Here is a 57671-nt window from a genome sequence, read left to right as displayed (position 1 = left end):
CGTCGCGGACGTGACCGACCAGGCCGTCCCGCTCCTGGCAGACGCCTCCGCGGCGGTGCGCTCCGCACAGACCCAGATCGACCGGGTCGACGCCATCGCGTCGGACGTCCAGGAGGTCACGTCGAACGCCTCGGCGCTGTCGACGACCGTCGCCTCCACCTTCGGCGGCCCCCTGGTGAAGGTCGCGGCGTTCGGCTACGGCGTGCGCCAGGCCATCGGAGCCCGTCGTGAGAATGTGCCCGACAAGGCGTCCCGGCGTACCGTGATCGTGGGCCGCACCGTCCCGTCCGCGCGACGGGGAAAGCGGAAGAAGGACTGACGCAGCGATGTTCCGCCGTACGTTCTGGTTCACCGCCGGCGCAGCCGCGGGTGTGTGGGCCACCACCAAGGTCAACCGTAAGCTCAAGCAGCTGACCCCCGAGAGCCTCGCGGCCCAGGCCGCCAACAAGGCGATCGACGCGGGTCACCGGCTCAAGGACTTCGCGCTCGACGTCCGCGACGGCATGGCCCAGCGGGAGGCCGAACTCGGCGAGGTGCTCGGTCTGGGCGACCGCCCGGACCCCGAACTCCCCGCACAGCGGCGCCGCACCGCGATCGGCGACAACAAGCAGATCGTCGGCAACGACAAGCAGATCAAGTACATCGAGAACACGACGTACTCGTACAACCGGAATGAGGACCACTGATGGAGTCGGCTGAAATCCGCCGCCGCTGGTTGAGCTTCTACGAGGAGCGCGGTCACACCGTCGTCCCTTCGGCGTCGCTCATCGCGGACGACCCGACTCTGCTCCTGGTCCCCGCCGGCATGGTCCCCTTCAAGCCGTACTTCCTCGGCGAGGTCAAGCCGCCGTGGCCGCGCGCCACCAGCGTGCAGAAGTGCGTGCGCACGCCCGACATCGAAGAGGTCGGCAAGACCACCCGCCACGGCACGTTCTTCCAGATGTGCGGCAACTTCTCCTTCGGCGACTACTTCAAGGAAGGCGCCATCACCTACGCCTGGGAGCTGCTCACCACGCCCCAGGACAAGGGTGGTTACGGCCTCGACCCCGAGCGCCTGTGGATCACGGTCTACCTCGACGACGACGAGGCCGAGTCCATCTGGCGCGACAAGATCGGTGTCCCCGCCGAGCGCATCCAGCGCCTCGGCAAGAAGGACAACTACTGGTCCATGGGCGTCCCCGGCCCCTGTGGTCCGTGCTCCGAGATCAACTACGACCGCGGCCCCGAGTTCGGCGTCGAGGGCGGCCCGGCCGTCAACGACGAGCGGTACGTGGAGATCTGGAACCTGGTCTTCATGCAGTACGAGCGCGGCGAGGGCACCTCGAAGGACGACTTCGAGATCCTCGGCGAACTGCCCAGCAAGAACATCGACACCGGCCTCGGCATGGAACGCCTCGCCATGATTCTGCAGGGCGTGCAGAACATGTACGAGATCGACACCTCCATGGCCGTCATCAAGAAGGCCACCGAGCTGACGGGCATCGAGTACGGCGCCGCCCACGAGTCCGACGTCTCGCTGCGCGTGGTCACCGACCACATGCGGACGTCCGTGATGCTCATCGGCGACGGCGTGAGCCCCGGCAACGAGGGCCGCGGCTACGTCCTGCGCCGCATCATGCGCCGCGCCATCCGCAACATGCGCCTGCTCGGCGCCACCGGCCCGGTCGTCAAGGACCTCATCGACGTCGTCATCGCGATGATGGGCCAGCAGTACCCGGAGCTCGTCACCGACCGGCAGCGCATCGAGACCGTGGCCCTCGCCGAGGAGGCCGCCTTCCTCAAGACGCTGAAGGCCGGCACGAACATCCTCGACACGGCCATCACCGAGACCAAGGGTTCCGGCGGCAAGGTCCTCGCCGGCGACAAGGCCTTCCTGCTCCACGACACCTGGGGCTTCCCGATCGACCTCACCCTGGAAATGGCCGCCGAACAGGGCCTTTCCGTGGACGAGGACGGCTTCCGCCGCCTGATGAAGCAGCAGCGGGACCAGGCCAAGGCCGACGCCCAGGCCAAGAAGACCGGCCACGCCAACCTCGGCGCCTACCGCCAGATCGCCGACGCCGCCGGCGAGACCGACTTCATCGGCTACGACCGCACCGAGGGCGAGTCGACGATCGTCGGCATCCTCGTCGACGGCGCCTCCTCCCCGGCCGCCACCGAGGGCGACGAGGTCGAGATCGTCCTCGACCGCACCCCGTTCTACGCCGAGGGCGGCGGCCAGATCGGCGACACCGGCCGCATCAAGGTCGACACCGGCGCCATCATCGAGATCCGCGACTGCCAGAAGCCGGTCCCGGGCGTGTACGTCCACAAGGGCGTCGTCCAGGTCGGCGAGGTCACCGTCGGCGCCAAGGCCCAGGCCTCCATCGACGCCCGCCGTCGTACGGCCATCGCCCGCGCCCACTCGGCCACGCACCTCACCCACCAGGCCCTGCGCGACGCCCTCGGCCCCACGGCCGCCCAGGCCGGTTCCGAGAACCAGCCCGGCCGCTTCCGCTTCGACTTCGGCTCCCCGTCGGCCGTGCCCACGACCGTGATGACGGACGTGGAGCAGCAGATCAACGAGGTGCTCGCCCGCGACCTGGACGTCCACGCCGAGATCCTGAGCCTCGACGAGGCCAAGAAGCAGGGCGCCATCGCCGAGTTCGGCGAGAAGTACGGCGAGCGGGTCCGCGTCGTCACCATCGGCGACTTCTCCAAGGAGCTGTGCGGCGGCACGCACGTCCACAACACCTCGCAGCTCGGCCTGGTCAAGCTGCTCGGCGAGTCGTCGATCGGCTCCGGCGTACGGCGTATCGAGGCCCTGGTCGGCGTCGACGCGTACAACTTCCTCGCCCGCGAGCACACGGTCGTCGCCCAGATCCAGGAGCTGATCAAGGGCCGTCCCGAGGAGCTTCCGGAGAAGGTCTCCGCCATGCTCGGCAAGCTGAAGGACGCCGAGAAGGAGATCGAGAAGTTCCGCGCCGAGAAGGTCCTCCAGGCCGCCGGCGGTCTCGTCGACTCTGCCAAGGACGTCCGCGGGGTCGCCCTGGTCACCGGCCAGGTCCCGGACGGCACCACCGCCGACGACCTGCGCAAGCTGGTCCTCGATGTGCGGGGCCGTATCCAGGGCGGCAGGGCTGCCGTGGTCGCCCTGTTCACCGTGGCGGGCGGCAAGCCGCTGACGGTCATCGCCACCAATGACGCCGCCCGCGAGCGCGGTCTCAAGGCCGGCGACCTGGTCCGCACGGCCGCCAAGACCCTCGGCGGCGGCGGTGGCGGCAAGCCGGACGTCGCCCAGGGCGGCGGCCAGAACCCGGCCGCCATCGGCGAGGCCATCGACGCGGTCGAACGACTCGTCGCCGAGACCGCCAAGTAAGAAACGGCCAAGAAAAAAATGCGCAGAGGCCGTCGGCTCGCCATCGACGTCGGGGACGCCCGCATCGGGGTCGCCTCGTGCGACCCCGACGGGATCCTCGCGACACCGGTCGAGACGGTCCCGGGACGTGACATCCCGGCCGCCCACCGCCGGCTGAAGCAACTCGTCGAGGAGTACGAGCCGATCGAGGTCGTCGTCGGACTCCCTCGCTCCCTCAAGGGGGGCGAGGGCCCGGCCGCGGTCAAGGTCCGCGCCTTCGCCCAGGAGCTCGCCCGGGGGATCGCCCCTATCGGGGTGCGGCTCGTGGACGAGAGGATGACCACAGTGACGGCCAGTCAGGGCCTGCGCGCCTCGGGCGTGAAGTCCAAAAAGGGCAGGTCCGTGATCGACCAGGCCGCCGCCGTCATCATTCTGCAGCAGGCTCTGGAATCCGAACGGGTGTCAGGTAAATCTCCCGGCGAGGGCGTCGAAGTGGTCATCTGATCGCGATACGGTAACGTTCCGCGCGATGTGGTGGTGTTCGAACAGCCGCCGCACAGCAAGAGGCGGACGGGAGCCGTGCCACAAGCGCCAGCAGCCGCCGCCTCGCGGCTCGTAGGGGATCGATGACTGAGTATGGCCGGGGCCCAGGCTCCGAACCGTGGCATCCGGAGGACCCGTTGTACGGGGACGGCGGATGGGGCGGACAGGCCGCCGACGGCCAGTCCGCCTACGACGGCGGCCAGCCGCAGCACTATCCGCAGCAGCCGCACCAACAGCAGCAGGCGCAGTACGGCGAGTGGGCCGCGGGCCAGCAGGGCGCGTACGGCCAGAACCAGCAGCAGTACGTCGACCAGGGCCAGCAGCAGTATCACGGCCAGGGGCAGCAGCAGTTCCACGACCAGAACCAGCAGCACTTCCCCGGTCAGGGGCACCCGCAGCAGTACGCGGACCAGCCGCAGCACCCGTACAACGGCCAAGGGCAGCAGCAGTACGTCGACCAGGGGCAACAGCAGTACGGCGGTCAGGGGCAGCAGCAGTACAACGACGGCGGCTGGAACACCGGGGCGCACCCGCATGTCCCGTACGCCGCCGATCCGGCCGACCCGTACGCGGGCCAGTACAGCGGTGAGCAGCCCGACTACTACGGCACCCCCGACGCCTATCCGCCGCCGGAGCCGCCGGCTCGTCGGCGCGCCGAACCCGAGCCGCAGCCGGACTGGGATCCGGGGCCGGACCAGGGCGAGCACGCTTTCTTCGCCGGTGGTGGCGACGATGACGACGACTTCGACGATGACGACGACCCCAAGGGCCGGGGGGGCCGCGGTGACCGCCGGGGCAAGGGTGGCGGCAAGGGCAAGAAGCGCCGCAGCGGCTGCGCCTGCCTGGTGGTCGTGCTGGTGTTCGGAGGCGGGCTCGGCGGGGTCGGGTATTTCGGGTATCAGTTCTACCAAAAGCGTTTCGGCCCGGCGCCGGACTACACGGGGAGCGGCACGGGCGAGCCCGTGACGGTCGAGATTCCCTCGGGGGCCGGCGGTTACGCCATCGGCCAGGCTCTGAAGGATGCCGGCGTCATCAAGAGCGTCGACGCCTTCGTGTCCGCTCAGAAGAACAATCCCGACGGGGACAAGATCCAGGCGGGCGCCTATCTGCTGAAGCAGGAGATGTCGGCCGCGAACGCAGTCAAGCTGATGCTCGACCCCAAGAGTCAGAACAATGTGGTCGTTGCTCCCGGGCTGCGCAATTCCCAGGTCTATACCAGGATCGACGCGAAACTCCAACTTCCCGGCGGCACCACGAAGAAAGTCGCCCTGAAGGAATACAAGAGCCTCGGACTTCCGGACTGGGCGAATACCGGCAGCGATGTCAAGGATCCGCTGGAAGGATTCCTCTACCCGGCCACCTATCCCGCCGCCAAGGGCATGAAGCCCGCGGACGTGCTGAAGGAGATGGTGGAGCAGGCCACGCAGAAGTACGCCACGTTGGACCTCAAGGCGAAGGCCAAGGATCTCAACCTGGACAACCCGCTGCAGGTCATCACGGTCGCGAGCCTCGTGCAGGCCGAGGGGAAGACCCATGACGACTTCCGCAAGATGGCTGAAGTCATCTACAACCGGCTGAAGCCCACCAATACCGAGACCAACCAGCTGCTGCAATTCGACTCGACCTTCAACTACTTGAAGGGCCAGAGTAAGATCCACATCAGCGAGTCGGAGATCAACAGCAACAAGAGCCCGTACAACACGTACACGCGAAAGGGTCTGCCGCCCGGACCGATCGGTAACCCGGGTGACGACGCGCTGAAGGCGACACTCAACCCGACCGATGACGGCTGGATCTACTTCGTGGCGACGGACGGCCAGAACAACACCGAATTCGCCAAGACGTATGCCGAATTCCAGAGGCTCAAGGAAAAATTCAATGACAGCTCGGGCAACTGACGCCCGCCGAGCCGCCGTACTCGGTTCCCCCATCGCCCACTCCCTCTCCCCGGTGCTGCACCGCGCCGCGTACAAGGAGCTGGGGCTCGGCGACTGGTCGTACGACCGGTTCGATGTCGACGAGGAGGGGCTGCCCGGGTTCTTCGAGGGGCTTGGGTCGGAGTGGGCGGGGTTGTCGTTGACCATGCCGCTCAAGCGGGCCGTGATTCCGCTGGTCGACGAGATCAGTGAGACGGCCGCCTCCGTCGAGGCGGTCAACACCGTTGTGTTCACGGAGGACGGGCGGCGCGTCGGCGACAACACGGACATCCCCGGGATGGTCGCCGCCCTGCGTGAGCGGGGGATCGAGGAGGTGGACTCCGCCGCCATCCTCGGCGCGGGCGCCACCGCGTCCTCCGCGCTGGCCGCGCTCGCCCGGGTGTGTACCGGCGAGGTCGTCGCGTACGTCCGCAGCGAGGCGCGCGCCGCTGAGATGCGGCAGTGGGGCGAGCGGCTGGACGTCGAGGTGCGGATCGCGGACTGGGCGGACGCGGAGCAGGCGCTGCGGGCGCCGCTGGTGATCGCCACGACTCCGGCGGGTACGACGGACGCGCTGGCCGCCGCCGTGCCGGAGCGGCCCGCGACCCTCTTCGATGTGCTGTACGAGCCGTGGCCCACGGACCTCGCGGCGCGCTGGTCCGCGTACGGCGGTGCCGTGGTCAGCGGACTCGATCTGCTGGTGCACCAGGCGGTGCTCCAGGTCGAGCAGATGACAGGCCGTTCGCCCGCGCCGCTCGACGCCATGCGGAAGGCGGGGGAGCACGCGCTCGCCGCCCGGTAGGGGTTCGGTGGCATGTGTCTGTGAGGGGTTGGCGGCTGATGGTCCGATCATGTGTGCGCTCTTGAACGCCAGGCTTACCTCCGGTAATGATCTCCGGACGGCCCGGCGACGGCGGCGGGCGCGTGAACGGAGCCCCCATGACTGGACACGGCAGGCGCAGGTTTCTCACCTACCTGGTGGCCGCGCCCACCTTGGCCGTGGCGACCAAGATCGGTCTGGACGCCTATGAACCCGGCATCGCCGAGGCGGCCATCCCCACCCCGCCCGCGCCCGCCGATCTGATCGACCTCGGTGATCTGCTGATCCTGGCGGGCAAGCCCACCTCGGGCATGCTGGTCCTGAGCGTCGACGACGACGGCATCGTCCACTTCCGGCTGCCGAGGGAAGAGGTCGGGCAGGGCCTGACCACCGCGGTGGCCATGCTGGTGGCCGAGGAGCTGGACACTCCGCTCGACCGGGTACGCGTCCAATTGGACGACGCCCGGTCCGAGTTGCTCTTCAATCAGCTGACCGGCAGCTCCAACTCCATCCGCTCGCTGTACGACCCTGTACGGCACACCGCGGCGGCCGCCCGCGCACGCATGATCGGCGCGGCGGCCAAGCAATGGGGCGTGAGCGCAGGCGACTTGACGGTCCGTCAAGGAGTGGTGAGCGCACCCGACGGCCGCACCGCCTCCTACGGGGCACTCTCGGCGGCCGCCGCCTCCTTCGACCTCGGCTCGCTGACCGTCACGCCGAAGAAGGAGTCCGAGCACACCCTCGTCGGCACCCCCACCTCCCGTATCGACGCCAGGGCGCTGGTCACCGGCGGACAGGTGTACACGCTCGACCTCGACGTCCCCGGGGCCAAGCCCTGCATGGTGCGCCGCCCGCCAACCGTCAACGGCACCGTGAAGGCCGTGAACAACGAGGCCGTCGTACGCGCCATGCCCGGAGTCCTCGACGTGGTCACCATCGACACCGGTGTCGCCGTGATCGCCGAGACCTTCGGTCAGGCCCTCGATGCCAAGAACGCCCTGGACGTCGTCTGGGGCGGTGGCACGGTCGACGCCCTCTCCGACGACGACATCCGAGCGAAGCTGAAGGCCGCGACGCCGTCCCTCGATCTGCTCGGGCTGCTGGTCAAGAAGGTGGACGCCGAGTTCGACTTCGCGTTCGCCAGTCACGCGCCGATGGAGACCAACTCCGCCGTGGCCGACGTACGGGCGGACGGGGCCGAGATCTGGTCGGGCATGAAGTCGCCGAACGTCGCCCAGGCCGCCATCGCGCAGGCCGTCGGACTGCCGGTGGGCAAGGTCACGGTCCATGTGGTGCAGTCGGGCGGCTCCTTCGGGCGCCGGCTGTTCTACGACGCCGCACTGGAGGCGGCCGTCGTGTCCAAGAAGAGCCGCCGCCCGGTGCGGCTGATGTGGTCGCGCATCGACGACATGCGGCACGGCCGGATGCGGCCCGCGACGCACCACAGGATCCGCGCCACGTACGCCGCCGGTCAGGTCCTCACCTTCGTCCACCAGGTGGCCGCCGTGGAGACCGACTTCCGGCACGGTCTCGGCGACGCGGTCACCGCCGCCGCGGCTTCGCTGCCCACCGGCCTCGGCAACGCCACCTTCGCGCAGACCCTGTTCCTGACCACGGTGAAGTCCCCGTACAACTTCGGCGTCACCACCCAGGCGCTCACCGAAGTGCCGTTGAAGATGCACACCGGGTCGTGGCGCTCGGTGTACTCCGCCAACACACGGGGTGCCGAGGAGATCGTCGTCGACGAGCTGGCGGCGAAGCTCGGCCAGGATCCGGTCGCCTTCCGGCGCTCCTTCCTCAAGACGGACCGGCAGCGCGCCGTCCTCGACAAGGTCGCCGAGGAAGGCGACTGGGGCCGGACGCTGCCCGCCGGCTGGGCGCAGGGCGTCGGCTTCCACGAGGAGTACAAGTCCTGCACCGCCTGCCTGGTGGAGATCGACGCCACCGATCCCACGAAGCCCCGGGTCACGAAGGCGGTGATCGCGGCGGACGTCGGGCGGCCGGTCAATCCGCGCGGCCTTGAGGCACAGCTGCTCGGCGGACTCACGGACGCGATCTCCACCACGCTGCGGGCCGGGCTCCACATCGACAAGGGGCTTCCGCTGGAAGGCAGCTACTCGCAGTTCCACTATGCGCGCCAGAAGGACTCCCCGAAGGACGTACGGATCTTCGTCCTGCCGACGGACCACGATCCCGGCGGTGCGGGTGAGCTGGGTGTCCCCGCAGCCGTGGGCGCCATCGCCAACGCTTTCGCGCGGGCCACCGGCACCAAGCCGCGCAGCTTCCCGGTGAACTTCGACGTCGACTTCACCCCCTTCCCGCGCTGAGACCTCGCGTACCAGGAGCCCGTACATGCCCTCCCACACCTTCACCGTCAACGGGAAGACCGTCACCGTCGACGCCCCCGACGACCTGCCCCTGCTCTGGGCGCTGCGCGATCTGCTCGGCGTCCGCGGACCCAAGTACGGCTGTGGCATCGACGTCTGCAAGGCCTGCACGAGCCACCTCGACGGCGAGGCCGTGCGGCCCTGCGTGGTCCCGGTCGCCGAGGCCGCGGGCCGGGAGGTCACCACCATCGAGGGGCTCGCGGACGGGGACAAGCTGCACCCCGTCCAGGAAGCCTGGCTGGAGCAGGACGTGGCCCAGTGCGGCTACTGCCAGCCCGGCCAGATCATGGCGGCCGTCGCCCTGCTGAAGCGCACGAAGAACCCCACGGACGCCGACATCGACGAGATCGCGAACGTCTGCCGCTGTGGCACGTACTTCCGCATCCGCGAGGCGATCAAGAGCGCGGCGGCACGGATGGCGTGATGCCGGGAGGTACGCGGGCCGCGACCCGGAGGTGGCGTACGCGGGCCGCGGTACCTGACGAGGTCCGTCCGCCTGATGGACCTGCGGCCGAATCCCGGACCGAGACGTGGGAGGATCGGAGGTGGCGGGCCAGGGCCGCGCACCCGGTCGCGCCGTCGCCGTACGCGAGGACGCGCGTACGCAGCAGCAGTACCAGGGCGCGAGCATGAGGAGCACCGTTGAGCAGGTTGCGCTGGCTGACCGCGGGGGAGTCCCACGGTCCCGCACTTGTCGCGACGCTGGAGGGTCTTCCCGCCGGCGTGCCGATCACCACGGAGATGGTGGCGGACCACCTTGCCCGGCGGCGCCTGGGCTATGGACGCGGTGCCCGGATGAAGTTCGAGCGCGACGAGGTCACCTTCCTGGGCGGCGTACGCCACGGTCTCACCATGGGCTCCCCGGTCGCCGTCATGGTCGGCAACACCGAGTGGCCCAAGTGGGAGCAGGTCATGGCGGCCGATCCGGTCGACCCGGAGATCCTCGCCGACCTGGCCCGCAACGCCCCGCTGACCCGGCCCCGGCCCGGTCACGCCGACCTCGCGGGCATGCAGAAGTACGGCTTCGACGAGGCCCGACCGATCCTGGAGCGCGCCTCCGCCCGTGAGACCGCCGCCCGTGTGGCGCTCGGCGCGGTGGCCCGTTCGTACCTGAAGGAGACGGCCGGGATCGAGATCGTCTCGCACGTCGTCGAACTCGCCGCCGCCAAGGCGCCGTACGGGGTGTACCCCAAGCCCTCGGACGTCGAGAAGCTCGACGCCGACCCGGTGCGCTGCCTCGACGCCGACGCGTCGAAGGCGATGGTCGCGGAGATCGACCAGGCCCACAAGGACGGCGACACGCTCGGCGGCGTGGTCGAGGTGCTGGCGTACGGCGTGCCGGTGGGCCTCGGCTCGCACGTGCACTGGGACCGGCGTCTCGACGCCCGGCTCGCGGCCGCGCTCATGGGCATCCAGGCCATCAAGGGCGTCGAGGTCGGCGACGGCTTCGAGCTGGCGCGCGTGCCCGGCTCCAAGGCGCACGACGAGATCGTCCACACCGAGGACGGCATCCGGCGCACCTCCGGGCGCTCCGGAGGCACCGAGGGCGGTCTGACCACCGGTGAGCTGCTGCGCGTGCGTGCCGCGATGAAGCCGATCGCGACCGTGCCGCGCGCGCTCGCCACCATCGACGTCGCCACCGGCGAGGCCGCCAAGGCCCACCACCAGCGCTCCGACGTCTGCGCGGTCCCGGCCGCCGGCATCGTCGCCGAGGCCATGGTCGCCCTCGTCCTGGCGGACGCGGTCGCCGAGAAGTTCGGTGGCGACAGCGTCCCGGAGACCCGCCGCAACGTGCGGTCCTACCTCGACAACCTGGTCGTGCGGTGACCGCTCCGCGGCTCGTCCTCGTCGGCCCGATGGGTGTCGGCAAGTCCACGGTGGGCGCGCTGGTCGCAGAGCGGCTCGGCTGCGTCTACCGGGACACGGACGACGACATCGTGGCCGAGCAGGGCCGCACCATCGCCGACATCTTCGTCGACGAGGGCGAGCCCGTCTTCCGCGCCATCGAGAAGCAGGCCGTGCACAAGGCGCTCGCCGAACACGACGGCGTCCTGGCGCTCGGCGGCGGCGCGATCCTCGACGAGGACACCCGCGCACTGCTCGCCGGCCACCGTGTCGTCTACCTGTCGATGGACGTCGAGGAGGCGGTCCAGCGCACCGGCCTCAACGCGGCCCGGCCGCTGCTCGCCGTCAACCCGCGCCGGCAGTGGCGCGAGCTGATGGACGCGCGCCGCCACCTGTACACCGAAGTAGCCCGCGCGGTCGTGGCCACCGACGGCCGTACCCCCGAAGAGGTCGCCCAGGCGGTCCTCGACGCACTGGAGTTGAAGGAAGCATGAGCGAGGCAGTGACCCGTATCCAGGTCGGCGGCACCGCGGGCACCGACCCCTACGAGGTCCTCGTCGGCCGTCAACTCCTCGGTGAGCTCGGCGCGTTGGTCGGCGACAAGGCCAAGCGTGTCGCGGTCATCCACCCCGAGGCGCTCGCCGAGACCGGTGACGCGCTCCGTGCCGACCTGGCCGGGCAGGGCTTCGAGGCCGTCGCCATCCAGGTGCCGAACGCGGAGGAGGCCAAGACCGCCGAGGTCGCCGCCTACTGCTGGAAGGCGCTCGGCCAGTCCGGTTTCACCCGCACCGACGTCATCGTCGGCGTGGGCGGCGGCTCCACCACCGACCTGGCCGGTTTCGTCGCGGCGACCTGGCTGCGCGGGGTGCGCTGGATCGCCGTCCCCACCACCGTGCTCGCCATGGTGGACGCGGCGGTCGGCGGCAAGACCGGCATCAACACCGCCGAGGGCAAGAACCTGGTGGGCTCCTTCCACCCGCCCGCGGGCGTGCTCTGCGACCTGGCGGCGCTCGACTCGCTGCCGGTCAACGACTTCGTCTCCGGGCTCGCGGAGATCATCAAGGCCGGTTTCATCGCCGACCCGGTGATCCTGGAGCTCATCGAGTCCGACCCCGAGGCGGCGCGTACGCCCACGGGCCCGCACACCGCGGAGCTCATCGAGCGCTCCATCAAGGTCAAGGCCGAGGTCGTCTCCGGCGACCTCAAGGAGTCCGGGCTGCGCGAGATCCTCAACTACGGGCACACCCTCGCGCACGCCATCGAGAAGAACGAGCGCTACAAGTGGCGGCACGGCGCGGCCGTCGCCGTCGGTATGCACTTCGCCGCCGAACTCGGTCGTCTGGCGGGCCGGCTGGACGACGAGACCGCCGACCGCCACCGCACGATCCTGGAGTCCGTCGGCCTCCCGCTGAGCTACCGCTACGACCAGTGGCCCAAGCTCCTGGAGAACATGAAGGTCGACAAGAAGTCCCGCGGCGACCTGCTGCGCTTCATCGTCCTCGACGGCCTCGCCAAGCCGACGGTCCTGGAGGGCCCGGACCCGGCCGTCCTGCTCGCCGCGTACGGCGAGGTCGGGGAGTAGCAAGCGGCGGGCCCACGGCGGACGTATGGTCCAACGGGCCCGCACTTGGCCCGTTTTGCCCCTCGACTATGGGCACTTCGCACCTTCCCCGGCCGTTCACACAACGGCGGCCGGGGAAGGTACCGTTCGGTAGCGGACGGGATCGACACCCCGTTCGCCAGCGCCAATTGCCTGCACGAGACGGAGTGGCCCGGATGCAGCACGCAGTGGGGGCCCCGCTGCCGCCGCCCCACCAGCCGGGGCAGGGACCGGCCGCCGGCTGGTCGCCGGCCGGACAGCACCCGGGGCACCCGGGTCCCGCACCCGCTCCGGGTTTCACCGGGGCGCCCATGCCGCCCGGGGTTCCTCCCCTGCAGGCCCCGCAGCATCACGTGCCTCCGCACCACGGTCCGGCCCAGCCCGCACACCACGCGCCCGTGCCGCCCACGCCGGACACCACCGGGCATGTGCAGCTGCCCCCGGGAGGCCCCGTCGCCATACCGAGCGCGCCGCCCGCCGCGGGCACGCCCGACCTCACGGCCACCACGCTCGCGGTGCTGCTCATCGGCCCCGCGGGCGCCGGAAAGACCAGCGTCGCCAAGTACTGGGCGGACCACCGCCGGGTCCCCACCGCCCACATCAGCCTCGACGACGTACGCGAATGGGTGCGCTCGGGCTTCGCGGACCCGCAGTCGGGGTGGAACGATCATTCTGAGGCGCAGTATCGTCTCGCCCGCCGTACCTGCGGCTTCGCGGCGCGGAACTTCCTGGCCAACGGCATCTCCTGCATCCTCGACGACGCCGTCTTCCCGGACCGCCCGGTCGTCGGCCTCGGTGGCTGGAAGCGGCATGTGGGGCCGGGCCTGCTGCCCGTCGTCCTGCTCCCAGGGCTGGAGATAGTCCTGGAGCGCAACGCCGAGCGCTCCGGCAACCGCCGCCTCACCGACGAGGAAGTCGCCCGCATCCACGGCCGGATGGCCGGCTGGTACGGCTCCGGGCTCCCCATCATCGACAACTCGCAGCTCGACGTACCGGCCACGGCGCGCGTCCTGGACGACGTACTCGCCCGGTCGATCGCCAGCCCGCCGCAGTGGTGAACCTCCAGAAACCTCCGGCACGGACACCTCCGTGCACACGTCCGGCCCCGCACAACCGGCGACATCCGGCCACCGCTCGTACGCTCGGTTCATGTCAGAGGTGTACGCGGCGCGCAGAGAGCGGATCCGGGAACGCTGTACGGCGGGAGGCAGTGCGACGGCTCTCGTCACCCGCCCGGCCAATGTGAGGTATCTCGCCGGCGCGGCCCCGCGAGGTGCCGTGCTCCTGCTCGGCAGGGGTGAGGATCTGCTGCTCTGCGGCGGCCCGCCGAGCGGCGAGGCCGATGAAGGACGTCCCGACGAGGCACTGCGTGTGCAGGTGCTGCCGCGCGCGGGCGGCGACCCCGCCGTGGCCGCCGCCGATGTCGCCGCCGGTCAGGGCGCCGAGTCCCTCGCGGTCGAGGAACACCATCTGACGGTGACCCGGCACCGGGCCATCGGCTCGGTGGCGCCCCGGCTGCGCCTCGGTGACCTGGGCGGTGCGGTGGAACAGCTGCGGGTGATCAAGGACGAGGAGGAGATCTCCTGTCTGCGGATCGGCGCCGAGATCGCCGACCAGGCGCTGGGCGAGCTCCTCGAATCCATCCTGGTCGGCCGTACGGAACGCCATCTCGCCCTGGAGCTGGAGCGCCGCCTGGTCGACCACGGCGCCGACGGCCCGGCCTTCGCGACCTCGGTCGGCACCGGGCCGAACTCGGGGCGGCGTGGCCACCGGCCCACCGACCGGCGCGTCGAGGAGGGCGACTTCCTCTCCGTCTGCCTCGGCGCGACCTATCGCGGCTACCGCTGCGAGATCGGCCGTACGTTCGTGATCGGCACCTCGCCCGCCGACTGGCAGATCGAGCTGTACGACCTCGTCTTCGCCGCCCAGCGCGCCGGACGGGAGGCGCTGGCACCCGGGGCCTCCTACCGTGACGTGGACCGCGCGGCCCGCCAGGTACTGGACTCCGCGGGGTATGCGGAAGGCCTTCCACCGCTGACCGGGCACGGTGTGGGGCTCGAAATCGACGAGGACCCGCAGCTGGCCCCCGCAGCCATGGGTAAACTGGACGCTTGCGTGCCGGTCACCGTCGAACCGGGGGTCCACCTCCCGGGCCGGGGCGGTGTCCGGATCGATGACACGCTCGTCGTACGCCCCGAGGCGGACGGCGGACCCGAGCTACTCACCATCACGACCAAGGAACTGCTCGCGCTCTAGCCTTCGAGCTACGCGCGTGTCCCGGGGTCGTCCACGTCAGTCCAGGAGATTCCGCAACCGTGGCTTCCACGAACGACCTCAAGAACGGCCTGGTGCTCAAGCTCGACGGAGGCCAGCTCTGGTCCGTCGTCGAGTTCCAGCACGTCAAGCCCGGCAAGGGCCCGGCCTTCGTGCGCACCAAGCTGAAGAACGTGCTCTCCGGCAAGGTCGTCGACAAGACGTTCAACGCCGGCGTCAAGGTCGAGACGGCCACGATCGACAAGCGCGACATGCAGTTCTCGTACATGGACGGCGAGTACTTCGTCTTCATGGACATGGACACGTACGACCAGCTGATGGTCGACCGCAAGTCCGTCGGCGATGCCGCCAACTTCCTGATCGAGGGCTTCACGGCCACCGTCGCCCAGCACGAGGGCGAGGTGCTCTTCGTCGAGCTGCCCGCCGCCGTCGAGCTGGTCATCCAGGAGACCGAGCCGGGCGTCCAGGGCGACCGCTCCACCGGTGGCACCAAGCCCGCCACCCTGGAGACCGGCCACCAGATCCAGGTCCCGCTCTTCATCACCACCGGTGAGAAGATCAAGGTCGACACCCGCACCAGCGACTACCTCGGCCGGGTGAACAGCTAACCGTGGCTGCCCGCAACACGGCCCGCAAGCGCGCCTTCCAGATCCTCTTCGAGGGCGACCAGCGCGGCGTGGACGTCCTGACGGTCCTCGCGGACTGGATCCGGCACTCCCGGTCCGACACCCGGCAGCCGCCGGTGAGCGAGTACACGATGCAGCTGGTCGAGGGGTACGCCACCAAGGTGCGCCGGATCGACGACCTCATCTCGCAGTATGCCGTCGGTTGGACGCTGGACAGGATGCCGGTCGTCGACCGCAACATCCTGCGCCTCGGTGCCTACGAGCTGATCTGGGTCGACGAGACCCCGGACGCCGTGGTGCTCGACGAGGCGGTGCAGCTGGCCAAGGAGTTCTCCACGGACGAGTCGCCCTCGTTCGTGAACGGCCTGCTGGGCCGGCTGAAGGACCTGAAGCCGTCGCTCCGCCGCGACGAGGACTGAGCGGTGCCCGGCACCGCTTAGACGTACGAGGCGTACACGGCCGTACGAGAGGTACGCCGGGGTACGCGGAGGTACGAAAAACGCCGGAGGGCCCGCAGCGCGTCTGCTGCGGGCCCTCCGGCGTTCCCGTACCCATGAGGCTCCCGAGGCCCGCAGAAAGCCGCCGGGGTGGCCGGAACGCGATGTTCCGGCCACCCCGGCGGCACGTTTCTGCTCAGCTGTGCGAAGGGGTCAGCCCTCGTCGTGGGAGACCGCGCGACGCGCGTCCGCGTCCAGGACGCCCCAGCTGATGAGCTGCTCGGTCAGGACCGAGGGCGACTGGTCATAGATGACGGCGAGCGTGCGCAGGTCGTCCTGGCGGATCGACAGCACCTTGCCGTTGTAGTCACCGCGCTGCGACTGGATCGTCGCCGCGTAGCGCTGCAGGGGGCCCGCCTTCTCGGCCGGCACATGGGCAAGGCGCTCAAGGTCGAGAACCAGCTTCGGCGGCGGCTCGGCGGCCCCGCCCGGCGTGGTGCCCGGCAGCAGCTCCTGCACCGGAACTCCGTAGAAGTCCGCCAGCTCCGCGAGGCGCTGCACGGTGACGGCGCGGTCGCCGCGCTCGTACGAACCGACCACGACCGCCTTCCAGCGTCCCTGGGACTTCTCCTCGACGCCGTGGAGGGAAAGGCCCTGCTGGGTGCGGATGGCCCGGAGCTTGGCCCCGAGCTGTTTGGCGTATTCGCTGGACATATAGCTCCCCGGACGCTGTATCAACGTGCGGCTCCGCCGCGCGGCTGGTGACTCTTGTGACTCACAGTGAGGTTACGCAGCGTTACTCTTCCCCGTCAAGCCGAATGGTCCGGACCGACCCTTCCGTGGGAGTCACCCGCGGTGGCTCGAATGGGTGGTGATCAGGGACGTTGCCGGGCTGGTACCGTGGATGGCGCAATTCCGACGTCCTTTAATGATCCGTCCCGTGAGGCGGAGAAGGAGGTCCGTTTCGTATGGACACAGAGCATGACAAGCAGCAGTACGAGGCCGACGCACGGCCCGTGCTGGAAGCCCCCGACATCGCGCGGGTGCTGACCCGCATCGCCCACGAGATCGTCGAACGCGCCAAGGGCGCCGACGACGTGGTGCTCCTCGGCATTCCGACCCGAGGCGTCTTCCTGGCCCGCAGGCTGGCCGACAAGCTCGAAGAGATCACCGATCGCAAGATCCCGGTCGGATCCCTCGACATCACCATGTACCGCGACGACCTGCGCATGCACCCGCCGCGTGCGCTGGCCCGCACCGAGATCCCCGGTGACGGCATCGACGGCCGTCTCGTCGTCCTCGTCGACGACGTGCTCTTCTCCGGCCGCACGATTCGCGCGGCGCTCGACGCGCTGAACGACATCGGCCGCCCGCGCGCCGTGCAGCTCGCGGTCCTCGTCGACCGCGGCCACCGCGAACTGCCCATCCGCGCCGACTACGTCGGCAAGAACCTCCCCACGTCGTTGCGGGAGACGGTCAAGGTCCAGCTCGCCGAGGAGGACGGTCGCGACACCGTGCTGCTCGGTGCGAAGCGGACCTCCGCGGACGCACCGCAGTAGCCCTTGGGCGTACGCCGCTGTCGTACGCCCCTGCGCGCCCTGCCTGCCCGAATCCTCCCGAACTGAACTGCCTTACGGAGCCTGACAGATGCAGCGTCATCTCATCTCGGCCGCCGACCTCACCCGCGACGACGCCGTCCTGATCCTCGACACCGCCGAGGAGATGGCCCGGGTCGCCGACCGGCCGATCAAGAAGCTGCCGACCCTGCGCGGCCGCACCGTCGTCAACCTCTTCTTCGAGGACTCGACCCGCACCCGGATCTCCTTCGAGGCCGCCGAGAAGCGCCTCTCCGCGGACGTCATCAACTTCACCGCCAAGGGGTCGAGCGTCTCCAAGGGCGAGTCCCTCAAGGACACCGCGCAGACCCTCGAAGCCATGGGCGTCGACGCCGTCGTCATCCGGCACGGCGCCTCCGGAGCCCCCTACCGGCTCGCCACCTCCGGCTGGATCGACGCCGTCGTCATCAACGCGGGCGACGGCACCCACCAGCACCCCACGCAGGCCCTGCTCGACGCCTTCACCATGCGCCGACGCCTCGTCGGCCGGGACGCCGGGATAGGACAGGACCTGGCCGGCAAGCGCATCACGATCGTCGGCGACGTCCTGCACAGCCGGGTCGCCCGCTCCAACGTCGACCTGCTGCACACTCTCGGCGCCGAGGTCACCCTCGTCGCCCCGCCCACCCTGGTGCCGGTCGGCGTCGAGACCTGGCCCTGCGAGATCTCGTACGACCTCGACAGCACCCTCTCCAAGTCCGACGCGGTGATGATGCTGCGCGTCCAGCGCGAGCGGATGAACGCGGCGTTCTTCCCGACCGAGCGCGAGTACTCGCGGCGCTACGGCCTCGACGGCGAGCGCATGGCCAAGATGCCCGAGCACGCCATCGTGATGCACCCCGGCCCGATGGTCCGCGGCATGGAGATCACCGCCGAGGTCGCCGACTCCGAGCGCTGCACCGTCGTCGAGCAGGTCGCCAACGGGGTCTCGATCCGGATGGCCGTGCTGTACCTGCTCCTTGGCGGCAACGAGCCCGCCGTCACCCACACCCGTACCGAGGAGAAGTAAGACCATGAGCAAGATCCTGATCCGCGGTGCGAAGGTGCTCGGCGGCGAGCCGCAGGACGTGCTGATCGACGGCGCTGTCATCGAGGCGGTCGGTACCGGCCTCGCGGCCGAGGGCGCCGAGGTCGTCGAGGCCGACGGCAAGGTGCTGCTCCCCGGTCTCGTCGACCTGCACACCCATCTGCGCGAGCCGGGCCGCGAGGACTCCGAGACCGTGCTGACCGGTACCCGGGCGGCGGCGAGCGGCGGCTACACCGCCGTGTTCGCCATGGCCAACACCTTCCCGGTCGCCGACACCGCCGGTGTGGTCGAGCAGGTCTACCGGCTCGGCCAGGAGCACGGCTACTGCGATGTGCAGCCCATCGGCGCCGTCACGGTCGGCCTGGAGGGCAAGAAGCTCGCCGAGCTGGGCGCGATGCACGAGTCCGCGGCCGGGGTGACCGTCTTCTCCGACGACGGCAAGTGCGTGGACGACGCCGTGATCATGCGCCGGGCGCTCGAATACGTGAAGGCCTTCGGCGGTGTGGTCGCGCAGCACGCGCAGGAGCCCCGCCTCACCGAAGGTGCCCAGATGAACGAGGGCGTCGTCTCCGCCGAGCTGGGGCTCGGCGGCTGGCCGGCGGTGGCCGAGGAATCGATCATCGCCCGGGACGTCCTGCTCGCCGAGCATGTCGGCTCCCGCGTCCACATCTGCCACCTGTCGACCGCCGGCAGCGTCGAGATCGTGCGCTGGGCCAAGTCCCGCGGCATCGACGTCACCGCCGAGGTCACCCCGCACCACCTGCTCCTCACCGACGAGCTGGCCCGCACGTACAACCCGGTCTACAAGGTCAACCCGCCGCTGCGCACCGAGCGTGACGTCATGGCCCTGCGCGAGGCGCTCGCCGACGGCACGATCGACATCGTCGCCACCGACCACGCGCCGCACCCGCACGAGGACAAGGACTGCGAGTGGGCCGCCGCCGCCATGGGCATGGTGGGGCTCGAGACCGCCCTGTCCGTCGTGCAGCAGACGATGATCGAGACCGGACTGCTCGACTGGGCCGGTGTCGCCGACCGTATGTCCGTCAAGCCCGCGCGGATCGGCCAGGCGCAGGGCCACGGCCGCCCCGTCTCGGCAGGTGAGCCCGCCAACCTCACGCTGGTCGACACGGAATACCGTGGGGCCGTGGACCCCGCGGGCTTCGCCTCGCGCAGCCGCAACACTCCCTACGAGGGCCGTGAGCTGCCGGGCCGGGTCACGCACACCTGGCTGCGGGGCAAGGCCACCCTCGTCGACGGGAAGCTCGCGTGACACCTCTCATCTCGATGGCCGCCGAACAGAAGTCGGCGGAAGTGACCGACTGGGCCGCCCGGGCCGGCTGGCTCGTCGGTCTGGCCCTCTTCGTCGCCCTCGTCTACTGGCTGATGCGCGAGGGCTGGAAGTGGCGCGGCACCCTCCAGGGTGACCTGCCCGAGCTCCCCACCGCGCCGGAAGATCCGGGCCCGGCGAGACTGAGCATGAGCGGCCGCTACCACGGTTCCACCACCGCCGGGCAGTGGCTCGACCGTATCGTGGCGCACGGCCTGGGCACCCGCAGCCTGGTCGAGCTCACGCTGACGGACGCGGGACTGGACGTCGTACGCCCCGGGGCCACCGACTTCTTCATCCCGGCCGAGGCGCTGCGCGAGGCCCTGCTCGGCAAGGGAATCGCCGGCAAGGTCCTCAGCGAGGGCGGACTGCTCATCGTCACGTGGGCGCACGGTGACAAGCTGATCGACTCCGGGTTCCGCTCGGACCGCGCGGCCGAGCACAACGAGTGGGTCGAGACCCTGACCAACATGATCAACAAGACGGAAACGGAAGGCGCACGATGACGACCTCCATCCAGGGAGTCGCCTCGCAGAGGCACAAGGCAGCTCCCGCCGTACTCGTCCTGGAGGACGGCCGGATGTTCCGTGGCCGCGCCTACGGGGCGGTGGGGGAGACCTTCGGCGAAGCGGTGTTCTCCACCGGCATGACCGGCTACCAGGAGACCCTCACCGACCCGTCCTACCACCGCCAGGTCGTCGTGATGACCGCCCCGCACATCGGCAACACCGGCGTCAACGACGAGGACCCCGAGTCGCAGCGGATCTGGGTCGCGGGCTATGTCGTACGCGACCCCGCGCGCGTGCCCTCCAACTGGCGCTCCCGGCGCTCGCTGGACGAGGAGCTCCGCAAGCAGGGCGTCGTCGGCATCAGCGGCATCGACACGCGAGCCCTCACCCGCCATCTGCGCGAGCGCGGCGCCATGCGTGTCGGCATCTTCTCCGGCAACGCGCTGCCCGACGAGGGCACGATGCTCGCCGAGGTCCGCCAGGCGCCCGAGATGGCGGGCGCGAACCTCGCCGCCGAGGTCGCCACCAAGGAGACGTACGTCGTCCCCGCGATCGGCGAGAAGCGCTTCACCGTCGCCGCCGTCGACCTGGGTATCAAGGGCATGACCCCGCACCGCATGGCCGAGCGCGGCATCGAGGTGCACGTGCTGCCCGCGACGGCCACGGCCGAGGACGTGTACGCCGTGAACCCCGACGGTGTCTTCTTCTCCAACGGCCCCGGTGACCCGGCGACCGCCGACGGCCCGGTGGCCGTCATGCAGGAAGTGCTCGCCCGCAAGACGCCGCTCTTCGGCATCTGCTTCGGCAACCAGATCCTGGGCCGCGCGCTCGGCTTCGGCACCTACAAGCTGAAGTACGGCCACCGCGGCATCAACCAGCCCGTGCAGGACCGCACGACCGGCAAGGTCGAGGTCACCGCGCACAACCACGGCTTCGCCGTCGACGCCCCGCTCGACAAGGTGTCCGACACCCCCTACGGCCGCGCCGAGGTCTCCCACGTCTGCCTGAACGACCAGGTCGTCGAGGGGCTCCACCTCCTCGACCAGCCGGCCTTCAGCGTCCAGTACCACCCCGAAGCGGCAGCGGGCCCGCACGACGCCGCCTACCTGTTCGACCGCTTCGTATCCCTGATGGAGGGCCAGCGTGCCTAAGCGCACCGATATCCAGTCCGTCCTGGTCATCGGCTCCGGCCCGATCGTCATCGGCCAGGCCGCCGAGTTCGACTACTCCGGCACCCAGGCGTGCCGCGTCCTGCGCGCCGAGGGACTCAGGGTCATCCTGGTCAACTCCAACCCGGCGACGATCATGACCGACCCGGAGATCGCCGACGCCACGTACGTCGAGCCGATCACCCCCGAGTTCGTCGAGAAGATCATCGCCAAGGAGCGGCCGGACGCCCTGCTGCCCACCCTCGGCGGTCAGACGGCGCTCAACACCGCCATCTCGCTGCACGAGTCCGGGACCCTCGAGAAGTACGGCGTCGAGCTCATCGGCGCCAACGTCGAGGCGATCAACAAGGGCGAGGACCGCGACCTCTTCAAGGGCGTCGTGGAAGCGGTGAACGCGAAGATCGGGTACGGCGAGTCCGCCCGGTCCGTGATCTGCCACTCCATGGACGACGTGCTCGGGGGCGTCGAGACGCTCGGCGGCTACCCCGTCGTCGTCCGCCCCTCCTTCACGATGGGCGGCGCCGGCTCCGGCTTCGCGCACGACGAGGAGGAGCTCCGCCGCATCGCCGGTCAGGGCCTGACGCTCTCCCCGACCACCGAGGTGCTCCTGGAGGAGTCCATCCTCGGCTGGAAGGAGTACGAGCTGGAGCTGATGCGCGACAAGCACGACAACGTCGTGGTCGTCTGCTCCATCGAGAACTTCGACCCCATGGGCGTGCACACCGGTGACTCGATCACCGTCGCCCCGTCGATGACGCTCACCGACCGCGAGTACCAGATCCTGCGCGACATCGGCATCGCGGTCATCCGCGAGGTCGGCGTCGACACCGGCGGCTGCAACATCCAGTTCGCGGTGAACCCCGAGGACGGCCGGGTCATCGTCATCGAGATGAACCCGCGCGTGTCCCGCTCCTCGGCCCTCGCCTCCAAGGCGACCGGCTTCCCGATCGCCAAGATCGCCGCGAAGCTCGCCGTCGGCTACACGCTGGACGAGATCCCGAACGACATCACCGAGAAGACCCCGGCGTCCTTCGAGCCGACGCTCGACTACGTGGTGGTCAAGGCCCCGCGCTTCGCCTTCGAGAAGTTCCCGAGCGCCGACTCCACCCTCACCACGACCATGAAGTCGGTCGGCGAGGCCATGGCGATCGGCCGCAACTTCACCGAGGCGCTGCAGAAGGCGCTGCGCTCGCTGGAGAAGAAGGGCAGCCAGTTCACCTTCGTCGGCGAGCCCGGCGACAAGGCTGAGCTGCTGGCGGAGGCCGTGCGGCCGACCGACGGGCGCATCAACTCCGTCATGCAGGCCATCCGCGCGGGCGCCACGCCCGAGGAGGTCTTCGAGTCGACGAAGATCGACCCGTGGTTCATCGACCAGCTGTTCCTGATCAAGGAGATCGCGGACGAGCTGGCCGGCGCCGCCAAGCTGGAACCGGAACTGCTCGCCGAGGCCAAGCGGCACGGCTTCTCCGACGCGCAGATCGCCGAGATCCGCGGGCTCCGCGAGGACGTCGTACGCGAGGTGCGGCACGCGCTGGGCGTGCGCCCGGTGTACAAGACGGTCGACACCTGCGCCGCCGAGTTCGCGGCCAATACGCCGTACTTCTACTCCTCCTACGACGAGGAGACGGAGGTCGCCTCCCGCGAGAAGCCGGCCGTCATCATCCTCGGCTCCGGCCCGAACCGCATCGGCCAGGGCATCGAGTTCGACTACTCCTGCGTCCACGCCTCCTTCGCGCTCAGCGACGCCGGCTACGAGACCGTGATGGTCAACTGCAACCCCGAGACCGTCTCCACGGACTACGACACCTCCGACCGCCTGTACTTCGAGCCGCTGACGCTCGAAGACGTGCTGGAGATCGTCCACGCGGAGACGCTGGCCGGTCCGGTCGCGGGTGTGATCGTGCAGCTCGGCGGCCAGACCCCGCTGGGCCTGGCGCAGGCGCTGAAGGACAACGGCGTGCCGATCGTCGGTACGCCCCCCGAGGCGATCCACGCCGCCGAGGACCGCGGCGCCTTCGGGCAGGTCCTCGCGGAGGCCGGTCTCCCGGCCCCCAAGCACGGCACGGCCACCACGTTCGCCGGGGCCAAGGCCATCGCCGACGAGATCGGCTACCCCGTCCTCGTACGGCCGTCGTACGTGCTCGGCGGGCGCGGCATGGAGATCGTGTACGACGAGACGCGGCTGTCCTCGTACATCGCCGAGTCGACCGAGATCAGCCCTTCCCGGCCCGTCCTGGTCGACCGCTTCCTCGACGACGCGATCGAGATCGACGTCGACGCGCTGTACGACGGCGAGGAGCTGTACCTCGGCGGCGTCATGGAGCACATCGAGGAGGCCGGTATCCACTCCGGCGACTCGGCGTGCGCGCTGCCCCCGATCACGCTCGGCGGGTTCGACATCAAGCGCCTGCGGGCCTCCACCGAGGCCATCGCGAAGGGTGTCGGGGTCCGTGGACTGATCAACATCCAGTTCGCCATGGCGGGCGACATCCTGTACGTCCTCGAAGCCAACCCGCGTGCCTCGCGCACCGTCCCCTTCACCTCGAAGGCGACCGCGGTGCCGCTGGCGAAGGCCGCCGCCCGGATCTCGCTGGGCGCGACCGTCGCCGAACTGCGCGCCGAGGGGCTGCTCCCCGCCAACGGCGACGGCGGCACGCTCCCGCTGGACGCGCCGATCTCCGTCAAGGAAGCCGTCATGCCGTGGTCGCGGTTCCGCGACATCCACGGGCGCGGCGTCGACACGGTGCTCGGCCCGGAGATGCGCTCCACCGGTGAAGTCATGGGCATCGACTCGGTGTTCGGCACGGCGTACGCCAAGTCCCAGGCGGGCGCGTACGGTCCGCTGCCGACCAAGGGCCGCGCCTTCATCTCGGTCGCCAACCGCGACAAGCGCTCGATGATCTTCCCGGCGCGTGAACTCGTCGCCCACGGCTTCGAGTTGCTCGCCACGTCCGGCACGGCCGAGGTGCTCAAGCGCAACGGCCTCAACGCCACGGTCGTGCGCAAGCAGAGCGAGGGCGAGGGCCCGAACGGCGAGAAGACCATCGTCCAGCTCATCCACGACGGCCAGGTCGACCTCATCGTCAACACGCCGTACGGCACCGGTGGCCGCCTCGACGGCTACGAGATCCGTACGGCCGCCGTGGCCCGGTCCGTGCCGTGTCTGACGACGGTCCAGGCTCTCGCCGCCGCCGTCCAGGGCATCGACGCGCTCAACCACGGTGACGTGGGCGTGCGTTCACTCCAGGAACACGCCCAGCATCTGACCGCGGCCCGCGACTAGCAGCCCTGAGGGGGACACCGGAAACGGTGTCCCCCTCTTCATGAGCCCCCTTCACCGGGCTCTTCAGCCCCCTTCACCGGGCTCTTTCGAGGACATGACCATGTACAAGCTCTTCTTCAACCTCGTCTTCAAGCGGATGGACCCGGAGCAGGCCCACTATCTGGCCTTCCGCTGGATCCGGCTCGCCGTCCGCATCCCCGTGCTGCGCACCTTCATCGCCGCCGCGCTCGCGCCCCGCTACAAGGAATTGCGGACCGAGGCGTTCGGGCTGCGGATGCACGGCCCGTTCGGGCTCGCGGCCGGCTTCGACAAGAACGCGGTCGCCATCGACGGGATGTCGATGCTCGGCTTCGACCACATCGAGATCGGCACCGTGACGGGGGAGCCGCAGCCCGGCAACCCCAAGAAGCGGCTGTTCCGCCTTGTGCCGGACCGGGCGCTGATCAACCGCATGGGGTTCAACAACGAGGGTTCCGCGGCCGTCAGCGAGCGCCTGGGGGCCCGTACGCCCGTCTTCAGGACCGTCGTGGGCGTCAACATCGGCAAGACCAAGGTCGTCCCCGAGGCGGAGGCCGTCGGCGACTACGTGAAGTCGACCGAGCGGCTCGCCCGGCACGCCGACTATCTCGTGGTCAATGTGAGCTCGCCGAACACGCCGGGCCTGCGCAATCTGCAGGCCACGGAGGCGCTGCGGCCCCTCCTGAGCGCCGTCCGCGAGGCCGCCGACCGTGCGGTCACCGACCGGCGTGTGCCGCTCCTCGTCAAGATCGCGCCCGACCTCGCCGACGAGGACATCGACGCGGTCGCCGACCTGGCCGTCGAGCTCGGCCTGGACGGGATCATCGCCACGAACACCACCATCGCGCGCGAGGGACTCGGTTTGAAGTCCCAACCCTCTCTGGTCAAGGAGACCGGCGGACTCTCCGGCGCCCCGCTGAAGGCACGCTCCCTCGAGGTGCTGCGCCGCCTCTACGCGCGCGTGGGCGACCGGATCACCCTGGTGGGCGTCGGCGGCATCGAGAACGCCGAGGACGCCTGGCAGCGCATCCTGGCCGGCGCCACGCTGGTCCAGGGCTACAGCGCCTTCATCTACGAGGGCCCCTTCTGGGGTCGCGCCATCCACAAGGGGCTCGCCGCGCGCCTCCGTACGAGCCCGTACGCCACCCTCGCCGACGCGGTCGGCGCCGACGTGAGGAAGTCCGCATGAGCCTGGAACCCTTTGGCGCACGTCTTCGCCGTGCCATGGACGAGCGCGGCCCGCTGTGCGTGGGCATCGACCCGCACGCCTCCCTGCTCGGCGACTGGGGTCTGAACGACGACATCGCGGGCCTGGAGCGCTTCAGCCGCACGGTCGTCGAGGCGCTGGCCGACCGGGTCGCCGTCCTCAAGCCGCAGAGCGCGTTCTTCGAGCGCTTCGGGTCGCGCGGGATCGCCGTCCTGGAGAAGTCGGTCGAGGAGGCGCGGGCGGCCGGGGCGCTGGTCGTGATGGACGCCAAGCGCGGCGACATCGGTTCGACCATGGCCGCGTACGCGGAGACCTTCCTGCGCAAGGACGCGCCGCTCTTCTCGGACGCGCTGACCGTGTCGCCGTATCTGGGCTACGGCTCGCTGAAGCCCGCGGTGGAGCTGGCGCGCGAGAGCGGGGCCGGGCTCTTCGTGCTCGCGCTCACCTCCAACCCGGAGGGCGGCGAGGTGCAGCACGCGGTCCGCGCGGACGGCCGGAACGTCGGAGCGACGATGCTCGGGCACCTGGCCGCCGAGAACGCGGGGGAGACGCCCCTGGGCTCCTTCGGCGCGGTCGTCGGCGCCACGCTGGGCGACCTCTCCTCCTACGACCTGGACATCAACGGACCTCTCCTCGCGCCCGGAATCGGCGCCCAGGGGGCCACGGCCGCCGATCTGGCGGGTGTCTTCGGGGCGGCGGTGCGCAATGTCGTCCCGAACGTCAGCCGGGGTGTTCTGCGTCACGGTCCCGACGTGGCCGCGCTGCGGGAGTCCGCGGAGCGCTTCGCGGAGGAGATCAGGGCGGCTGTGACGGCCGCCTGAGTCCTCCGACGGCCGCTCGGCAGTCCTCCGATGAGTGTCTTCGGAGCGCCTTGAGTCTGAATACATCCTCAAATCCGGGGCAGTATGTCGGAAATGTCGGGCTCCAGGGAGGCTGACCAGGACTTTTCCGCTGTTCTCGCTGACTCTGGCGGACTTGGCCGCTAGTCTCCGACGCAGGGTGAACGGGCAAGCGTGTTGCTCGTAGCTCCCCAGGTGTGGGGCGACTAGGTTCCTCACCGGTCCGTATCCGACAGATCGACATCCGAGGTGACGTAGGCGTGGCTCTTCCGCCCCTTACCCCTGAACAGCGCGCAGCCGCGCTCGAAAAGGCCGCCGCGGCTCGCCGGGAGCGGGCCGAGGTCAAGAATCGACTCAAGCACTCCGGCGCCTCCCTTCACGAGGTCATCAAGCAGGGCCAGGAGAATGACGTCATCGGCAAGATGAAGGTCTCCGCTCTCCTCGAGTCCCTGCCGGGCGTGGGCAAGGTCCGCGCCAAGCAGATCATGGAGCGACTCGGGATCTCCGAGAGCCGCCGCGTGCGTGGCCTCGGCTCGAACCAGATCGCCTCCTTGGAGCGTGAGTTCGGCGGCTCCGGCGCCTGAGTCCTGGGCATACCGGGATTGCTGGAATAATCGCTGCATGAGTGAACGTCCGCGGCTGACCGTGCTCTCCGGCCCCTCAGGGGTCGGCAAGAGCACGGTCGTCGCCCATATGCGCAAGGAACACCCCGAGGTCTGGCTCTCGGTGTCGGCGACGACCCGCAAGCCGCGCCCCGGTGAGAAGCACGGAGTCCACTACTTCTTCGTCAGCGACGAGGAGATGGACAAGCTGATCGCCAACGGCGAGCTCCTGGAGTGGGCCGAATTCGCCGGCAACCGTTACGGGACGCCGCGTGCGGCCGTCCTGGAGCGGCTGGAGGCGGGTGAGCCGGTCCTCCTGGAGATCGACCTCCAGGGCGCCCGGCTGGTCCGTGAGTCCATGCCCGAGGCCCAGCTCGTGTTCCTGGCCCCTCCCTCCTGGGAGGAGCTGGTGCGCAGGCTCACCGGGCGGGGCACCGAGCCGCCCGAGGTGATCGAGCGCCGCCTGGAGGCGGCCAAGATCGAGCTGGCGGCCGAGCCGGAGTTCGATGTCACCCTGGTCAACACCTCCGTCGAGGACGTAGCGCGCGAGCTGCTAGCCTTGATGGAAGTTGTTTGATCTTTCAGGTCTTTTTTCCACCTTTCGGAAGGCAGAGCGTGTCCTCTTCCATCACCACGCCCGAGGGCATCATCAACCCTCCGATCGACGAGCTTCTTGAGGCCACCGACTCGAAGTACAGCCTCGTGATCTACGCCGCCAAGCGCGCCCGTCAGATCAACGCGTACTACTCCCAGCTCGGCGAGGGCCTCCTCGAGTACGTCGGTCCGCTCGTGGACACCCACGTCCACGAGAAGCCGCTCTCCATCGCCCTGCGTGAGATCAACGCGGGTCTGCTGACGTCCGAGGCCGTTGAGGGCCCCGCGCAGTAGTCACTGTTTATTTCCTCATCCCAGGCCCGGCGGCGCGACTGTCGGGCCTGTGGTGTGTCATGGAGTCGTACGTCTTCGAGCCGGGGCGTGCGTGTCTCGAGTGCGGGGAGGCCCTGGTGGGCAAGCCGAAGGTCGTTCTGGGGGTCAGCGGTGGCATCGCCGCGTACAAGGCCTGTGAGCTGCTGCGCAGGCTGACGGAGTCGGGCCACGACGTACGGGTCGTCCCCACCGAGTCCGCGCTGCACTTCGTCGGCGCCGCCACCTGGTCCGCGCTCTCCGGCCACCCCGTCTCCACCGAGGTCTGGTCCGACGTCCACGAGGTTCCGCACGTCCGCATCGGACAGCACGCCGACCTGGTGGTCGTCGCCCCCGCCACGGCCGACATGCTGGCCAAGGCGGCCCACGGCCTCGCCGACGACCTCCTCACCAACACTCTCCTCACGGCCCGCTGTCCGGTCGTCTTCGCGCCCGCCATGCACACCGAGATGTGGGAGCACCCGGCCACGCAGGAGAACGTGGCGACGCTGCGCCGCCGCGGCGCCGTCGTCATCGAGCCCGCGGTGGGGCGCCTGACCGGCGTCGACACCGGCAAGGGCCGGCTGCCCGACCCGGGGGAGATCTTCGAGATCTGTCGCCGCGTCCTCGCACGCGGCGTCACCGAGCCGGATCTCGCCGGCCGTCACGTCGTCGTCAGCGCGGGCGGCACCCGCGAGCCGCTCGACCCGGTCCGCTTCCTCGGCAACCGCTCCTCCGGCAAGCAGGGGTACGCCCTCGCCCGCACCGCGGCGGCGCGGGGCGCCCGGGTCACGCTGATCGCCGCGAACACCGGACTGCCGGACCCGGCGGGCGTGGACGTCGTCCAGGTGGGGACCGCCGTGCAGTTGCGCGAGGCGGTGCTGAAGGCGGCCTCGGACGCCGACGCCGTGGTGATGGCCGCGGCGGTGGCGGACTTCCGCCCGGCGGCGTACGCGGCCGGGAAAATCAAGAAGAAGGACGGCCAGGAACCGGAGCCGGTCGTTCTGATCCGTAATCCGGACATCCTCGCGGAGATATCGGCGGACCGTCCGCGTCCCGGCCAGGTGGTCGTCGGCTTCGCCGCCGAGACGGACGACGTCCTCGCCAACGGTCGTACGAAACTGGAGCGCAAGGGATGCGACCTCCTCGTCGTGAACGAGGTGGGGGAGCGCAAGACCTTCGGTTCCGAGGAGAACGAGGCCGTGGTGCTGGGCGCCGACGGCAGCGAGACTCCGGTGCCGTACGGACCCAAGGAGGCTCTGGCCGATATCGTGTGGGACCTGGTGACACGCCGTCTGAGGTGAATGTCTCATTCACCTCAACAGTCGCCTCCATCCGCGCGAAAACGACTGCGGCGACTCTGGTGGAGACCCGGCGTCATGGCGCAGAATGCCCGTGCCGCAGGTCACAGCGCTTCCGAGAAGCGAGACAGGGGGGCCTGCGGGGGAGTGCGACCGATAAACTGTTCTCGGACGACGCCGAGCGCAGCTCTCGTCCCGTCCACCAATGATCAGCCAGCAGCCGCTGCAACCTCAGGGAGCGTTGTGTCCCGTCGCCTGTTCACCTCGGAGTCTGTCACCGAGGGCCACCCCGACAAGATCGCTGACCAGATCAGCGACACCATTCTCGATGCGCTTCTGCGCGAGGACCCGACGTCCCGGGTCGCCGTGGAGACGCTGATCACGACCGGCCTGGTGCACGTGGCCGGCGAGGTCACGACCAAGGCGTACGCGCCGATCGCCCAGCTGGTCCGGGACAAGATCCTGGAGATCGGTTACGACTCGTCGAAGAAGGGCTTCGACGGCGCTTCCTGTGGCGTGTCGGTGTCGATCGGCTCCCAGTCGCCGGACATCGCGCAGGGCGTCGACACGGCGTACGAGCAGCGTGTCGAGGGCGACGAGGACGAGCTGGACAAGCAGGGTGCGGGCGACCAGGGCCTGATGTTCGGGTACGCGACGGACGAGACGCCGAATCTGATGCCGCTGCCGATCCACCTGGCGCACAAGCTGTCCAAGCGGCTGTCCGAGGTCCGCAAGAACGGCACGATCCCTTACCTCCGCCCGGACGGCAAGACCCAGGTCACCATCGAGTACGACGGTGACAAGGCGGTCCGCCTGGACACGGTCGTCGTCTCCTCGCAGCACGCGAGCGACATCGACCTGGACTCGCTCCTCGCGCCCGACATCCGCGAGTTCGTGGTCGAGCCGGAGCTGAAGGCCCTCCTGGACGACGGCATCAAGCTGGAGACCGAGGGCTACCGCCTGCTGGTCAACCCCACCGGCCGCTTCGAGATCGGCGGCCCGATGGGTGACGCCGGCCTGACCGGCCGCAAGATCATCATCGACACGTACGGCGGCATGGCCCGCCACGGCGGCGGCGCCTTCTCCGGCAAGGACCCGTCCAAGGTTGACCGCTCGGCGGCGTACGCGATGCGCTGGGTCGCGAAGAACGTCGTCGCCGCGGGCCTCGCCTCCCGCTGCGAGGTCCAGGTCGCCTACGCCATCGGCAAGGCCGAGCCCGTCGGTCTCTTCGTCGAGACCTTCGGGACCGCCAAGGTCGAAGCCGAGAAGATCGAGACCGCCATCACCGAGGTCTTCGACCTCCGTCCGGCGGCCATCATCCGCGACCTCGACCTGCTGCGTCCGATCTACTCCCAGACCGCCGCGTACGGCCACTTCGGCCGCGAGCTGCCCGACTTCACGTGGGAGCGCACGGACCGGGTGGACGCGCTGCGCAAGGCCGCCGGCCTGTAGAACGAGCTGTTCGGCGAGGCCCGGTGCCCCTTGGGGGCGCCGGGCCTCGCCGTTTCATGCGTCGGTCTCGTCGGGTGGTGTCCGGGATGCGGGGGTGCTTCTCGGAGGTCGTGCCGGTCGAGGAAATGGCTGGTCTCGGTGGCTTGGGATTCGTACGCTGGGGGATCTCCCGGTGCGATGGCCGCGGTTGCTTCGGTGGAGTGCGCCCAGGGTGCGCGGTGATTCTGGATCATGGTCCGCTGCCGCTGGGAACTCGGGAGAGCTGACGTCGTCGCGTCCGGTGCGTTGGGTGCGGGTACTTCCGGGGGGTGTCCCCCTCGCAGGTTCGAATCCTGCTGCCGGTCCTGGACCGGTATGGCCGAGTGGCCCATGGCAGATGCGCCCTCAGGGTGTTCGTGATCCGCGGCCGGGTTGATCTCGGGCGGGCGGCGGTGTCAGTGCGGTCTGGTAGGAATGTTGCTGTGAGCAGCGCGAATGGGCGGGGTGAGGGTGGCGCGGAGGGTGCGCCGCCCGAGCAGCTTGCGTTGATTCGTGAGGGCGTGCGCAAGGCCAGGGAGCCGAAGGCGAAGCCGCGGACGTGGCGGGGGGCCGCGCTTGCCAAGGAGCGGCCCGTCGCGCGCGTGCTCGTCGACAAGGGTGTGCTGCATCTCGACCGGTACTTCGACTACGCGGTGCCCGAGGAGTTGGACGAGGCGGCTCAGCCGGGGGTGCGGGTCCGGGTGCGCTTCGGCGCCGGGGGACGCAATGTGCGGGGCGGGCGGCGTGAGGGTGGTGGGCTGATCGACGGGTTTCTCGTTGAGCGGCTCGCCGAGTCCGACTACGCCGGGCCGCTCGCCGCGCTGGCTCAGGTGGTGTCTCCCGAGCCCGTGCTCGGGCCCGAGCTGCTGGGGCTCACACGGGCCGTCGCCGATCGGTATGCGGGCAGTCTCGCCGATGTGCTGCAACTCGCGGTGCCGCCGAGGAACGCGCGGGCCGAACAGAAGCCCTCGCCCGCGCCGTTGCCGGTTCCCGGTGTGCCCGCGGCCGGGTCCTGGGTGCGGTACGGGCGGGGGGCGGCCTTTCTGGAATCGCTCGCCGCGGGCGGGGCACCGCGGGCCGTGTGGAACGCGTTGCCCGGGCCTGGCTGGGCCGAGGAAATCGCCAGGGCCGTGGGCGCGACACTCGCCTCGCGGCGGGGCGCGCTCGTCGTCGTACCGGACGGGCGGGCCGTGGCGCGTGTGGACGCCGCGCTCTCCTCGTTGCTGGGGGAAGGGCGGCATGCGGTGCTCACCGCCGAGGCCGGGCCCGAGAAGCGGTATCGGGAGTGGCTGGCCGTGCGGCGTGGGTCCGTACGGGCCGTCGTCGGGACCCGGGCCGCCATGTTCGCGCCTGTGCGGGATCTGGGGCTCGTCGTCATCTGGGACGACGGGGACGGCAGCCACAGCGAGCCGCACGCGCCCCAGCCGCATGCGCGGGAAGTGCTGCTGCTGAGGGCCGCCCATGACAAGTGCGCCTTCCTGCTGGGGAGTTGGAGCTGCACCGTCGAGGCGGCACAGCTCGTCGAGACTGGATGGGCGCTGCCGCTGGTCGCGGAGCGGGAGCAGGTGCGGGGGATCGCGCCACTCGTGCGGACCGTGGGTGACGGGGATCTCGCGCGGGACGAGGCCGCTCGGGCCGCGCGGCTGCCCACGCTCGCCTGGCAGGTCGTCAGGGAGGGGCTGCGGCAAGGGCCCGTGCTCGTGCAGGTGCCCCGGCGGGGGTATGTGCCCCGGATGGCGTGTGCGCAATGCCGGGCGCCTGCGCGGTGCCGGCACTGCGCCGGGCCGTTGGAGGGGCAGGACGCCGGGGTGCTGCGGTGCGCGTGGTGCGGGCGGGACGAGGCGGCCTGGCACTGCCTCGAGTGTGGTGGGTTCCGGCTGCGGGCGCAGATCGTCGGGGCGCGGCGTACGGCCGAGGAGCTGGGGCGGGCGTTTCCGGCCGTGCCGGTGCGGACCTCCGGGCGGGAGCAGGTGTTGGACACGGTGTCCGACGCGCCCGCCCTTGTCGTCAGCACGCCTGGGGCCGAGCCCGTTGCCGAGGGCGGGTATGCCGCAGCGTTGCTGCTCGACGGCTGGGCGATGCTCGGGCGGCCCGATCTGCGGGCCGGTGAGGACGCGTTGCGGCGGTGGATGGCGGCTGCGTCGCTCGTACGTCCCCAGGGGGCCGGGGGCACGGTGGTGGTCGTCGCCGAGCCGACCCTGCGGCCCGTTCAGGCGCTCGTACGGTGGGATCCGGTCGGGCACGCGGTGCGTGAGCTCGCCGAGCGGGCCGAGCTGGGGTTTCCGCCTGTCTCACGGATGGCGGCCGTCTCCGGTACGCCGGAGGCCCTCGCCGGGTTTCTCGCCGCGGCCGAACTGCCCCGCGACGCGGAGCTGTTGGGGCCCGTGCCGATGGCCGTCACGGAGGCCGGGCGTCCGCGGCGGGTTGGCGGGCCGCCGCCCGGGGAGCATTGGGAGCGTGCGCTCATTCGGGTGCCGCCGGGGAGCGGTGCCGCGCTTGCGGCCGCGCTGAAGACCGCGCAGGCGGCGCGGATGGCGCGTGGGGGGAGCGAGCCCGTACGGATCCGGGTCGACCCGCCGGACATTGGGTGACGGTGTGCCCATGAACGTCGGGTGACGGTTGTGCCCATGAAACTTCGGGTGACGGTGTGGCCATGAAGATCGGATGACGGTACGTCCATTGGGCTGCCTCCCGGGGCTGTTGGCTCCGGGAGGCAGACGGGGAGTGGGTCAGCCCGTTGCGGTCAGCCGTTGCGCGGGCCCGGGAATGCCGTGGGCCTGACCTCGTCGCGGAGGGTGGGACTGCCCGCCGTCGGCTGGGTCGGCATGGAGCGGGCGGCGGGGACTGTCGGCACCGTGGGGATGCCGGTGTTGACGGCTACCGTGCGGGTGCCCGATGTCTCCGTGGCCCGCTCCGCCTCGGCGGCTGCCTGGGCGGCGGCGCGGCGGGCGCCGTAACGGCGGTGCACCGCCTGTTTGGTGACCCCGAGCGCCGAGCCCACCGCGTCCCACGAGAAACCGAGTGAGCGGTCGAAGTCCACGGCGGCCGTGACCAGGGTCTCGACGCTGTCCCGCAGCTCCTGGGCGAGGCGGACGGTCGGGGCGGGGGCGCGTCCGTAGACGACGAAGCCCGTGGAGGGGCCGGAGCGGCGCGGGCGGTAGACGTTGCCCAGTTGGGCGGTGAGCGTGCGCAGTGCGTCCACCTGCCGGCGGACCCGCTCGATGTCCCGCACCAGCAAGTGCAGGCTGGCCCGAGCCTGGGCGTCGTGGGTTGCGTGGTCGGCCATGAACAAGCCTCTCGAACCGGCGTTGAAAAGGATCGGGCCGCGACTGCGGCCCGTTGTGGTCAACTCTTTCTTGACCAACGCGTTTACGCTCCGCTGGTCACGCATTGGGGGCGTAAGGGCATATGCACGGGGCGCGTCTTGTGGCGTACGCCCCCGGTGAGTCGTTTCTTCTCCCACCCGCGCACCGCCCGTGCGAATCGGGTGTCACGTACGGGTCTCCCGTGGGGGTGGGCTGCCGTCGGCGGCTGCGGGCTGAGGAAGGCACGCGCGGAACTCCCGAGCCCCCAAGCCCCCGTGCCGCATAGACTGGTGCGCTGCCCCGTACTCCGGCCCAGTCGGCACGTGTGCGGGGGGTAACGAACTCCCGCCCGAGAGGCCAACCGCCACCCATGAAGCTTGTCTTCGCAGGTACCCCCGAGGTCGCCGTTCCCGCTCTGGACGCCCTGATCGCCTCCGGGCGGCACGAGGTGGCCGCTGTCGTCACGCGGCCCGACGCCCCGGCCGGTCGGGGGCGACACCTTGTCGCGAGTCCGGTCGCCCAGCGGGCGGAGGAGGCCGGGATCGAGGTGCTGAAGCCGGTGAAGCCGCGGGACGAGGAGTTCCTGGCCCGGCTCAGGGAGATCGCGCCCGATTGCTGCCCCGTCGTCGCGTACGGGGCGCTGCTGCCCCGCGTCGCCCTCGACATCCCCGCCCACGGCTGGGTCAATCTGCACTTCTCGCTGCTGCCCGCGTGGCGCGGCGCCGCCCCCGTGCAGCACGCGATCATGGCCGGCGACGAGATCACCGGTGCCTCCACCTTCCTCATCGAGGAAGGGCTCGACTCGGGGCCCGTGTACGGAACCGTCACCGAGGAGGTCCGGTCCACCGACACCAGCGGGGACCTGCTCACCCGGCTCGCCTTCGCCGGGTCCGGGCTGCTCGCCGCGACGATGGACGGGATCGAGGACGGCAGCCTCAAGGCCGTGCCGCAGCCCGCCGACGGCATCACCATGGCGCCGAAGATCGCCGTCGAGAACGCCCACATCGACTGGTCCGCCCCGGCACTGCGCGTCGACCGGGTCGTGCGCGGGTGCACCCCCGCGCCCGGTGCCTGGACCGTCTTCCGTGGCGAGCGGCTCAAGCTCATCCAGGTCGCGTCCGTGCCCGACCGCACGGACCTCGCGCCGGGCGAGCTGTCCGTCGGCAAGAACAACGTGTACGTCGGGACCGGTTCGTACGCCGTCGAGCTGCTCTGGGTCCAGGCCCAGGGCAAGAAGCCGATGCGCGCTGCGGACTGGGCGCGCGGGGTGCGGATTTCCTCCGGGGAGCGGCTCGGGGTCTGACCTCGGCCCGGGCCGGAGCCTGGTCCGAGGCCAGCTCAGGGCTGGAGCCGAGTCCGGGCCGCCGCACCCCTTCGGCCCCGGTCGGAGTCGAGCCCGGCCTCCCCACCCCTTCGGCCTCGGCCTCGGGCTGGTCCCGGCTTCGGCCCGGCCTCGGGCTAGCCCCGGCCTCTGGCGTGGCCACCGCCTCGGCCACGAACCACCGCCTTGACCACGGCCCGGGTCGGTCCCGGCCACAACCCACCACCCCAGCCACGCCCCACCGCCTCGGATACGACCCGGCGCCGCCCCAGCACGAACCCCTCGGCGTACGCTGATAGACGCACCTTTTCCCGGATCCGGAGCACATTTTTCGTGAGTGAGCAGTCCCGTCGGCCGCACAAGCCCGGCAAGCCCTACCGCCGTCCCCAGAAGGACCCGGTCCGTATGCTCGCCTTCGAGGCGCTGCGGGCCGTGGACGAGCGGGACGCGTACGCGAACCTCGTTCTGCCGCCGCTGCTGCGCAAGGCGCGCGAGAAGGGTGACTTCGACGGGCGGGACGCGGCGCTGGCCACCGAGCTGGTGTACGGGACGCTGCGCCGGCAGGGGACGTACGACGCTGTCATCGCGGCCTGTGTCGACCGGCCGCTCAGGGAAGTCGATCCGCCCGTGCTCGATGTGCTGAGCCTCGGTGTGCATCAGCTGCTCGGCACGCGCATTCCCACGCACGCCGCGGTGTCGGCCTCCGTCGAGCTCGCCCGGGTCGTGCTCGGTGACGGGCGGGCCAAGTTCGTCAACGCCGTACTGCGCAAGGTCGCGCAGCAGGATCTCGACGGCTGGCTGGAGCAGGTCGCGCCGCCCTACGACGAGGACCCCGAGGAGCATCTCGCGGTCGTGCACTCCCACCCGCGCTGGGTCGTCTCCGCGCTGTGGGACTCCCTCGGCGGTGGCCGTGCCGGGATCGAGGATCTGCTCGAAGCCGACAACGAGCGGCCCGAGGTCACGCTCGTCGCCCGGCCGGGGCGTTCCACCGCCGATGAGCTCCTCGACGCCCTCGGGGACGAGTCCGGGCTGCCGGGGCGCTGGTCTCCCTACGCCGTGCGGCTCACCGAGGGCGGTGAGCCGGGCGCCATCGACGCCGTCCGCGAGGGTCGTGCGGGCGTCCAGGACGAGGGCAGCCAGCTGGTCGCGATCGCCCTCGCCAACGCGCCCCTCGACGGACCCGACAAGGCCTGGCTGGACGGCTGTGCGGGACCCGGCGGCAAGGCCGCCATGCTCGCCGGGCTCGCCGCCGAACGCGGTGCCATGCTGCTCGCCTCCGAGAAGCAGCCGCACCGGGCCGGCCTGGTGGCGAAGGCGCTCGCGGGCAACCCCGGCCCCTACCAGGTCATCGCCGCCGACGGCACCCGTCCGCCGTGGCTGCCCGGCACCTTCGACCGTGTGCTCATGGACGTGCCCTGCACGGGCCTGGGCGCCCTGCGCCGCCGTCCCGAGGCTCGCTGGCGGCGCCGCCCCGAGGACCTGGACGGCTTCGCGCCGCTCCAGCGCGGGTTGCTGCGCACGGCGCTCGACTCCGTACGGGTCGGCGGCGTCGTCGGGTACGCGACCTGCTCGCCGCACCTCGCCGAGACCCGCGCGGTCGTCGACGACGTGCTCAAGCACTACGACGGCGGCTCCGCGGAGCTGCTCGACGCCCGCCCGCTCCTGCCGGGCGTACCGGCCCTGGGCGACGGCCCCGACGTACAGCTGTGGCCGCATCTGCACGGGACGGACGCCATGTATCTGGCACTGATCCGCCGGACTGCCTGACCGCCTGACCTCCCGGTCGGCCGAGAGCGTCTGGGCCAGTTCCGTCCGTCCTGTCCGTCCTAGTCCGCCGAGGGCCCGCCCGGCCGTGCCGCCGGTTCCGGAGCCGCCGACGGAGTCACCGTGGGCCGTGCCGCCGTGTCCTCGTGCGACAGGCGGTGCGGCCACCACACCTTCGGTCCGACGTCCAGGAACAGGGACGTCACCAGGATCGACCGGACGATGAAGGTGTCCAGCAGTACGCCCAGGGCGACGGCGAAGCCGATCTCGGCGAAGGCGACCATCGGGAGGGTGGCGAGGGCGGCGAAGGTGCCCGCCAGGACCAGGCCCGCGGAGGTGATGACCGCGCCCGTCGCCGCCAGGCCCGTCACCACGCCCGCGCGGGTGCCCTGGTGGCCCGCCTCCTCGCGGATCCGGGTGCTCAGGAAGATGTTGTAGTCGATGCCGAGGGCGACCAGGAACACGAAGACGAACAGCGGGAAGTCCGTCTGCTCGCCCGCGTAGTCGAAGAGGTGCCTGAAGGCGAGCGCGCTGGCGCCGAGGGCCGCCGCGAAGGACAGGACGACCGTCCCGATCAGCAGCAGCGGGGCCACCAGGGCGCGCAGGAGCAGGCCCAGGATCAGCAGGACGACCAGCAGCACCGCCGGGATGATCAGGATGTTGTCGTGGGTGGTCGCCGCGTCCATGTCGAGCAGGGCCGCGGTGCCGCCGCCCACCTTGGCGTCGGCGTCCGGCACGGCGTGCACCGCGTCCCGTACGCGCTCGACCGTCCGTTTGGCGGCCTCGCTGTCGGAGGGGGCGGTCATCGTGGCCTCGAACAGCACCTTGCCGTCGTACGAGGATTTCGTGCCCTCCGGCACGGTGATGCTGTCCGGCACCACACCCTTCGTACCGGCCACCGCGCTCTTGACCCGGTCGCCCTGGGCCTGGCCGGCGACGATGACCAGGGGGTCACCGCTGCCCGCCGGGAAGTACCGCGCGGACACCTCCTGCCCGACGATCGAGTCCGGCTTGCCGGTGAACGCGTCCGCGTTGCCGATGCCCTGGGCGTGGATCTGCAGCAGGCCGAAGGAGAGGGCCGCCAGGGCGAGGGCGGTGGCGCCCCAGACGGCGCGCGGGCGGACGGCGATACGGCGGCCCATACGGGCCCAGACGCCGCTCGCGGTCGGGTCGGACGAGCCGAGGTGCGGGATCGCCGGCCAGAAGATCCAGCGGCCGAAGACCAGCAGCAGGGCCGGGAAGAGCGTGAGCATGGCGAGGAGGGCGACGGCCACGCCGATCGCGGCCACCGGGCCGAGGCCCCGCGTCGAGTTCATCTCGGCGGCTAGCAGCACCAGCATGCTCAGGACGACCGTCGCGCCGGACGCCAGCACCGCCGGGCCCGCCCGGTTCAGGGCGAGGGCCATCGCCTCGTGGCGGTCCTCGTGGCGGCGCAGCTCCTCGCGGTAGCGGGCGACCAGGAGGAGCGCGTAGTCCGTGCCCGCGCCGAAGACGAGGACCGTGAGGATGCCCGCGCTCTGCCCGTTGACGGTCAGACCCGCGTGTTTCGCGAGGAGATAGATCAGCGCCTGGGAGGTGAAGAGCGCGGCGACCACACCGATCAGCGGGACGAAGATCAGGGCCAGGCTGCGATAGGTGAGCAGCAGCATCACGATCACGACGCCCATCGCCGAGAACAGCAGGGTCGAGTCGATGCCCTCGAAGGCCTTGGAGAAGTCGGCAGAGGTGCCGCCGGGCCCGGTGATGTGCACCGCGAGCCCGCCGCCGCCCTTGCCGACCTGGTCGCGCAGCGAGTCGACCGCGGGCGCGAGCTCCTCCCAGCCCGTCTTCTCCATCGTGATCGGCACGTAGATCTGGGCGGCCTTCGGTGCGGACGGCTTGTCGTAGACCGGGCCGCGCGTCTCCGCGCCGCGTACGCCGTGGGCCGTGAGCCCCTTGATCTGCTGGACGTCCTGGACGATCCGCTGCTTGTCCTGGGCGGTCAGCCCGCCCTCGCGGGCGTACACGACGACCGCCGGGATCTGCTCCGGCCGGAACTTGTTGGACGTGTCGAGGACTTGGGTGGACTCGGCGGACCCGGGCAGCCAGGAGGCCGCGTCGTTGTCCTGGGCGTCGGTGAGCTTGGAGGCGAGTGGTGCCGCCACCACGAGCGCCACCAGCCACAGGCCGACGATCAGCCACTTGCCGCGCCGCCCGCACACGAACCCGATGAGTCCCTGGCGCACGTGGCGCTGATTCCCGTCCGTCATGGCCACCCCCGTAGCCGCCGCTGGTCCCGGTCGGCCGTCCAGCATGGCACGCCCGGTCGTCGTAGAACATCCGCAGAACGGCCCAGGTCTGGACCGAGGCGAGCAACCGGCCCGAGGCATGGCAGTCTTGGGGCATGGCCGTGCAGATCAACCCCAGCATCCTGTCCGCCGACTTCTCCCGTCTTGCCCAGGAGGCAAAGGCGGTGGAAGGAGCCGACTGGCTCCACGTCGACGTCATGGACAACCACTTCGTACCGAACCTCACGCTCGGTGTGCCGATCGTAGAGTCTCTGGCACGTGCGACGGACACCCCGCTGGACTGCCATCTGATGATTCAGGACGCCGATCGGTGGGCGCCCCAGTACGTGGAAGCGGGTGCCGGTTCCGTCACCTTCCACGCCGAGGCCGCCGCCGCTCCGGTGCGGCTCGCCCGCGAGATCCGGGCCAAGGGCGCCCGGGCGTCGATGGCGCTCAAGCCCGCGACCCCCATCGAGCCGTACGAGGATCTGCTCCCGGAACTCGACATGCTGCTGATCATGACGGTCGAGCCGGGTTTCGGCGGCCAGGCGTTCCTTGACATCATGCTCCCCAAGATCCGCCGCACCCGGGAGTTGATCAGCAAGCACGGCCTCGAACTGTGGCTCCAGGTCGATGGCGGTGTGTCGGCGTCCACCATCGAGCGGTGCGCGGAGGCGGGAGCCGACGTTTTCGTCGCCGGTTCCGCGGTGTACGGGGCATCGGACCCGGCCCAGGCGGTACGTGCACTACGCACGCAGGCCCAGGCCGCCACGGCCCAGGCGGCATGGGCCTGCGACCACTGAGCCAAGGGAACGTGAACGCCGCCCATCAGGGCTGATCAAGTACGCCGGATCTGCAAGGATGAACGGCGAACCCAGAGTGTGAACAGCAGAAGAGGAGATCGCCGTGTCGGGTATGTCGGCGGGCCGGTCAGCCATGCGGATGGGACCCGCTGAGCTGGTGCAGGCGGCGGCCATGGCCCGCCGCTTCTACCTCGAGGGCAAGTCCAAGATCCAGATCGCGGAGGAGTTCGGCGTCAGCCGCTTCAAGGTGGCCCGGGTCCTGGAGACCGCTCTCGAACGGGATCTGGTGAGGATCGAGATCCGTGTGCCGGCCGAGCTGGACGCGGAGCGCTCCGACGCGCTGCGCGCCCGCTACGGCCTCAGGCACGCCGTCGTGGTCGAGTCCCCGGCCGAGGCCGAGGAGTCGTCGCCCGATCCCGAGAACCTCGGAGAAGTGGCCGCCGACCTGCTCGGCGAGCTCGTCAACGAGGGTGATGTCCTCGGCCTCGCCTGGGGCCGCTCCACGATCCACATGGCGGCGGCGCTCGACCGGCTCCCGCCGTGCACCGTGGTGCAGCTGACGGGCGTCTACGACGCCGGGACCGCTGAGCGCGGCTCGGTGGAGGCGGTGCGGCGCGCCGCCCAGGTGTCGGGCGGGGACGCCCACCCCATCTACGCGCCGATGCTGCTGCCCGACGCGGCCACCGCGGCCGCGCTGCGCAACCAGACCGGGATCGCCCGTGCCTTCGAGTACTTCGACAAGGTCACGGTCGCCTGTGTCTCCATCGGCTCCTGGGAGCCGGGCATCTCCACGGTGCACGACATGCTCAGCGACGAGGAGCGCGCCCATTACGCGTCGCTCGGTGTCGCCGCCGAGATGTCGGCGCACCTCTTCGACGCCGAGGGGCGCCGGGTCGGTCGCGACCTGGGCGAGCGCTGCATCACGGTCGAGGCCGACCGGCTGCGGCGTATCCCCGAGGTCGTCGCCATCGCGGGCGGACAGCGGAAGGCGGCCGCCATCGACGCGGTGCTGCGCTCCGGCCTCGTCACCAGTCTGGTGACGGACACGTCGGCCGCGGACTATCTGATGACGGCGGGGACACCGCCGCGTCCGGCCCTCAACCGGGCGGACCCGGACGGGCCGTGACCCTCAAAGGGCCCGCGAGGCCCATCGGCGCGCCGCTCGGGGGCGGCCGTGGCAGCATCGACGTCATGCTGCTGCGGTCCGTCCCCCGCGTGTTCGCGGGCCTGTTCCTGTGCCTCGGAGTGCTGCTGACGGGCTGCTCGTCCACCGGCACCCAGACGTCGACCGGCAGCCGGACGCCGACAGCCAACTCCGCGGCCGACTCCGCGGTCGGCTCGACTCCGTCCTGGGCCGGCGGCATGCGGACCGTCACCGAGGCCCAGCTCCCCGCCGAGGCCCGTGCGACCCTCGCCCTGATCGACCAGGGCGGCCCCTTCCCGTACGCCAAGGACGGCGTCGTCTTCGGGAACTTCGAGAGGCTGCTGCCGAAGCAGCAGCGCGGCTATTACCGCGAGTACACGGTCAAAACCCCCGGCGAGCGCGACCGCGGAGCCCGGCGCATTGTCACGGGGCAAGGCGGTGAGATCTACTACACCGATGATCACTACAAGTCGTTCAGGGCGGTGTTGAGATGACCCACGGTCCTCTCGCGGGGGTGTGCCGCGCGGCCGGGTGGCAGGTCAGCGTGCTCGACCTCACCGGGGTCTCGGACAAGGCCGGCTTCATGGCGCGCTGTGTCCGCGCCCTCGACCTGCCGGACTGGTTCGGGCGCAACTGGGACGCCCTGGCCGACGTGCTGGGCGACCCCGACTGGGGGCCCGCCAGCCCGGGCAGACTGCTCGTGGTGAGCGGCTGGCGGCAGTACGCGAAGGCGCGGCCCGACGAGTGGGAGATCGCCCAGGAGGTCCTGGAATCGGCCTCCGGGCACTACCAGCAGTTCGACGCCGCGCTTTCGGTCGTCCTCGCTCTTGGAGGATCCGACCAGCTGCCCCCTGACCAGCCTGGATGATCTGTCCGGGGACCGCATACCGGCCGACATGGGACAATGAAGTACGTGCTCTTCCCCCTGGCTGACCTGTCCGGGGGTCACCTCGAACGACTGGGATGTGCAGCACGTGCGTTTCCTGAATGACATCCAGCCCCCGTACGACCTGACGTACGACGACGTCTTCATGGTGCCGAGCCGCTCCGCGGTCGGCTCGCGTCAGGGCGTGGACCTCACCTCCCCGGACGGCTCGGGCACCACGATCCCGCTTGTCGTCGCCAACATGACGGCGATCGCGGGCCGCCGGATGGCCGAGACCGTCGCCCGCCGCGGTGGCCTCGTCGTCATCCCGCAGGACATCCCGATCGAGGTCGTCACCGAGGTCATCTCCTGGGTCAAGGGACGCCACCTGGTGCTCGACACCCCGATCGTCCTCGCCCCCCACCAGACCGTCGCCGACGCGCTGGCGCTGCTGAACAAGCGCGCCCACAACGCGGGCGTCGTCGTGGACGAGGACGGCCGCCCGGTCGGTGTGGTCACCGACGCCGACCTCTCCGGCGTGGACCGCTTCACGCAGCTGAACGAGGTCATGTCGCGCGACCTGCTGCTGCTCGACGCGGACATCGACCCGCGCGAGGCCTTCCACAAGCTGGACCACGCCAACCGCCGCTACGCCCCCGCCGTGGACGCGGACGGCAGGCTGGCCGGCATCCTCACCCGCAAGGGCGCCCTGCGCGCCACGCTCTACACGCCGGCCACCGACGCCAACGGCAAGCTGCGGATCGCCGCCGCCGTCGGCATCAACGGCGAATTCGCGGGCAAGGCCAAGCAGCTCCTCGACGCGGGCGTCGACACGCTCGTCATCGACACGGCGCACGGCCACCAGGAGTCGATGATCAGCGCGATCAGGACCGTGCGCGCGCTCGACCCGCAGGTCCCGATCGTCGCGGGCAACATCGTCGCCGCCGAGGGCGTCAAGGACCTCGTCGACGCGGGCGCGGACATCATCAAGGTCGGTGTGGGCCCCGGCGCCATGTGCACCACTCGCATGATGACCGGCGTCGGCCGGCCGCAGTTCTCCGCCGTCCTGGAGTGCGCCGCCGAGGCCAAGAAGTACGGCAAGCACGTGTGGGCCGACGGCGGCGTCCGGCACCCGCGTGACGTCGCCATGGCGCTGGCAGCGGGCGCGTCGAACGTCATGATCGGTTCCTGGTTCGCCGGTACGTACGAGTCCCCGGGCGACCTCCAGCAGGACGCCGACGGGCACCTGTACAAGGAGTCGTTCGGCATGGCCTCGGCCCGCGCCGTCAAGAACCGCACCAGCGACGAGTCGGCGTACGACCGTGCCCGCAAGGGCCTGTTCGAGGAGGGCATCTCCACCTCGCGCATGTTCCTCGACCCGGCCCGCCCGGGCGTCGAGGACCTGATCGACTCGATCATCGCGGGCGTCCGCTCCTCCTGCACCTACGCGGGCGCCAACTCCCTGGAGGAGTTCGCCGAGAAGGCCGTCGTCGGCATCCAGAGCGCCGCCGGCTATGCCGAGGGCAAGCCGCTGCACGCCAGCTGGAGCTGACCCGCTTTCCTGTCGTACGGCCCCTCTTCCCGCCCTGGGGAGAGGGGCCGTACGCGTATGTGTGGCTCGTGGCTCCCGAGGAGCGGGCGGTGGAACCGGGCGTCAGGCCCTCTTGACGTCAAGTTCTCTTGACGCGACGCTGAGGGTATGACGACACCGCAGAGCATCGAGCCGCAGTACACCCTGCTGACCGCCGTGGCCCGCCTCGACGAGCTGCGCGTGCGGGAGTCGCTCGCCGGGGCCGGGAGTGACGCCGAGGCGCTCGACCGGGCCGGGCTCCTGGAGCTTCTCGCGCTGAGCGAGGTGGTCGCCCGCAAGGCGGCGTACGGGCGTCAGCTCACCGTCCGTGCCGCCCGCGAGTCCGGCGCCTCCTGGTCCCAGATCGGTGCGGCCCTCGGCACCAGCAAGCAGGCCGCCTGGGAGGCCCACACCCGCTGGATCGACGCGCAGGCGGCGGTCTACGGCCGGCCCGGGCACATGGGGTTCGACGAGGAGGACGTGGCACAGGCGCGGGCCCTCGCGGGGGAGCCGGACGAGGGCTGACGTAGGAGCCTGACGTCACCCCGTCTTCCGCATCGCCTCCACCACCGCCTCCGCCAGCCGCGCGTGCCCCTCGTCGCCCGGGTGTACGCCGTCCACCAGGTGGGCCGCGTCCAGGAGTTGGCCTCCGGGGAGCAGAGGTACGTCACCTGCTGCCCGCTCCACCGCCTCGCGCAGGTCGCCCAGGGAGGCGCCGAGGTGGTTCGCCGTCGAGTCCGCGTCGGGGCGTACGACGGGCGAGACGACCAACAGCGGTGCGTTCGGGTGGCCTTGGCGGACGACCGCCAGGAACGCCCGCACCACCTCGTACAGCAGCGCGGCCGAATGCGGAGGCCGGGCCCAGCAGTTGGTGCCGAAGGCGACGGTGATCAAGTCGGCGTCCAGTGCGGCGAGTTGCTCGGCCGAGGCGAGTTCGCCGCGTGCCGCGCCCGCGTATCCGAGGTTCACCGTGTCGACGCCCAGCGCACGCCCGGCGAGCGCGGGCCAGGCGAGATGCGGGCGGGAGACGGCCCAGCCCTCGACGATCGAGTCGCCGTAGACGAGCCAGCGGGGGCGGGCGGGAGCGGGCTCGACGGTGCCCGTGCCGGCGTCGACCTCGCGGATCACCGGGCACAGCGCTTCCGGCAGGTGCACCGTGAACTCCCCATCAGGGAAGGGGAGTTCCAGCACGGCCGTGCCGTCGGCGGTCGGATGTGCCGGGGCCTCGGCCGCCACCTCCTCGCCGGACAGCAGCGTGAAGACGGGGGTGGTGGCACGGTAGGCGTCCGCGAGGGACGGTTCCGTCGCCGCGTACCGGATCCTGAGCGTCGACACCCCGTGGCACCTCAACTCCAGGCGTACGCCCGCCGGTACGAGCGCCCGCGACCACGTGTCGGCGGGCAGCCGGTCCCGGTCGGCCGGGTCGGCGCGCAGCGGGCGGCCGTCGTCCGACCGCCAGGCGATGCCGCGCAAGAGGTCCTTCATCGTGGACCGCCGATCGTCGGGTACGGGAACTTGACCGTGACGCCGCCGTCCACGACGAGGGTCTGACCGGTGACGTACGAGGCGAGCGGGGACGCCAGGAAGAGCAGGGCCGAGGCGATGTCGGAGGGCTCGGCCATACGGCCTAGCGGGGCGTTGTCGGCGTTGCGGCGGCGCCCTTCCTCGCCGAGCAGCCCGGCCACCCGAGGAGTCCACACCGCCCCGGGCGCAACCGCGTTGACCCGCACCCCGCGCGGCCCGAACTCCACCGCCGCCGAGCGCACCAGCGAGACAAGGCCGGCCTTCGCGGCGCCGTACGCGGCGTGCAGCGGTGCCGAGGTCAGGCCCGAGACGGAGGCGACGAACACGAGGGGACCGCCGCCGGATGCGGCGACCGCCGGGCCGCCGTACTGGACCGCGAGCCAGGCGTGCCGCAGCACCATGTCGAAGTGCCAGTCCCAGCTCTGGTCGTCGATCGCGTCCACGGGGCCGTACTGGGCCATGCCGACGATGTCGACGACTCCGCCGACCGGGCCCAACTCCCGTACGGCGTAAGCGAAGAGATCCCGTACCGCTTCCCGCGCCGTCACATCGGCGACGTACGGAACACCGCCTGTCTCGGCCGCGACGGCCTCCGCGCGTTCCTTGTCCACGTCGACGCAGAGCACCCGGGCTCCCACCGAGGTGAGCGCGTGCGCGCTCTGGCGGCCGATGCCGTTTCCGGCGCCGAGGAGAACGAACGACCGGCCGTCGAGACGGTGGAGGGAGGCGTAGTCGGGGACGGGAGTGGTGTCCAGGGTCATGACGCCGCCCTGGGCCGGTATCCCGCCAGCTCCGGGACGACTTCCTTCCCCAGGATCTCGATCGTGCGCAGGATCTCCCGGTGCTCCAGATAGCCCCACTGGACGTAACAGATGAGCTGGTCGATGCCGAGGTCCGCGTAGTGCTTCGCCTTGCGGACGATCGTCTCCGCGTCACCGATGAGGATCATGTCGCCGTCGTTGAACTCCCTTACGGGGACGGTCCCTTGGAGGATCGGGCCGAGCAGCGGGAAGACCTTCTCGCGCTGGTCCGGGGAGAGGTGCGGCAGCTCCCACTCCAGCGTGAACTGCGCGAGGTTCTCGTACCACCAGGCGACCGAGTCCCAGACGCGCTTGCCCGGGCGGTCGGCCACGTGGACGAGGGTGTACGCGGCGACGCGGTTCGTCGTGACGTCCGTGATCGGGGACGGCGTGCGGGCCGCCTCGCGGTAGGCGGCGACCTGGCGGGCCATCGCCTCCAGCGGCTGCATGATCGAGAACGAGAGCAGACCCAGGCCGCTCGCGCCCGCGACCTCCGCCGACCCCGGCGAGGTCGCCGCCATCCAGCAGGGCGGATGCGGATCCTGCACCGGCTTCGGGGTGACCATGCGGCGGGGGAAGGTGAAGCGCGGTGACTCGTACGCGAAGTACTCCTCGCGCCACATCCCGGTGACGATCTCGATCGCCTCGCGCCAGTCGTCGCGCGAGCGTGCGCGGTCCACGCCGAACGCCGTCTGTTCCATCGGCGTCGAGCGGCCCGTGCCCCACTCCACGCGGCCGTCGGACAGTACGTCGACGGCGGCGACCTTCTCCGCGATCCGCTGCGGGGGAGTGAAGCCGAAGGGGGTGAGCGTCACGCCGAAGCCCAGCCGGATGCGCTCGGTCAGCGCCGCGAGATGGCCGAGCAGGACTTCGGGCGCAGGGCAGTGCGAGCGGCCCTCGCGGAAGTGGTGCTCGACCGCCCACACCGTGCGGAAGCCCACCCGGTCCGCGAGCCGGATCTGCTCGACGGCCTCGCGGTACGCCCGTTGCTCGGCCGCGCGTTGACCGTAGGGGTGCGATCCCTTCCAGGGCTTCGGTACGTCGATCTCGTACAGGACATCCAGGTCCATGCCGTGCCTCCCGTATCGAGTGGCGAGCACCATGAAGCAGACCTGACGAGGTGTCAATCCATACGGCCTCCACAACCGCGCCGACCCGCTGAAAGACGCCTCACGCAACCATCGAAAGGCCCCGCGCAACGAACACGCGCCGAGATGCGATGAACGCAACGATCTTGCGGAGATGCGCAAGGTTGCTCCATTACGCCCGTGAAGGCCGCACTCATAGGGTCAAGCGCTGTACACAGGCGTGGCGGGGACCCCGCTCGGTGGGTCCCTCCTGTCAGGGGTGCCGCCGGTCCCCGTCGATTCCGACCGGCAGCGATGAAGGAGCCAGCGCGTGCTCGACCAAGGCGCACCCCCGCAGTCCCGCACCACATCCGCCCCACCGTCCCCGGGGATCGGCGCGCGCCTCATGCGCCGCAAGCCCGTAGAACGCCTGGTCGCCGAGGGCGGCCAGGGTGAGGGAGGCTCGCTCCGGCGCTCGCTCGGCCTGTGGCAGCTGACCATGATCAGCATCGGTGCCACGCTCGGCACCGGCATCTTCGTCGTCCTCGGGGAGGCCGTCCCCAAGGCCGGACCCGCGGTCACCCTGTCCTTCGTGATCGCCGGTCTCACGGCGCTCTTCTCCGCCCTCTCGTACGCCGAGCTGGCGGGCACCATTCCGGTCGCCGGGTCCTCGTACTCGTATGCGTACGCAACCATGGGCGAGCTGATCGCCTGGATCTGCGGCTGGTGTCTGGTCCTGGAGTACGGCGTGTCGGTGGCCGCGGTCGCGGTCGGCTGGGGCGAGTACCTGAACGAGCTGCTCGACGGCACCATCGGCGTCACCATCCCGGACGCCCTGTCCGCGCCGCCCGGCGACGGAGGCATCTTCAACCTGCCCGCGCTGATCGTCGTGCTGCTCGCGATGGCGTTCCTGCTCGGCGGCGCCAAGGAGTCCGCGCGCGCCAACACCATCATGGTGATGGTGAAGATCGCGGCGCTGGTGCTGTTCTGCGCGATCGGCATCCAGGGCTTCCGCTCCGGCAACTACGAGCACTTCATGCCGCTCGGAATGGCGGGCGTCAGCGCCGCCGGTGCCACGCTCTTCTTCTCCTACATCGGCTTCGACGCCGCCTCCACCGCGGGTGAGGAGGCCAAGGACGCGCAGCGCGACCTGCCGCGCGCGATCATGCTCTCGCTGGTCATCGTCACGGCGCTGTACGTCGTCGTCGCGGCCGTCGCGGTCGGCGCCAAGCCCTGGCAGCGGTTCAACGACTCCGAGGCCGCGCTCGCCGAGATCATGAAGAACGTCACCGGGCAGACCTTCTGGGGCACGCTGCTGGCCGCCTGCGCCGTCATCGCCATCGCGAGCGTCGTCCTGACCGTGCTGTACGGCCAGACCCGCATCCTGTTCGCGATGTCCCGTGACGGGCTCGTGCCCAAGGTCTTCTCGCGGGTCCACCCCAAGACGGGCACGCCCCGCGCCAACACGGTGATCGTCTCGCTGTTCTGCGGTGTCCTCGCCGCCGCGATCCCGCTCGGCCAGCTCGCCGACGCCACCAGCATCGGTACGCTCTTCGCCTTCGCGCTGGTCAATGTCGCCGTCGTGGTGTTGCGCCGGACGCGCCCGGACATGCGCCGCACTTTCCGGGTTCCGCTGTCGCCGGTGCTGCCCGCGATCGGCTTCGCGCTGTGCGTGTGGATGATGGGCAGCCTGTCGACCGTCACCTGGGTGGTCTTCGGGGTCTGGATGGCCGTCGGGCTCGTGTTCTACTTCAGTTACGGCTACCGCCGGTCCCGTATCGCCACCGTAGAAAAGTGAACCACCCGCAGTGCTGAACGATCTCGACGAACGCATCGTGCACGCCCTCGCCGAGGACGCCCGTCGCTCCTACGCCGACATCGGGCAACTTGTCGGGCTGTCCGCGCCCGCTGTGAAGAGGCGGGTGGACCGGCTGCGGGCGACCGGGGCCATTACCGGGTTCACCGTGCGGGTGGATCCGGCGGCGCTGGGGTGGGAGACGGAGGGGTTCGTCGAGATCTACTGCCGACGGAATACCTCGCCGGAGACGATTCAGCGCGGTCTTGAGCGGTACCAGGAGGTCGTGGCCGCATCCACCGTGACTGGGGAGGCGGATGCGGTCGTGCAGGTTTTCGCTTCTGACATGCGGCACTTTGAGCGGGTGTTGGAGCGGATTGCCGGCGAGTCGTTTGTGGAGCGCACGAAGTCGGTGCTGGTGCTGTCGCCGTTGCTGAGGCGGTTCTCGTCGGGGTCGCCCACGTAAGGGGTTGCTGGGGACTGAGTGTCGGCTGCGGGCCGGTGGGGGCTTGTCGCGCAGTTCCCCGCGCCCCTGAAAGAACGCCGGCTGGTCCCTGCGCCTGTCTGATAGGCGTCCCCTATTCTGCTGTTTTCCTGGCCAGGGCGTTGTTGCCTATGGAGTTGTGCACGCTGAAGCTCACGGCGTCCGAGCGGTAGCGGTCGTCCGACCACTCCACCGGGCGCCCTTCGCGTGTGGTGGTGACGCGGCGGACGCGGAGGAGGGGGCTGGTGCGGCGGACGGCGAGGAGGTCGGCGTCCTGGGCGCCGGCCGCGACCGCGTCGATGACGTGCTCGCCGTAGGCGAAGACCAGACCGGTGTCCTCGAAGAGCCGCTGGGTGACTGATGGGCACTCAGGCTCGATGGCCTCGACGGCGGGGGAGATCCAGTCGGCGTACACGGTCCGCTCCAGGAGTACCGGTTCGCCGTCCAGGCCGCGGACGCGCAGGACGTGCAACACGGCTGTCTTTTCGGGGAGTTGGAGGCGCACGGCGTCCTCCGTGGTCGCCGGCCGGTACTCCTGTTCCACCACGTGCCCCGTCGCCTCGCGCCCCATCGCACGTGCCCACTGGGCGAAGCTGCGCAGTTCGGCGAAGCTCTGGCTGCGGCGGCTGGCCAGGATGACGCGGCGGGCGCCCTGGCGTGAGCCGATCAGGCCCTCGGCCGTGAGGGCCGCGACGGCCTGACGGACCGTGCCGCGCGAGACGCCGTAGTGGGCCGCGAGATCCGTCTCCGCGGGCAGCAGGCTGCCCACCGTGTACTCCTCGCGGTCGATCGCCCGCCGCAGCTCGTCGGCGATCTCCTCGTGTCGCGCCGCCATGCTTCCCCTCTGATTCGGCTGCTGTGCACAGCGTGACCAGCCTAATCGAGATCGGACGGTGATCCGTGTCAGCCGGGATTGTGCAGGGAATCGGAGGTCACGGTTTCGCCAATGTTTACGAACAGGACACCATCGGCGGGCCTACTGGGGCCAACTTGTTCAGACAAGTTCTCCGTCCCACCACACCCTCGTGCGTACTCCTGGAGAGACCGTGACCGTGTTCCTGCCGAGAACCGCCGTCCTCACCGGCGGCCTCGCCGTCGCCGCCGCACTCGCCCTGAGCGCCTGTGGCGCCGCCCCCGACGACAAGGCGACCACCGCCGACGGCAAGAGCGCGGCCACCGCGACCTCGGCCGCGGACTTCGGGGGCCTCGACGCCCTGGTCAAGGCCGCCAAGAAGGAGGGCACGCTGCACGCGATCGCGCTGCCCCGCGACTGGGCCAACTACGGTGCCCTGATCGACGGCTTCAAGAAGAAGTACGGCATCAAGGTCGAGGTCGAGAACCCGGACGGCGCCAGCCAGGACGAGATCAACGCCGTCACGTCGCGGAAGGGCCAGGACCGTGCCCCCGACGTGCTCGACCTCGGCAGTTCGTTCGCGCTGAGCGCCGCTCAGCAGGGGCTGCTCGCCCCGTACAAGGTGGCCGGATTCGGTGACATCCCCGAGGGCCAGAAGGACACGGACGGCCGCTGGTACAACGACTACGGCGGCTACATCTCCATCGGGTGCGACGCCAAGAGGGTCAAGGTGTGCCCGACGACCTTCAAGGACCTGCTGAAGCCGCAGTACAAGGGCCAGGTCGCCCTCAACGGCAACCCCACCAAGTCGGGTTCGGCCTTCGGCGGCGTGTACGCGGCCTCGCTCGCGAACGGCGGCTCCTTCGACGACATCCAGCCCGGCCTCGACTTCTTCGCCAAGCTGAAGAAGAACGGCAACTACACGCCCGTCGAGTCGACTCCCGCCACCGTCGAGAAGGGTGAGACGCCCATCAGCATCGACTGGGACTACCTGAACGCCGGTTACGCCGACGAGTTCAAGTCCAAGGGCGTCGACTGGACGGTCTCCATCCCCTCCGACGGCCAGTACGCCATGTTCTACTCCCAGGCCATCAACAAGGACGCCCCCCACCCGGCGGCCGCCCGCCTGTGGCAGGAGTACCTGTACAGCGCCGAGGGCCAGAACCTCTGGCTCAAGGGCTATGCCCGCCCGGCCCTGATGACCGCCATGGAGAAGGCCGGCACGCTCGACAAGACCGCCGCCGCCAAGCTCCCCAAGGTCGAGGGCACGCCGAGCTTCCCGACCGAGGACCAGCAGGCCAAGGCCAAGACGGTCCTGGCGCAGGGCTGGGGCAAGGCCGTCTCCGGATGACGACCGTCCTCACCGAGGCCGGGACCGACGTGGCGCCCGCCGCTGCTGCTGGACAGCAGCGGCGGCGCCGTGCCCCCGGCTGGCTCGCCGTCCTCCCGCTGCTCGTCTTCGTGGCGATCGCCTTCGGGATTCCCGCCCTGGCCATGCTGAACGGCGCCTTCACCGTCAAGGACCAGGCCACCGGGGCCACTTCGTACACCACGGCCAATCTGACCGGATCGCTGAAGGGCGCGTATCTCACCGCCCTGATCGGCAGCGTCAAGCTGTCCGCCGTCTCCGCGGGCATCGCGACCGTCCTCGGACTGCCGCTCGCCCAGGCCGTGGTGACCTCCCGCTTCCGCGCCCTGCGCGAGGCCGTGCTCACCGCGTCCGGGGTTCTCGCCAACTTCGGCGGCGTCCCGCTGGCCTTCGCGTTCGTCGCCACGCTCGGCAACGCCGGTGTGCTGACCAAGCACCTGGGCCTGACCGACAAGGGCTGGAACCTCTACAGCTTCTGGGGTCTGGTCATCGTCTACCTGTATTTCCTGATCCCGCTGATGGTCCTCACCATCACGCCGGCCCTCGACGGCCTCCGCTCCCAGTGGCGCGAGGCCGCGCAGAACAACGGCGCCACCTCCGTCCAGTACTGGCGGCACGTGGCGCTGCCCGTCCTCGCGCCCTCGCTGCTCGGCGGCTTCGTGCTGCTCTTCGGCAGCGCGTTCGCCGCGTACGCCACCGCCGCCGCGATGGTGGGCAGCGCGGTCCCGCTGGTCACCCTGCAGATCGCCGACGCCATCTCCGGCAACGTCCTGGTCGGCCAGGAGAACGTGGCGCTCGCCCTCAGCCTCGACATGGTCCTCATCGCGGGCCTGGTCATGGCCGTGTACCTGCCCCTGCAACGACGGAGTGCGCGATGGCTCGCCTGAACCTGTGGCGCTGGGTCGTCCTCGGCTGCGCCGCGCTGTACTTCCTGGTCCCGCTCGCCGCTTCGGTGATCTTCACGGTCGATGTGCCGAACCAGGGCATCACCTTCGACGCGTACAGCCAGATCGTCTCCACCGACGGCTTCGTCTCCAGCCTGCTGCTCTCGCTGGAACTGGCCGCCGCCACCATCGCCGTCGTCCTGCTGCTGATGGTGCCCGCCATGGTCGCGCTGCGGCTCGGCGCGCCGAAGCTGCGGCCCGTCGTCGAGGTGATCTGCTCGCTGCCGCTGGTCGTCCCGCCGATCGCCTTCGTCGCCGGGATCGCCACGGTGCTGAAGTGGGGCCCCGAACACCTTTCCCGTACGCCGCTGTTCCAGACGTTCGTGGCGATCCAGAACCCCGACTTCCCTGTGGTCCTCGTCCTCGCGTACGTCGTGATGGCGCTGCCGTTCGTGTACCGGGCCCTGGACGCCGGGCTGCGCGCCATCGACGTACGCACCCTCGTCGAGGCCGCGCGCAGCTGCGGCGCGGGCTGGCCGCAGGCGCTGGTGCGGGTCGTGCTGCCCAATCTGCGCGGGGCGCTGCTCAATGCCTCCTTCCTCACGCTGGCGCTGGTCCTCGGCGAGTTCACGGTCGCCCAGCTGCTCGGCTTCCAGCCGTTCGCCGTGTGGATCTACAGCGTCGGCGGCTCGCAGGCCCAGTTGTCCGTCGCCGTCTCTGTGCTCAGCCTGCTCGTCACCTGGGCACTGCTCCTCTCGCTCGCCGGGCTCGGCGGGCGCTCCCGTACCGCTCCCCGGGGATGAACCATGACCGTCACCACGCTTGAGAAGGCCGCCGACGCCAAGGCCGCCACCGTCGAATTCCGTGGTCTGCGCCGGGAGTTCGGCCCGACCGTCGCCCTCGACGGGCTGGACCTGACCGTCCAGCCCGGTGAACTGCTCGCTCTGCTCGGCCCGTCCGGCTGCGGCAAGACCACCGCGCTGCGCATGCTCGCCGGGTTCGAACACCCCGACTCCGGTGAGGTGCTGGTCGACGGCGAGGATGTCACACGGGTTCCGGCGCACCGCCGCGACGCCGGGATGGTCTTCCAGTCGTACAGCCTCTTCCCGCACCTCAGTGCCCTCGACAACGTGGCCTTCGGGCTGCGGATGCGCAAGGTGCGTACGGCCGAACGGCGGGCCCGTGCGGCCGAGTTGCTGGATCTCGTGGGACTGGCCGACAAGGGCGAGCGTTTCCCGCACCAGCTCTCCGGCGGCCAGCAGCAGCGCATCGCACTGGCCCGCGCGCTCGCTCTGCGGCCCCGCGTGCTGCTGCTCGACGAGCCGCTCTCCGCGCTGGACGCCAAGGTGCGGCTCACGCTCCGCGAGGAGATCCGCCGCCTTCAGCAGGAACTCGGCATCACCACCCTGTTCGTGACGCACGACCAGGAAGAGGCGTTGTCCATGGCGGACCGGGTCGCGGTCATGCGGGCCGGGCGGCTCGAACAGTGCGCCGCGCCCGCCGAGTTGTACGGGCGGCCCGCCACCGCCTTCGTGGCCGAGTTCGTCGGCACGATGAGCCGGATTCCGGGACGGCTGGACTCCGGCGTGGTCGAGGTGCTCGGACAGCGGCTTCCGATGGACGGGGACGCGCCCGCCGCGACGGAGGTGGATGTGCTCGTACGGCCCGAGGCGGTGCGGGTGCGGGCGGACGACGCCGGAGCCGCCCGGGTCGTCGCCACCGCGTTCCTCGGGGCCGCCACCCGCGTCACCGTCCGGCTCCCGGACGGCACCGAGGTGAAGGCCGACCTGCCCACGCACGAGGCCGCCGCGCTCGGATCGGGTGCCGCCGTGACGGTGAGCCTGCCGGAGCGGCCGGTGCTGGTCGCCGAGCGCGCCAACTGAACACCCCCACTGACGAAAGAGAGCACCGTGACCCACCGCACCACCCCCCACTCCACCCTCCAGGCCGTTCTGTTCGACATGGACGGCACGCTCGTGGACACCGAGCGGCTCTGGTGGGAGGCGGTGGAGCAGGTGGCCGACGGTCTCGGGCGCCGGCTGACCGGGGCCGACCAGCCGGAGGTGCTCGGGCGGCCCGTCGAGTACACCGCCGGCTGGCTGGGCGGGGTCACGGGCGCGAGGGCGGAGGAGATCGCCGCCGAGCTGCACCGGGAGTTCGCCGACCGTGTCCGTACCGGCATCGTGCCCCGCCCGGGGGCGCTGCGGCTCCTCGGCGAACTGGCCCGCGAGGGTGTCCCCACCGCCCTGGTGACCGCATCGCCGCGAGCCGTCGCCGACACCGTCCTGGCAGCCCTCGGTGCCGGACACTTCGCCGTGTCCGTCACCGCCGACGACACCGAGGACACCAAGCCCGCCCCCGACCCGTACCTCGCCGCCTGCCGCGCCCTCGGCGTCGAGCCCGCCGCGTGCGTCGCCGTCGAGGACACCGAGACGGGCGTCACCTCCGCCGAGGCGGCGGGCTGTGCCGTGCTCGCGGTGCCCTCACTCGCGCCGATCGCCCCCGCGGCCGGCCGCACCGTCCTCGCCAGCCTGGAAGGGGTGACCCCGGCACGGCTGCGCGCCATGATCGCGCCCCGTGAGCTGCGGGTGATGAGCTGGAACCTCTGGTACGGCGGCACCAAGGTCGACGACCACCGGGAGAAGCAGCTCAAGGTCATCGCCGAGACGGGCGCGGACGTGGTCGGCCTCCAGGAGACGTACGGGAACTCGGCGCGGGAGCTCGCCGAAGCGCTCGGCTGGCACCACCACCGGGCGGGCGAGAACCTCGGCGTCATCAGCCGCTATCCGATCACCGCGCGTCTCGGTGACCCGGACGTCGGCTTCTACGGGGGGACCGGGGCACGGATCCGGGTCGACGGCGGGCAGGAAGGCGAGCAGGGAGGCGGGCAGGAAGTGGACGTCTGGAGCGTCCACCTCGACTACACGCCGTACGGGCCGTACGAGGCCCGTTTCGACGGGGTTCCGGCGGCCGGGCTGGTCGCCCACGAGGCGGGGCGGCTGGAGCAGATGCGGGAGATCCTGCGACAGATCGCCGAGTCCGCCACCGATGCCGGCCCCGTGGTGCTGGTCGGTGACTTCAACGTGCCCTCGCACCTGGACTGGCCGGACGTCGCGTGGCCGGTGACGATGGCCGCGGAGGATGCGGGGCTGCGGGACTCGTACCGTGAGGTGCACCCCGATGCGGTACGGGATCCCGGGCACACCTGGTCACCGGTTCACGTCGAGCATGAGGACGGCAGCGGACGCCCCGAGCCGCAGGACCGCATCGACTTCGTCCTCCACAACGGGAAAGGTCTCCGCGTGATCGACTCCCGGACCGTCGTCAGCGGTACCCCCCGCCCCTGGCCCGATGTCGCCGGCAACGAGTGGCCGTCGGACCATGCGGCAGTAATCACCACGTTCACCCTCCGCTAGCCCGATTTCTCTCGCCCCCGCCGCCCCTACCCGTCCCATCCCTGGGGGCTGCGCCCCCAGACCCCCGCTAAAAGATCGCGCAGTTCCCCGCGCCCCTTGAGGGGCGCCGGGAACTGCGCGAGCAACCCCCACCCACCCGCAGCCGACGAACCAGGGCGGGCGGGGGATCGAGGGGCCAAGCCCCTCGCCTTTAGGGGCGCGGGGAACTGCGCGACCAGCCCCCACCCATCCGCGGACTAAACGCAACCGACCGACGCGCAACGAATCGTCGCGGAGCCCCACGCGTACGCAACGATTCGTTCACCGGCGCGCAACGGCTCCTCCTTGTCCGGCCGAGCCCCGCACCCGTACCGTCTATCTGGCCCCCAAACCCCTCCGTACCGGTGAGGATCACGCATGCGCACAGCCCTGCTCCAGAGCTCCGGCCGCCCCGGCTCGGTCGTCGAGAACCTCAAGGTCCTCGACGAGAGCGCGGGCCGTGCCGCCGCCGCTGGTGCCGGGCTGGTGGCGGCGCCGGAGATGTTCCTCACCGGGTACGCGATCGGCGACGACATCGCCCGCCTCGCGGAGCCCGCCGACGGCGACTCCGCCGACGCGATCGCCGAGATCGCCACCCGGCACGGCGTGGCCGTCGCCTACGGCTACCCCGAGCGCGACGGCGAGCGGGTCTTCAACTCCGCGCAGCTGATCTCCCCCGACGGCACCCGTCTCGCGAACTACCGCAAGACCCACCTCTTCGGCTGCTTCGAGCGCGACCACTTCACGCCCGGCGAGCAGCCCGTCGTACAGGCGGAGCTGAACGGCCTCCGCGTCGGCCTCATGATCTGCTACGACGTCGAGTTCCCGGAGAACGTCCGCGCGCACGCCCTCGCCGGCACCGACCTCCTCGTCGTACCGACCGCGCAGATGCATCCCTTCCAGTTCGTCGCCGAGTCCGTCGTCCCGGTGCGCGCGTTCGAGAACCAGATGTACGTCGCGTACGTCAACCGGGTCGGTCCGGAGGGGGAGTTCGAGTTCGTCGGACTGTCCACGCTGGCCGGGCCCGACGGGGTCGCCCGTGCCCGGGCCGGACGCGGCGAGGAACTCGTCTTCGCCGACGCCGACCCCGTCTTCCTCGCGGCCTCGCGCGAGGCGAACCCGTATCTGAAGGACCGCCGCCCCGGCCTCTACGGGTCGCTCATCTGAACCTCGGCCGCCCCCCAGCGCTTCCCCTCACAAGCTTTCGTGCAAGGAGTCCGTACCCCATGACGTCCACCGTGCCCAACGCCGTCCAGCACGCCGACGTGCAGCAGCCGCCGATCACCATGTTCGGCCCGGACTTCCCGTACGCGTACGACGACTTCCTCGCGCACCCCGCGGGCCTCGGCCAGATACCCGCGAC

At 70.6% G+C, this 57671-nt stretch carries 53 protein-coding genes (2 of these 53 cut by a window edge); 46 read left to right on the top strand and 7 right to left on the bottom strand.

The genetic code is table 11. The features are described 5' to 3' along the window. The 15 genes from AB5J50_RS09645 to nusB form a co-directional block, all read left to right on the top strand. Positions 1–319 carry the 3' portion of a DUF948 domain-containing protein gene (locus AB5J50_RS09645; protein WP_327427256.1) on the top strand. Its footprint begins 140 nt before the window's first position, so 319 of the gene's 459 nt are visible here — the last part of the coding sequence; the start codon falls outside the window, past its left edge; its stop codon occupies positions 317–319. Positions 320–326: 7 nt separating this feature from the next. Beyond that, the gene (locus tag AB5J50_RS09640) at positions 327–686 is read left to right on the top strand and encodes a DUF6167 family protein (protein ID WP_327427255.1); all 360 of its coding nucleotides are present in this window, start codon (positions 327–329) and stop codon (positions 684–686) included. Beyond that, complete coding sequence (gene alaS / locus AB5J50_RS09635; protein ID WP_369256712.1) at positions 686–3358, top strand: alanine--tRNA ligase; 2673 nt, start codon at positions 686–688, stop codon at positions 3356–3358. Before AB5J50_RS09640 ends, alaS begins: the two co-directional genes overlap by 1 nt. Positions 3359–3376: 18 nt before the next feature. Then, entirely contained in the window at positions 3377–3841 is a 465-nt protein-coding gene (ruvX, locus tag AB5J50_RS09630; RefSeq protein ID WP_327427253.1) for a Holliday junction resolvase RuvX, read from the top strand. 122 nt (positions 3842–3963) lie between these two features. Then, positions 3964–5778, top strand: coding sequence for an endolytic transglycosylase MltG (gene mltG, locus AB5J50_RS09625; RefSeq protein ID WP_369256710.1), 1815 nt, complete (start codon positions 3964–3966; stop codon positions 5776–5778). Then, entirely contained in the window at positions 5759–6598 is an 840-nt protein-coding gene (locus AB5J50_RS09620) for a shikimate dehydrogenase (RefSeq protein WP_369256708.1), read from the top strand. The genes mltG and AB5J50_RS09620 overlap by 20 nt, the downstream gene beginning before the upstream one ends. A gap of 137 nt (positions 6599–6735) precedes the next feature. Continuing rightward, the gene (locus AB5J50_RS09615; RefSeq protein WP_369256706.1) at positions 6736–8943 is read left to right on the top strand and encodes a molybdopterin cofactor-binding domain-containing protein; all 2208 of its coding nucleotides are present in this window, start codon (positions 6736–6738) and stop codon (positions 8941–8943) included. Positions 8944–8968: 25 nt separating this feature from the next. Beyond that, on the top strand, positions 8969–9427 hold the full coding sequence (locus AB5J50_RS09610) for a (2Fe-2S)-binding protein (RefSeq protein ID WP_330303176.1): 459 nt from the start codon (positions 8969–8971) through the stop codon (positions 9425–9427). 218 nt (positions 9428–9645) lie between these two features. Next, positions 9646–10830 (top strand): chorismate synthase, encoded by a 1185-nt coding sequence (gene aroC, locus AB5J50_RS09605; RefSeq protein WP_369256704.1) that lies wholly within the window; start codon positions 9646–9648, stop codon positions 10828–10830. A gap of 29 nt (positions 10831–10859) precedes the next feature. After that, a complete protein-coding gene (locus tag AB5J50_RS09600; protein ID WP_369265350.1) occupies positions 10860–11342 on the top strand; it encodes a shikimate kinase in 483 nt (160 codons plus the stop codon). Next, positions 11339–12430, top strand: coding sequence for a 3-dehydroquinate synthase (gene aroB / locus AB5J50_RS09595; RefSeq protein ID WP_330303174.1), 1092 nt, complete (start codon positions 11339–11341; stop codon positions 12428–12430). The genes AB5J50_RS09600 and aroB overlap by 4 nt, the downstream gene beginning before the upstream one ends. A 194-nt stretch (positions 12431–12624) precedes the next feature. Then, positions 12625–13506, top strand: coding sequence for a Pro-rich N-terminal domain-containing protein (locus AB5J50_RS09590; protein WP_369256702.1), 882 nt, complete (start codon positions 12625–12627; stop codon positions 13504–13506). A 91-nt stretch (positions 13507–13597) separates the two neighbouring features. After that, positions 13598–14704, top strand: a complete 1107-nt coding sequence (locus AB5J50_RS09585; protein ID WP_369256700.1) for a M24 family metallopeptidase — start codon at positions 13598–13600, stop codon at positions 14702–14704. Between the two features lie 59 nt (positions 14705–14763). After that, positions 14764–15330 carry an elongation factor P gene (efp, locus tag AB5J50_RS09580; protein ID WP_010988257.1) on the top strand — a complete coding sequence of 189 codons (567 nt, stop codon included), beginning with the start codon at positions 14764–14766 and terminating at the stop codon, positions 15328–15330. A 2-nt stretch (positions 15331–15332) separates the two neighbouring features. Then, complete coding sequence (nusB, locus tag AB5J50_RS09575) at positions 15333–15767, top strand: transcription antitermination factor NusB (protein WP_327427244.1); 435 nt, start codon at positions 15333–15335, stop codon at positions 15765–15767. 231 nt (positions 15768–15998) lie between these two features. Here the strand turns inward: nusB and bldD are convergent, their stop codons facing one another. Next, the gene (bldD, locus tag AB5J50_RS09570) at positions 15999–16499 is read right to left on the bottom strand and encodes a transcriptional regulator BldD (protein ID WP_067366005.1); all 501 of its coding nucleotides are present in this window, start codon (positions 16497–16499) and stop codon (positions 15999–16001) included. Between the two features lie 254 nt (positions 16500–16753). Between bldD and pyrR the strand changes: the two genes are divergently transcribed. From pyrR to AB5J50_RS09500, 14 genes are all read left to right on the top strand, one after another. Beyond that, on the top strand, positions 16754–17344 hold the full coding sequence (gene pyrR / locus AB5J50_RS09565) for a bifunctional pyr operon transcriptional regulator/uracil phosphoribosyltransferase PyrR (RefSeq protein WP_330303169.1): 591 nt from the start codon (positions 16754–16756) through the stop codon (positions 17342–17344). An 88-nt stretch (positions 17345–17432) separates the two neighbouring features. Next, positions 17433–18410 (top strand): aspartate carbamoyltransferase catalytic subunit, encoded by a 978-nt coding sequence (locus AB5J50_RS09560; RefSeq protein WP_369256697.1) that lies wholly within the window; start codon positions 17433–17435, stop codon positions 18408–18410. A 4-nt stretch (positions 18411–18414) separates the two neighbouring features. Continuing rightward, positions 18415–19701, top strand: a complete 1287-nt coding sequence (locus tag AB5J50_RS09555; RefSeq protein ID WP_369256695.1) for a dihydroorotase — start codon at positions 18415–18417, stop codon at positions 19699–19701. Further along, positions 19698–20264 carry a hypothetical protein gene (locus AB5J50_RS09550; protein ID WP_369256693.1) on the top strand — a complete coding sequence of 189 codons (567 nt, stop codon included), beginning with the start codon at positions 19698–19700 and terminating at the stop codon, positions 20262–20264. The genes AB5J50_RS09555 and AB5J50_RS09550 overlap by 4 nt, the downstream gene beginning before the upstream one ends. Next, a complete protein-coding gene (gene carA, locus AB5J50_RS09545) occupies positions 20261–21418 on the top strand; it encodes a glutamine-hydrolyzing carbamoyl-phosphate synthase small subunit (protein ID WP_327427238.1) in 1158 nt (385 codons plus the stop codon). Before AB5J50_RS09550 ends, carA begins: the two co-directional genes overlap by 4 nt. Then, a complete protein-coding gene (gene carB, locus AB5J50_RS09540; protein WP_369256691.1) occupies positions 21411–24719 on the top strand; it encodes a carbamoyl-phosphate synthase large subunit in 3309 nt (1102 codons plus the stop codon). The genes carA and carB overlap by 8 nt, the downstream gene beginning before the upstream one ends. 100 nt (positions 24720–24819) lie before the next feature. Next, positions 24820–25926 carry a quinone-dependent dihydroorotate dehydrogenase gene (locus AB5J50_RS09535; protein ID WP_369265349.1) on the top strand — a complete coding sequence of 369 codons (1107 nt, stop codon included), beginning with the start codon at positions 24820–24822 and terminating at the stop codon, positions 25924–25926. Beyond that, a complete protein-coding gene (gene pyrF, locus AB5J50_RS09530; RefSeq protein WP_369256689.1) occupies positions 25923–26765 on the top strand; it encodes an orotidine-5'-phosphate decarboxylase in 843 nt (280 codons plus the stop codon). Before AB5J50_RS09535 ends, pyrF begins: the two co-directional genes overlap by 4 nt. Positions 26766–27043: 278 nt before the next feature. Further along, positions 27044–27367 (top strand): integration host factor, encoded by a 324-nt coding sequence (locus AB5J50_RS09525; RefSeq protein WP_016638838.1) that lies wholly within the window; start codon positions 27044–27046, stop codon positions 27365–27367. A gap of 37 nt (positions 27368–27404) precedes the next feature. Next, the gene (gene gmk / locus AB5J50_RS09520) at positions 27405–27962 is read left to right on the top strand and encodes a guanylate kinase (RefSeq protein WP_330303163.1); all 558 of its coding nucleotides are present in this window, start codon (positions 27405–27407) and stop codon (positions 27960–27962) included. Positions 27963–28000: 38 nt separating this feature from the next. Beyond that, positions 28001–28273: a DNA-directed RNA polymerase subunit omega gene (gene rpoZ / locus AB5J50_RS09515; protein WP_030610454.1), complete on the top strand. Its 273-nt coding sequence runs from the start codon at positions 28001–28003 to the stop codon at positions 28271–28273. Positions 28274–28389: 116 nt separating this feature from the next. Continuing rightward, complete coding sequence (gene coaBC, locus AB5J50_RS09510) at positions 28390–29592, top strand: bifunctional phosphopantothenoylcysteine decarboxylase/phosphopantothenate--cysteine ligase CoaBC (protein WP_327427233.1); 1203 nt, start codon at positions 28390–28392, stop codon at positions 29590–29592. 240 nt (positions 29593–29832) lie between these two features. Beyond that, on the top strand, positions 29833–31041 hold the full coding sequence (gene metK, locus AB5J50_RS09505; RefSeq protein ID WP_327427232.1) for a methionine adenosyltransferase: 1209 nt from the start codon (positions 29833–29835) through the stop codon (positions 31039–31041). Between the two features lie 461 nt (positions 31042–31502). Beyond that, positions 31503–33650 carry a primosomal protein N' gene (locus AB5J50_RS09500; protein ID WP_369256686.1) on the top strand — a complete coding sequence of 716 codons (2148 nt, stop codon included), beginning with the start codon at positions 31503–31505 and terminating at the stop codon, positions 33648–33650. Between the two features lie 152 nt (positions 33651–33802). On the opposite strand, the gene AB5J50_RS09495 is transcribed toward AB5J50_RS09500, so the two are convergent. Further along, a complete protein-coding gene (locus AB5J50_RS09495; RefSeq protein WP_362516374.1) occupies positions 33803–34345 on the bottom strand; it encodes a hypothetical protein in 543 nt (180 codons plus the stop codon). Between the two features lie 389 nt (positions 34346–34734). Here AB5J50_RS09495 and fmt point away from each other — a divergent pair, with 389 nt between their 5' ends. Together fmt and AB5J50_RS09485 are read left to right on the top strand one after the other, a co-directional pair. After that, positions 34735–35667, top strand: a complete 933-nt coding sequence (gene fmt, locus AB5J50_RS09490) for a methionyl-tRNA formyltransferase (protein ID WP_369256684.1) — start codon at positions 34735–34737, stop codon at positions 35665–35667. Between the two features lie 351 nt (positions 35668–36018). Then, complete coding sequence (locus AB5J50_RS09485) at positions 36019–37452, top strand: transcription antitermination factor NusB (protein WP_327427228.1); 1434 nt, start codon at positions 36019–36021, stop codon at positions 37450–37452. A gap of 59 nt (positions 37453–37511) precedes the next feature. Here AB5J50_RS09485 and AB5J50_RS09480 read toward each other — a convergent pair whose 3' ends face one another. After that, positions 37512–39698 (bottom strand): MMPL family transporter, encoded by a 2187-nt coding sequence (locus tag AB5J50_RS09480; protein WP_369256682.1) that lies wholly within the window; start codon positions 39696–39698, stop codon positions 37512–37514. Positions 39699–39832: 134 nt separating this feature from the next. Here AB5J50_RS09480 and rpe point away from each other — a divergent pair, with 134 nt between their 5' ends. The 6 genes from rpe to AB5J50_RS09450 all read left to right on the top strand — a co-directional run bounded on the left by rpe (position 39833) and on the right by AB5J50_RS09450 (position 44623). Then, a complete protein-coding gene (gene rpe, locus AB5J50_RS09475; protein ID WP_327427226.1) occupies positions 39833–40519 on the top strand; it encodes a ribulose-phosphate 3-epimerase in 687 nt (228 codons plus the stop codon). 112 nt (positions 40520–40631) lie between these two features. Further along, positions 40632–41645, top strand: coding sequence for a sugar-binding domain-containing protein (locus tag AB5J50_RS09470; RefSeq protein ID WP_327434917.1), 1014 nt, complete (start codon positions 40632–40634; stop codon positions 41643–41645). A gap of 65 nt (positions 41646–41710) precedes the next feature. Beyond that, positions 41711–42157, top strand: coding sequence for a ribonuclease domain-containing protein (locus AB5J50_RS09465; RefSeq protein ID WP_369256680.1), 447 nt, complete (start codon positions 41711–41713; stop codon positions 42155–42157). After that, positions 42154–42531 (top strand): barstar family protein, encoded by a 378-nt coding sequence (locus AB5J50_RS09460; RefSeq protein ID WP_369256678.1) that lies wholly within the window; start codon positions 42154–42156, stop codon positions 42529–42531. Before AB5J50_RS09465 ends, AB5J50_RS09460 begins: the two co-directional genes overlap by 4 nt. Before the next feature lie 106 nt (positions 42532–42637). Further along, positions 42638–44080 carry a GuaB1 family IMP dehydrogenase-related protein gene (locus AB5J50_RS09455; RefSeq protein ID WP_369256676.1) on the top strand — a complete coding sequence of 481 codons (1443 nt, stop codon included), beginning with the start codon at positions 42638–42640 and terminating at the stop codon, positions 44078–44080. A gap of 147 nt (positions 44081–44227) precedes the next feature. Next, positions 44228–44623 carry a hypothetical protein gene (locus AB5J50_RS09450; protein ID WP_327427222.1) on the top strand — a complete coding sequence of 132 codons (396 nt, stop codon included), beginning with the start codon at positions 44228–44230 and terminating at the stop codon, positions 44621–44623. Positions 44624–44638: 15 nt separating this feature from the next. Here the strand turns inward: AB5J50_RS09450 and AB5J50_RS09445 are convergent, their stop codons facing one another. Genes AB5J50_RS09445 through AB5J50_RS09435 form a run of 3 tightly spaced genes read right to left on the bottom strand, consistent with a single transcriptional unit; the run spans position 44639 to position 47492 of the window. After that, positions 44639–45583, bottom strand: a complete 945-nt coding sequence (locus tag AB5J50_RS09445; protein WP_369256674.1) for a GDSL-type esterase/lipase family protein — start codon at positions 45581–45583, stop codon at positions 44639–44641. Continuing rightward, positions 45580–46383, bottom strand: coding sequence for an SDR family NAD(P)-dependent oxidoreductase (locus AB5J50_RS09440; protein WP_369256672.1), 804 nt, complete (start codon positions 46381–46383; stop codon positions 45580–45582). Before AB5J50_RS09440 ends, AB5J50_RS09445 begins: the two co-directional genes overlap by 4 nt. Next, entirely contained in the window at positions 46380–47492 is a 1113-nt protein-coding gene (locus AB5J50_RS09435) for an LLM class flavin-dependent oxidoreductase (protein WP_369256670.1), read from the bottom strand. The genes AB5J50_RS09440 and AB5J50_RS09435 overlap by 4 nt, the downstream gene beginning before the upstream one ends. Positions 47493–47820: 328 nt before the next feature. Between AB5J50_RS09435 and AB5J50_RS09430 the strand changes: the two genes are divergently transcribed. Both AB5J50_RS09430 and AB5J50_RS09425 read left to right on the top strand, forming a co-directional pair. Next, positions 47821–49287, top strand: a complete 1467-nt coding sequence (locus tag AB5J50_RS09430; protein WP_369256668.1) for an amino acid permease — start codon at positions 47821–47823, stop codon at positions 49285–49287. Positions 49288–49297: 10 nt separating this feature from the next. Beyond that, positions 49298–49750, top strand: a complete 453-nt coding sequence (locus tag AB5J50_RS09425; RefSeq protein ID WP_037621108.1) for an Lrp/AsnC family transcriptional regulator — start codon at positions 49298–49300, stop codon at positions 49748–49750. A gap of 112 nt (positions 49751–49862) precedes the next feature. Here AB5J50_RS09425 and AB5J50_RS09420 read toward each other — a convergent pair whose 3' ends face one another. After that, the gene (locus AB5J50_RS09420; RefSeq protein WP_369256665.1) at positions 49863–50603 is read right to left on the bottom strand and encodes a GntR family transcriptional regulator; all 741 of its coding nucleotides are present in this window, start codon (positions 50601–50603) and stop codon (positions 49863–49865) included. 211 nt (positions 50604–50814) lie between these two features. Here AB5J50_RS09420 and AB5J50_RS09415 point away from each other — a divergent pair, with 211 nt between their 5' ends. The 7 genes from AB5J50_RS09415 to AB5J50_RS09385 all read left to right on the top strand — a co-directional run. Next, a complete protein-coding gene (locus AB5J50_RS09415) occupies positions 50815–51972 on the top strand; it encodes an ABC transporter substrate-binding protein (protein ID WP_369265348.1) in 1158 nt (385 codons plus the stop codon). Next, complete coding sequence (locus tag AB5J50_RS09410) at positions 51969–52877, top strand: ABC transporter permease (RefSeq protein ID WP_327427216.1); 909 nt, start codon at positions 51969–51971, stop codon at positions 52875–52877. Before AB5J50_RS09415 ends, AB5J50_RS09410 begins: the two co-directional genes overlap by 4 nt. Beyond that, positions 52865–53677, top strand: coding sequence for an ABC transporter permease subunit (locus tag AB5J50_RS09405; RefSeq protein WP_330303146.1), 813 nt, complete (start codon positions 52865–52867; stop codon positions 53675–53677). The genes AB5J50_RS09410 and AB5J50_RS09405 overlap by 13 nt, the downstream gene beginning before the upstream one ends. A 3-nt stretch (positions 53678–53680) precedes the next feature. Then, positions 53681–54757, top strand: coding sequence for an ABC transporter ATP-binding protein (locus tag AB5J50_RS09400; protein ID WP_369256663.1), 1077 nt, complete (start codon positions 53681–53683; stop codon positions 54755–54757). Between the two features lie 78 nt (positions 54758–54835). Next, positions 54836–56290 carry an HAD-IA family hydrolase gene (locus tag AB5J50_RS09395; RefSeq protein ID WP_369265347.1) on the top strand — a complete coding sequence of 485 codons (1455 nt, stop codon included), beginning with the start codon at positions 54836–54838 and terminating at the stop codon, positions 56288–56290. Between the two features lie 396 nt (positions 56291–56686). Further along, complete coding sequence (locus AB5J50_RS09390; RefSeq protein ID WP_369256661.1) at positions 56687–57475, top strand: carbon-nitrogen hydrolase family protein; 789 nt, start codon at positions 56687–56689, stop codon at positions 57473–57475. 59 nt (positions 57476–57534) lie between these two features. Continuing rightward, positions 57535–57671, top strand: the beginning of a protein-coding gene (locus tag AB5J50_RS09385; protein ID WP_369256659.1) for a flavin monoamine oxidase family protein. Its footprint extends 1573 nt past the window's final position; 137 of the gene's 1710 nt are visible here — the first part of the coding sequence; it begins with the start codon at positions 57535–57537; its stop codon lies beyond the right edge, outside the window.

It is taken from the genome of Streptomyces sp. R35 (assembly GCF_041053035.1).
Taxonomy (GTDB): domain Bacteria; phylum Actinomycetota; class Actinomycetes; order Streptomycetales; family Streptomycetaceae; genus Streptomyces; species Streptomyces lutosisoli.
This window is presented reverse-complemented; position numbering and strand designations above follow the sequence as displayed.

Excerpts from the sequence above, each read along its gene's own strand:
- AB5J50_RS09640 (WP_327427255.1), top strand. The coding sequence starts at position 327 with ATGTTCCGCCGTACGTTCTGGTTCACCGCCGGCGCAGCCGCGGGTGTG.
- alaS (WP_369256712.1), top strand. The coding sequence starts at position 686 with ATGGAGTCGGCTGAAATCCGCCGCCGCTGGTTGAGCTTCTACGAGGAG.
- ruvX (WP_327427253.1), top strand. The coding sequence starts at position 3,377 with ATGCGCAGAGGCCGTCGGCTCGCCATCGACGTCGGGGACGCCCGCATC.
- mltG (WP_369256710.1), top strand. The coding sequence starts at position 3,964 with ATGACTGAGTATGGCCGGGGCCCAGGCTCCGAACCGTGGCATCCGGAG.
- AB5J50_RS09620 (WP_369256708.1), top strand. The coding sequence starts at position 5,759 with ATGACAGCTCGGGCAACTGACGCCCGCCGAGCCGCCGTACTCGGTTCC.
- AB5J50_RS09615 (WP_369256706.1), top strand. The coding sequence starts at position 6,736 with ATGACTGGACACGGCAGGCGCAGGTTTCTCACCTACCTGGTGGCCGCG.
- AB5J50_RS09610 (WP_330303176.1), top strand. The coding sequence starts at position 8,969 with ATGCCCTCCCACACCTTCACCGTCAACGGGAAGACCGTCACCGTCGAC.
- AB5J50_RS09600 (WP_369265350.1), top strand. The coding sequence starts at position 10,860 with ATGGGTGTCGGCAAGTCCACGGTGGGCGCGCTGGTCGCAGAGCGGCTC.
- aroB (WP_330303174.1), top strand. The coding sequence starts at position 11,339 with ATGAGCGAGGCAGTGACCCGTATCCAGGTCGGCGGCACCGCGGGCACC.
- AB5J50_RS09590 (WP_369256702.1), top strand. The coding sequence starts at position 12,625 with ATGCAGCACGCAGTGGGGGCCCCGCTGCCGCCGCCCCACCAGCCGGGG.
- AB5J50_RS09585 (WP_369256700.1), top strand. The coding sequence starts at position 13,598 with ATGTCAGAGGTGTACGCGGCGCGCAGAGAGCGGATCCGGGAACGCTGT.
- bldD (WP_067366005.1), bottom strand. The coding sequence starts at position 16,499 with ATGTCCAGCGAATACGCCAAACAGCTCGGGGCCAAGCTCCGGGCCATC.
- pyrR (WP_330303169.1), top strand. The coding sequence starts at position 16,754 with ATGGACACAGAGCATGACAAGCAGCAGTACGAGGCCGACGCACGGCCC.
- AB5J50_RS09560 (WP_369256697.1), top strand. The coding sequence starts at position 17,433 with ATGCAGCGTCATCTCATCTCGGCCGCCGACCTCACCCGCGACGACGCC.
- AB5J50_RS09555 (WP_369256695.1), top strand. The coding sequence starts at position 18,415 with ATGAGCAAGATCCTGATCCGCGGTGCGAAGGTGCTCGGCGGCGAGCCG.
- carA (WP_327427238.1), top strand. The coding sequence starts at position 20,261 with ATGACGACCTCCATCCAGGGAGTCGCCTCGCAGAGGCACAAGGCAGCT.
- AB5J50_RS09535 (WP_369265349.1), top strand. The coding sequence starts at position 24,820 with ATGTACAAGCTCTTCTTCAACCTCGTCTTCAAGCGGATGGACCCGGAG.
- pyrF (WP_369256689.1), top strand. The coding sequence starts at position 25,923 with ATGAGCCTGGAACCCTTTGGCGCACGTCTTCGCCGTGCCATGGACGAG.
- gmk (WP_330303163.1), top strand. The coding sequence starts at position 27,405 with ATGAGTGAACGTCCGCGGCTGACCGTGCTCTCCGGCCCCTCAGGGGTC.
- AB5J50_RS09495 (WP_362516374.1), bottom strand. The coding sequence starts at position 34,345 with ATGGCCGACCACGCAACCCACGACGCCCAGGCTCGGGCCAGCCTGCAC.
- fmt (WP_369256684.1), top strand. The coding sequence starts at position 34,735 with ATGAAGCTTGTCTTCGCAGGTACCCCCGAGGTCGCCGTTCCCGCTCTG.
- AB5J50_RS09480 (WP_369256682.1), bottom strand. The coding sequence starts at position 39,698 with ATGACGGACGGGAATCAGCGCCACGTGCGCCAGGGACTCATCGGGTTC.
- rpe (WP_327427226.1), top strand. The coding sequence starts at position 39,833 with ATGGCCGTGCAGATCAACCCCAGCATCCTGTCCGCCGACTTCTCCCGT.
- AB5J50_RS09470 (WP_327434917.1), top strand. The coding sequence starts at position 40,632 with ATGTCGGCGGGCCGGTCAGCCATGCGGATGGGACCCGCTGAGCTGGTG.
- AB5J50_RS09465 (WP_369256680.1), top strand. The coding sequence starts at position 41,711 with ATGCTGCTGCGGTCCGTCCCCCGCGTGTTCGCGGGCCTGTTCCTGTGC.
- AB5J50_RS09460 (WP_369256678.1), top strand. The coding sequence starts at position 42,154 with ATGACCCACGGTCCTCTCGCGGGGGTGTGCCGCGCGGCCGGGTGGCAG.
- AB5J50_RS09450 (WP_327427222.1), top strand. The coding sequence starts at position 44,228 with ATGACGACACCGCAGAGCATCGAGCCGCAGTACACCCTGCTGACCGCC.
- AB5J50_RS09445 (WP_369256674.1), bottom strand. The coding sequence starts at position 45,583 with ATGAAGGACCTCTTGCGCGGCATCGCCTGGCGGTCGGACGACGGCCGC.
- AB5J50_RS09440 (WP_369256672.1), bottom strand. The coding sequence starts at position 46,383 with ATGACCCTGGACACCACTCCCGTCCCCGACTACGCCTCCCTCCACCGT.
- AB5J50_RS09435 (WP_369256670.1), bottom strand. The coding sequence starts at position 47,492 with ATGGACCTGGATGTCCTGTACGAGATCGACGTACCGAAGCCCTGGAAG.
- AB5J50_RS09420 (WP_369256665.1), bottom strand. The coding sequence starts at position 50,603 with ATGGCGGCGCGACACGAGGAGATCGCCGACGAGCTGCGGCGGGCGATC.
- AB5J50_RS09410 (WP_327427216.1), top strand. The coding sequence starts at position 51,969 with ATGACGACCGTCCTCACCGAGGCCGGGACCGACGTGGCGCCCGCCGCT.
- AB5J50_RS09405 (WP_330303146.1), top strand. The coding sequence starts at position 52,865 with ATGGCTCGCCTGAACCTGTGGCGCTGGGTCGTCCTCGGCTGCGCCGCG.
- AB5J50_RS09400 (WP_369256663.1), top strand. The coding sequence starts at position 53,681 with ATGACCGTCACCACGCTTGAGAAGGCCGCCGACGCCAAGGCCGCCACC.
- AB5J50_RS09395 (WP_369265347.1), top strand. The coding sequence starts at position 54,836 with ATGGACGGCACGCTCGTGGACACCGAGCGGCTCTGGTGGGAGGCGGTG.
- AB5J50_RS09390 (WP_369256661.1), top strand. The coding sequence starts at position 56,687 with ATGCGCACAGCCCTGCTCCAGAGCTCCGGCCGCCCCGGCTCGGTCGTC.